Below are 45,973 nucleotides of genomic sequence, written 5' to 3' on the forward strand. Positions count from 1 at the left end.
GCAGACGCGGTTTGCGAATGGCAGGATCCACAGCGACACTTCCCCAGCGCGGGTGGTAACGGCTGTGTAACACGGGCCGGGATGCCGGTCAATAATTTATTCTTGCTTTCGATGCCGAAAGGAATAAATATTCCACAAGGCATTCGAGGAGGGTGTGCACCGCATGAGCCTGGCTTCCCGCGAACGGCACCGGCATTGGCCGCGCCGCTTGACCCTGGCCCTGTGCCTGCTGGCCGCACCGGCCTTTGCACAGGCCGCCCCGGCGCCCGATCCCGGCGCACCGCTGCCCTATGTGATCGGCCTGCACGAGGCCTACCTGACGCCGCAGTACTGGGCGGCGCGTCTGGACAACGCCGATGCGCCGATCCTGGATCGCGCGCAGATCGAGGCGCAGAACGCACGGATGCGGGCGCAGGACAGCCACATCCAGGACATCGCGGCGCTGCCAGCCCAGCTTGATGCGGCGACGGTGCGTACCAGCATCACCGCGCTGTCGAGCTGGCCCACGCGCACCCTCTACAGCGACAAGGGCACGCCCATCGCGCCGGCCCTGCGCAGCGCGATCGAAGCCAACCTCGGCCTTGATGCAATCCCCGCCCAGGTGGCACCGGCCTACGGGCTGGTGGTGAAGCGTGCCGCACTGCGCACCTTCCCCACCCGCGAGCGCGTCTTCAGCACCGTCGGTGACACCGACATCGACCGCTTCCAGGAATCGGCACTGTTCCCCGGCGACAAGGTCGCCGTGGTCCACCGCAGTGCCGACGGCCGCTGGCTGTTCGTGCACAGCGAGCGCTACAGCGCGTGGATCGAAGCCGACGCCATCGCCAGCGGCGACAAGGCCACGGTGCTCGGCTACGGCGCGAAGGGACCCTACCGGATCATCACCGGTGCCACCGCGCAGACCGCCTACACCCCGGAAGAACCGCGTGTCTCGCGCCTGCAGCTGGACATGGGCGTGCGCCTGCCGGTGCTGGCCGACTGGCCCGCGTCAGAACCGGTGAACGGCCAGCAGGCGCACGCATCGTGGGTGGTGCAGCTGCCGGTACGCGAGGCAGATGGTCGCCTGAAACTGGTACCGGCCCTGCTGCCGCGCTCGCAGGACACCGCCGCCGACTACCTGGCCCTGACCCCGCGCCTGTTGCTGCAGCAGGCCTTCAAGTTCCTCGGCGAGCGCTACGGTTGGGGCCACGACTACGACACCCGCGACTGCAGCGGTTTCGTCTCCGAGATCTACCGCAGCTTCGGCGTGCTGCTGCCACGCAATACCAGTGCACAGGCGGTCAGCCCGGCGCTGGATCGCCTGCCGTTCACCGGCAAGGACGGCAAGGCACTGCGCGACCGTGCCGTCACCGACCTGAAGGTCGGCGATCTGGTCTACATCCCCGGCCACGTGATGATGGTCATCGGCCACGTCGACGGTCGTACGTGGGTGATCCACGATACGGCGGGCGGCAGCTGGTTCGGTGCCGACGGCACGCGCGTGCAGGCCCATCTCAATGGTGTTTCGGTCACGCCGCTGGAGCCGATGATGGCCAGCGATACCGTCCGCTACATCGACCGCATCACCAACATCCAGCGCCTGCGGGCCAAGACTCCTGAATGAAGATCACCGCCATCGAACTGGGCATGCTGCGCGTGCCGTTGAAGACACCGTTCAAGACCGCCCTGCGCACGGTGGAAACCGTGGAAGACGTGGTGGTGCTGATCCGCACCGACACCGGCAACACCGGCTATGGTGAAGCCCCGGCAACCGCCGTGATCACCGGCGATACGCACGGCTCGATCATCGAAGCGATCCGCCACTTCATTGCCCCGCGCCTGATCGGCCAGGACGTGGTCAACCTCAACCACCTGTGCACGCTGGTGCAGACCGCGATGGAGCGCAACACCAGCGCCAAGGCGGCGGTGGAGATCGCGCTGTACGACCTGTGGGCGCAGCTGCACGGCGCCCCGCTGTACCAGATGCTCGGTGGCGGCGACCCGGTGATCACCACCGACATCACCATCAGCGTGGACTACATCGACAAGATGGTGGCCGACTCGCTGTCGGCAATCGAACGCGGCTTCGAGTCGCTGAAGATCAAGGTCGGCAAGGACATCGGCCTGGACATCGAACGGGTCAAGGCGATCCATGCCGCCGTGGAAGGCCGCGCCCTGCTGCGCCTGGACGCCAACCAGGGCTGGACCGCCAAGCAGGCAGTGCATGCGATGCGTACCCTGGAAGACGCCGGCGTGGTGCTTGAACTGCTGGAGCAGCCGGTGAAAGCGGCCGACATCAGCGGCCTGAAGTACGTCACCGACCGCGTCAACACGCCGGTGATGGCCGACGAAAGCGTGTTCAGCCCGAGCCAGGTGATGGACCTGATCCAGCAGCGCGCGGCCGACATCATCAACATCAAGCTGATGAAGACCGGCGGCCTGTCCAACGCGATCCGCATCGCCGACATTGCCGGCATCTACGGCGTGCCGTGCATGATCGGCTGCATGATCGAATCGAGCATCAGCGTGGCCGCCGCCGTGCACCTGGCCGTGGCCAAGAGCGATGTGATCACCAAGGTCGATCTGGACGGCCCCTCGCTGGGCCAGTTCGATCCGGTCAGCGGCGGCGTGCATTTCAACGAATCGGAGATCAGCATCAGCGACGTGCCGGGGCTGGGCATCACCGAAGTGCGCGGGCTGGAGATGCTGGGTTGATTTCTGCCTTGCGGCTGACGTTGCGTGCCACTGACGTTGGGTCGCGCGTTACTTTTCTTTTCGCGAAAAGAAAAGTAACCAAAAGAAACGCTCCGCCGGCCGCGAGCCGGTGCTACGCACCGGTTCCCTGCGCTCCTCGGCCCGTCGAGGGACGGCGCGGGAACTCGCTGCGCTCAGACACCCGCGCCTCTTCGCCCTCGCCGGACCTGCGGTGCTCGGCTCGCTTGAAGGCGGACTCAACGTCAAAGGCAACAACTGCACTCCGTAATCTCTTCGCGGCTGGAACCCATCCGACCCATTCCATGACACGCTCTAAGCTGCCAACCGCAACGCGCCTACACATGCCCGGACACCCCGCATGCCGCCCCTGCTGAAGATCCGCACCGAGCGTGGGCAGATGTCGGCCATCGAGCGCCGCATCGCCGACTTCATCCTCGACAACGCCCACCTGCTGCGCGACTACTCCTCCCAGCAGCTGGCCAGCGCGCTCGGCATCAGCCAGTCCAGCGTGGTGAAGTTCAGCCAGAAGCTTGGCTTCAAGGGCTACCCGGATCTGAAGTACTCCATCGGCCAAGATGTGGCCCGCGCAGGTGCCGATCCGCAGCAGGCGCCCGACGAACCCGACAGCGGCGATGACTACCTGCGCCTGGGCGAGGCCCTGCGCCGCAGCAAGGCGCAGGCCGAGGAGGAAACACGCCAGGCCAATCCACGCGGGGAGATCGAGCGCATCGTGCAGCTGCTCGACGGTGCGCCCAAACTGTTCGTCTACGGCCTGGGTGACGACGGCCTGTTCGCCCGCGAGTTCGCCATGCGGCTGTCGCTGCTCGGACTGCTGGTGGTGCCGCATACCGATCCGATCCTGATGCTGGCCAACCTCTCGGCCGCACGCCCCGGCGATGCGCTGCTGATGTTCTCCGAGTTCGGCAACCTGCCCCAGCTTTCACAGTTGTCGCGGCAGTTCCAGGACATGGGTGGCAAGGTGATTTCCATCACCCGCCACACCGCCAACCCGCTGCGCGCGCATGCGGATGCGGCACTGGCGGTCTGCGCGCACGACCGCACGCCACAGGTCGCGCAGCTGCTGTACCGTAGCGCCATGCACGCCCTGCTCGATTTCCTGTTCGTGCTGCTCTGCCACACCAATCCGGATCGCCAGCAGCAGCTTGCGGTGAACCTGGAGCGGATCGACCACCTGCTGGATTCCTGATCGGAGCACCTGTTGATGAAATCGCTGGTTCGCCTCGCTACCGCTGCACTGCTGCTTGCTACGGCAGTGTCCGTTCACGCGGCGCCGCTGGATGGCGCGCGCCAGCTGATCGTGGTCACCAGCGAAGGCTGGGACAGCACCCAGGGGCAACTGCAGGCCTATGTGCGCGACGGCCAGGGCTGGCACCCGCATGGCCAGGCGTTCCCGGTGGCGCTTGGCCGCACCGGCAGCGCCTGGGGCCTGGGCCTGCATCCGGCACAGGCCGATGGCCCGCAGAAGCAGGAAGGCGATGGCCGCAGCCCGGCCGGCATATTCGCGCTCGGCAGTGCGTTCGGCTATGCCGTCACCCGCCGCGGCACTGCCATGCCCTACCAGCCGATGCTGGACAGCAGCTACTGCATGGACGTACCCGGTTCGCCGTTCTACAACCGCATCGTCGATGAAAAGAAGGTCGGCAATGCAGCGGTCAAGGGCTCCACCGAGCCGATGCGGCTGGACCTGCACAACAAGGGCGACGTGCGCTACCGGGAAGGCTTCGTCATCGCCCACAACCCGGACAACCAGCCCGGCAAGGGCAGCTGCATCTTCGCCCATCTGTGGCGCCAGCCCGGCGAGGCCACCGCCGGCTGCACGGCCATGCCGCAGGAACGCATGCAGGCACTGCTGGACTGGCTGCGGCCGCAGGACGCGCCGCGTTTCGTGCTCCTGCCGCGCGCGGAGTACAAGCGCCTGCAGGCGCAGTGGCAATTGCCCGCGCTGGCCGGAGACGTCCGTTGAGCACGCAGGACGAACCGCAGCTGCAACGCGCGGTCAGCCGCTGGCAGATCGTCGGCCTGTCGATCAACGATGTGATCGGCAGCGGCATCTACCTGCTGCCGGCCGCCACCGTCGCCCTGCTCGGCCCCTTCAGCCTGTGGGGCGTGGTCGCCGCTGGCATCGTCGTCGCGCTGCTGGTGCTGTGCTACGCGCAGGCCGCCAGCTACTTCGATGAACCCGGCGGCAGCTACCTGTATGCACGCGAGGCGTTCGGGCGCTTCGCCGGTTTCGAGATCGGCTGGATGATCTGGCTGACCCGCATCAGCTCGGCCGCTGCGCTCAGCAACGCGCTGGCCGACGCGGTTGCGCGTTTCTGGCCGTGGGCCGATGCCGGCCTGGGCCGCATCGCGGTGATCGTGGTATCGCTGGGCTTCCTCACCGGCATCAACATCATCGGCGTGCGCTCGGCCGCGCGTACCGGCGTGGTGCTGGTGATCGGCAAGATGCTGCCGCTGCTGCTGTTCGTGGCCATCGGTGCGTTCCACATCGACCCACAGCTGGCCTTCTCCGGCCAACGCCCGGACCCGCATGACCTGCAGCGCATGGGCGAAGCCGCCTTGCTGCTGCTTTACGCCTACGCGGGCTTCGAGAACATCCCGGCCGCCGCCGGCGAGTACCGCAATCCGCGCCGCGATATTCCGTTCGCCCTGATCACCATGATCATCACCGTCACCGTCATCTACGGCGCGGTGCAGGTGGTGGCGCAGGGAACGCTGGCCGGCCTGTCCAGTTCGGCCACCCCGCTGGCCGATGCCGCCGCCGGTTTCGGTGGCGAAGCACTGGCGCTGATCCTGACCGTCGGTGCCACCATCTCCATCCTCGGCACCAACAGCAACACGATGATGATGGGCCCACGCTTCCTGTTCGCACTGGCCCGCGATGGCTACGGCCCGAAGATCCTGGCCCAGGTGCATCCACGCTTCCACACCCCGGCCGCGTCGATCCTCTGCCAGGGCCTGATCGCGCTCGGCCTGGCCCTGTCCGGTTCGTTCGTGCAGCTGGCCCTGCTGTCGATGACGACGCGCCTGTTCGCCTACATCGGCACTGCCGCAGCAGTCCTGGTACTGGCCAAGCGCTACGCCGACCGCCCGGGCGCCTTGAAGCTGCCCGGCGGGCCGTTGATTCCGGTGCTGGCGCTGCTGCTGTGCCTGGCGCTGTTCGCCAGTGCCAGCTGGCAGAACATCGCTGCTGCGCTGGTGGCGTTCGCCATCGGCGCGGTGATCTACACGCTGCCGCGAAAAGATACCGACGCCGGATGACCGATAGCGCCGGGCCATGCCCGGCGGATTGATCTGGTGATCACGCTGCCGGACCGGGCCGTTAACCGCCACACAGGCACGATCGGGCTACGTCCACAACGGAGCCTTCCATGACCGAGTACCAGATCCCCGGCCGCGTACCGGACGACAGCACGCCGCGCGACGCGATCAGCAACTACTGGCGCGAACGCTACACGGCCGAGCCGTACTACGACGACCAGCTGTTCTTCGAGGACTACGAGCCGGCCTATCGCATCGGCCACGCCGCGCGTGCACAGGACATGATCCGCGCCTATGAACAGGTCGAGGCCGAGCTCGAATCACGCTGGGCCAACGAACGCGGCCGCAGCCGCCTGGACTGGGCGCAGGCACGCAATGCGGTGCGTCGTGGCTGGGAGGAGGCACAGCTGGCGGATCCGCGGCTGGCACGATAGCGCCAGGCTTCTGTAGAGCCGAGCCTGCGCTCGGCTCTCGCACCTCGTCTGTAACGTCGAGCCACGCTCGACTGAGCCGAGCATGGCCCGGCTCTACATCGGATCGATCACTCCTGTTCCGGCAGCGGCGGCACGATCGCGCTGCGCTTACTCTCGCCCCCACCGGCGGCGATCAGGTCGCGGGTGTTCTTCTGCACCGCCACCGCGCCGAACAGCGACAGCGCATACGCCATGCCATAGAAGCCCTTCTCACTCGGCGCCAGCGTGGCATTCCACAGGCCGACCAGCAGCAGCATCAGCGCCGACAGCAGCGCGAACCAGCACAGCGCGTAGTACAGGCCACTCACCGGAATGCCTTCGACGCGGTCGCGCACGCTCTTCTGCAGCGACACCGCCGCGAACAGGCCGAACAGCAGCAGGGTCAGGTAGTAGCCCTTCTCGTTGAGCGCCATCGTGGCGTTGAACAGGCCGATCAGGTACGCCGCCGCCCCCAGCAGCAGGGCCACCCAGGAGGCGGCGATGAAGGCGGTGGACGGCTTGTGGGGCATGGCAGTGTTCATTGCAGGTCCTTGGCAGGCAGGCGGGCACGCTTTGCCCGGGCGTGCCCACCCTAGACGATCCCGCCGCGCTCGCACAGGGGGGCGCAGGACCTTCGGGCCACGACGCTCACGGCGCCGGTGGTATACAAGGGACAGCCCGGCCATCCGCATCCCCGCACTGGAGATACCCATGACCCGCACGCCCCTGCTGCTCGCCCTCGGCCTTGTGCCGATCCTTGTCACCTCCGCCTGCAATGCTGCCGATCCGGCCGCCAACGGTGCGCAGACCGCCACGGCGGCCTCTGCCGCCACCGACCAGCGCCCGTTCAACGCCACCGAAGTCAGCCGCTTCGACCAGCCCTGGGCGATGACCTTCCTGCCCGACGGCAGCCTGCTGGTCACCGAAAAGCGCGGCAAGCTCCAGCACCTGGACCCGGCCAGCGGCCAGAAGCACGAGATCACCGGCGTTCCGAAGGTCGCCTATGCTGGCCAGGGTGGTTTCGGCGACATCATCCTGCACCCGGATTTCGCCCGGAATCATGTCGTTTACGTCAGCTATGCCGAGGAAGGCACGCTGGATACCCGCGGTGCCGCGGTGGCCCGGGCCACGCTGGCACTGGATGCCAACGGCGGTGGCCAGCTGAAGGACCTGAAGGTGATCTGGCGGCAGAGCCCCAAGGTCAGCGGTGAGGGTCACTACGGGCATCGCCTCGCCTTCGGCCCGGACGGCAAGCTGTGGATCAGCTCCAGCGAGCGCCAGAAGTTCGATCCGGCCCAGGACATGGGCAGCAACCTCGGCAAGATCATCCGCCTCAACGACGATGGCAGCCTGCCCGCCGACAATCCGTTCGCGTCGCAGGGCGGGGTGGCCGCACAGGTGTGGTCGCTGGGCCACCGCAACATCCTCGGCATGGCCTTCGATGCCAACGGCAAGCTGTGGGCGCACGAGATGGGCCCGGCCGGCGGCGACGAACTGAACCTGATCGTGCGTGGCGCCAACTACGGCTACCCGATCGTTTCCAACGGTGACCATTACGACGGCCGGCCGATTCCCGACCACGATACGCGCCCGGAATTCGCCGCGCCGAAGGTGACCTGGACGCCGGTGATCTCGCCGGCCGGCTTCGTGATCTACAGCGGCAGCCTGTTCCCGCAGTGGAAGGGCAGCGGCTTCATCGGTGGCCTGTCGTCCACCTCGCTGGTGCGCGTGGCCTTCGATGGCGACAGCGCGCGCGAAGCCGAGCGCTTCAACATGGGCGAGCGCATCCGCGAAGTGGAACAGGGCCCGGACGGCGCGCTGTGGCTGCTGGAAGACGGCAGCAAGGCGCGCCTGCTGAAGCTCACGCCGAAGACCTGAGGTAGTGCCGGCCGCCGGCCGGCACCCTGGATCCTTCCGGCATCCTGCGGTTGCCGGCCAGCGGCCGGCACTACCCTTGCCAAACGGCCCCGCACGCGGGGCGTCTGCATTCATTGGATGGTGATGACCTTCACCTCGGTCTTCGTGCAGGCCTGGTCCAGGCACTGGCCGCTCAACCACACCTGGCCGCTGCCGATCATCACGCCCTGCTGGTTGACGAACACCTTGCCGAAGTCCTGCTCGGACACCGCCTTGACCACCTCCGGCGTGATGATCTTCTCGTAGTTGCGCTGGAACTCTCCGGGGCCGGAGATCTTCTTTCCGCCGCTGATGTTCAAGGGGAATCGCACTTCCTCGACCACCGCAGCGCGATCACCGCCGACCACGGCGGCCTTGAACGCATTGAAGACCTTTTCGAACTGCGCGGCATCGCCGAGCAGCGACTCGATGCGCGCACGCGCATCCTCGGCGGACACCTCGGCTGCCGGTGCGGCAGGTGCAGCGGCGGCTTCGGCAGCCGGCGCCGCCGGTTCAGCCGCAGGTGTCGAAGCAGCACTGGCCTCCATCGGCGGCGGCGCATCCGCTGCAGGCTCGGCCGGCGGCGCCGGCTGCGAACAGGCCGCCAGCAGCAGGGCGGGAATCAGGTAGGCCATCCGGCGCATGCGCGCACTCCATCGAACAGGAGGCCCGATGGTAGCGCCGCCACAGTGAGGACCACAAAAAAGGGGACGGAGGGGATTAAGTCGTTTTGGCACAAACGACTTAATCCCCTCCGTCCCCTTTTTTTCGATCAGGCCTTCAGCAGCTCGAACTGCACCGCTTCGCCGGCGGCCGACGAGGCACAGACCCACAGGTCGAACTGGCCCGGCTCGGCACGCAGCACGCCGTCGCGGCCGGTGAAGGCCAGTTGCTCGCGGGTCAAGGTGAACACCACTTCGGCTGACTCGCCCGGCTGCAGCGCCACCTTGCGGAAGTCCTTCAGTTCACGCACCGGACGCACGCGGCTGGCCACGCGATCATGGATGTACAGCTGCACCACTTCCTCGCCCGCCACGCGGCCGGTGTTGGTCAGCACGGTGGTGATGGTCAGGGTGTCGTCCCAGCCGAGCTGTGCCGTGCTCAGCTGCGGCACGCCGTAGGCGAAGGTGGTGTAGCCGATGCCATGGCCGAACGGGTACAGCGGTTCATTGGGAATCTCGCGCCAGCGCGCCTTGAACTCCGACATGGTCGGCAGTTCCGGACGGCCGGTGCGCGGGTGGTTGTAGAAGTACGGCTGCTGGCCGGACACCTGCGGGAAGCTGACCGGCAGGCGGCCGGACGGGCTGTAGTCGCCGAACAGTACATCGGCCACGGCATGGCCGGTCTGCGTGCCCAGGTACCAGGTCACCGCCACGGCCTGCGCATTGCGCACTGCGCCCTGCAATGCCAGCGCGCGGCCATTGCGCAGCAGCACCACCAGCGGCTTGCCGGTCATCGCCACGGCCTCGGCCAGCGCCTGCTGTGCCGGCGGCAGGGTAATCTCCACGCGCGACTGTGCTTCGCCGCTGTAGCGCTGCGGTTCGCCCAGCGCCAGCACCACCACGTCGGCACGCAGTGCGGCAGCCACAGCGGCTTCCGTGCCGCCCGGAATCGCGGCTTCCAGTTCGCAGCCCGGCACGATTTCCAGCAGCGCTTCGTCGCCGATGGCGGCACGCACGCCGGTTTCCAGGTCCACGTAACGCTGCTTGTCGCCGAACAGCGTCCAGCAGCCTTCGATGTTCTCGCGGTCCTGCACGAACGGGCCGATCAGCGCGATCTTCTGCCCGGTCTTCTGCAGCGGCAGCACGTTGTCACGGTTGTTCAGCAGCACGATCGAACGCCGCGCGGCATCGCGCGACAGTTCGTCATGCGCGGCAATGTGCGAGGTATCCGCTTCGCGCGCCGGGTCCAGCGAACGGTACGGGTCGTCGAACAGGCCGATGGTCTCCTTCAGCCACAGGATGCGGCGCACGCCCTCATCCAGCACCGCCATCGGCACCTCGCCGCTCTCGACCAGGCCGGGCAGGTGCTCGGCATAGAAGCCGCTCTGCATGCTCAGGTCCAGGCCGGCGGTGAACGCCTTGGCCGTGGCATCGCGGTCATCGGCGGCATAGCCGTGCGCGACCAGTTCCATGTCGGCGGTATAGTCGGAGATCACCACGCCCGGGAACTTCCATTCGCCGCGCAGGATGTCGGTCAGCAGTTCGGCATTGGCACTGGCCGGCACGCCATTGATGTCATTGAACGAGGACATCACGGTGATCGCGCCGGCCTCGAAGGCGGCCTTGAACGGCGGCAGGTGCACGTCGCGCAGGGTCTGCGGCGAGATGTCCACCATGTTGTATTCCATGCCGGCCATCACCGCGCCGTAGGCGGCGAAGTGCTTGGGCGTGGCCAGCAGCGAATCGGCCGCACGCAGGTCGCTGCCCTGGAAGCCACGCACGCGGGCGGCGGCGAACGCACAGCCCAGCACCACATCCTCGCCGGCACCTTCGGCGCCACGGCCCCAGCGCTGGTCGCGGGCGATGTCCACGGCCGGCGCATAGGTCCAGTGCAGGCCCGCGGCGGTGGCTTCGATCGCAGTGGCGCGCGCGGTGCGCTCGGCCAGGTCCGGCTCGAAGCTGGCGGCCTCGCCCAGCGGAATCGGGAACACGGTGCGCATGCCGTGGATGACGTCGGCCGCCAGGATCACCGGGATACCCAGGCGGCTCTCCTCGGTGGCGACCTGCTGGATGCGGCGGCCCAGTTCGGCGCCCACACCATTGAACAGCGAGCCGACCTTGCCCTCGCGCACTTGCTGCAGCACCTGGTCGGCATTGCGCACGTTGGCTTCCGGGTTCACGTCCGGGGCGAACGGGCGGACCATGTCCGCGAAGACACCCAGCTGGCCGACCTTTTCCTCGACGGTCATCTGGGCAATGAGGGATTCGATGCGATCGGAGGCCACCGGCAGTCCTTGATGAAAACGTTTACAAGCCCGGCATTCTAGCGATCCCGAGCCGTTTGGCGAGAGGTTTCTTCATTCAGTTTCAGCCACCAGGGGGTCCGTATGGCCCCGCCGGGGGCACCGCAGCTTACTCCGAGCCGGCCAACTGGCGCTGCCCGGCCATCAACATGGCGTCACTGGAGGCCTGGAATACCCGCAGGCCGAAGGCCGGCAGGATCGCCAGCAGGTGGTCGAAGATGTCCGACTGCACCGCCTCATACTCGGCCCAGGCAGTACTGCGGGTGAAGCAGTAGAGCTCCAGCGGCAGGCCCTCGGTGGTCGGCTGCAGCTGCCGTACCAGCAGGGTCATGTCGGTATGGATGCCCGGGTGGCTGCGCAGGTAGCGCTCCACATAGGCCCGGAACGTACCCAGGTTGGTCACGCGGCGGCTGTTGACCTCGGCCACGCCCTGCTCGCGCAGGCGCCCGTTCCACTGCCCCAGTTCCTGTTCCTTGTCGCGCAGGTAGTCGCGCAGCAGCGCGAACTCGCCGAGGAAGGCCAGGTCACCCTCGTCCAGGAAGCCGACGCTGTGCTGGTCCAGGTACAGCGCGCGCTTGATCCGGCGCCCGCCGGCCTCCTGCATGCCGCGCCAGTTCTTGAACGACTCGGTCACCAGCTTCTTGGTGGGGATGGTGGTGATGGTCTTGTCGAAGTTCTGCACGGTGATGGTGTGCAGCGCGATGTCGATGACGTCGCCGTCGGCGTTCTGGCTGGGCATCTCGATCCAGTCGCCGATGCGCACGCGGCCATCGCCACTGATCTGCACGCTGGCCACCAGCGACAGGATGGTGTCCTGGAAGATCAGCATCAGCACCGCCGTGGCCGCGCCCAGGCCGGTGACCAGATAGCGCAGGTCGACGCCCGCCAGGGTAGCGACGATCGACAGGCCGGCGATCACGAAGAGGACGATCTTGGCGACCTGCAGGTAGCCCTTGATCGGCTTGTTGCGTGCCTCGGGACGGCGCTCGTACAGATCGTTGGCCGCATCCAGCGCATGCGAGATGGCCAGCACCACGGTCAGGATCGCCCACGCCTGGCAGGCGCCGATGATGAAGCTGACCAGGCCCGGCGGCAGGTCCGGCACGATGCGGATGCCCGAGGCGATCACTTGGCTGGGCACCACGTTCGACAGGCGCGAGATCACCCGCATCAGGTGGCTGCCGCGGCCAGTGTCAGCGCCCGGAAGGCGGCTCAGCAGCCGCCGCAGCCCGCGCAGCAGGATGCGCTTGGTCACCCAGTTGGCCAGGCCAGCGGCGATCAGCAGCGCCGAGATCATCAACGCCAGGTAGGCGCCGGGATAGGGTTCCAGTGTGTTCTGCAGCCGTTCCAGCCACTGTACCGCCACCACCGCGTCCACCATCAGTTGTCTCCTGTCTGTTTCGTTGTTGCCAAGGTTGCCAGCCAGCGGCCGGCACTACCGGGGTTGTCGGCCAGCGGCCGGCACGACCGGGTCAGTCCCGCGTGCGTTCGATGATCACGCCCACCGCGCGCGCGCCGCGCACTGCGCCCGGCTTGCTCAGCTTCAGGCGCAGCCACTTCACGTCGAATTCGTCCAGCACGATCTGCGCGCAGCGCTCGGCCAGGGTCTCGACCAGGCCGAACTCCGACTCGCGCACGAACTGTTCCAGGCGCTTGCTCACCGCCTTGTAGTTCAGGGTGTGGGCGATGTCATCGGTGGCAGCGGGGCGACGGTTGTCGAAACCCATTTCCAGGTCGAACACCAGGTCCTGGCGGATCCGTCGTTCCCAATCGTAGATACCGATCAGTGCGTCGATCGTCAGCCCTTCGATGAAAACCTTGTCCATTGCGCTTACCGGCACGAATACAGGCGGCCATGGTAACGGCACGGCGGTGAGCCTGCCCGGAACGGGCGGTGGGCCACCGGCGTGGGGCGGCCCGGAAAAAACAAAGGGCCCTGCTAGCGGGGCCCTTTGGTACTACCGTTTGTCCCCGGGGGGAGCTGAAATCCAGCCGCGAGTCCCGGTGGCGCAGGCACGCAGATTAGGCAAGGACCAGATCGCCGGTCAAGGCCAAATCCGACAGGACAGGTCAGGTATTCGTCCGAGGCAAAACGCAGAAAATCAGCCGCGCGGACAAGGACGTTCCCTGATGGTCGCCGCCGCCCACTCTCGCGAACATCGATTCCTCCTTCACCACCGCACATGACGATGGCTCCATACGATGTACTGCGGCGCGCGTTGTCAGCGGAGCGTCTGTCTACTTACGAGAGAATCGCATCGACCTGCAGCCCCGACGTCACGGCCGAATCCCTGTACCTGTGGAACATGCGGATGTGCAGTGCACTGATGATGCCGGTCCATCTGTGCGAAGTGGTCACCCGCAACGCCGCTGCAGCTGTGCTCGCCAGGCAGCATGGCCCGCGTTGGCCCTGGAATGGTGCCTTCCGACGGAGGCTGCCAACCTCATCCAGTACTTCTCCGCGCACGGTACTGGAACAACTTGCCAGCCGCGTAACCGATACACCCGGGATCGTCGCCAACCTGCCGATGGTGTTCTGGCAGCAGCTCTTCACCTGTCGCTTCGACTCCACGCTTTGGATACCCGCACTCAGCAGGGTTCTGCAGCATGCTCCCTCTGCTCATCCCAGTGGCGTAAGGAAAGCCATCCATGCGGATATCGGACGCATCCGCCACCTGCGCAACCGCATCGCCCACCACGAGCCGGTCCTGGAACGTGACATCGGCGCCGACCTGGCCGCGATCGGGCGGCTGATCCATGCCCGCTGCCCACACACGCTGGGCTGGCTGCAGCGCCATGAGCGGGCGACAACCGTGCTGGCGGCGTCGCCGTTGGCAGTGCATCGGTAATGCGTCCGCCGGGCATGGCCCGGCGCCACCGGCTCAGACCGCCGGCAGGGTCGCCATGTCCCAGCGCGGGGTCACATCCACCTTCGGCGGGCTGTGCTGGCCGGCCTGCAGGCGCAGCGCGCCGGCGAAGGCGATCATCGCCCCGTTGTCGGTGCACAGTGCCGGCCGCGGGAAGCAGGCACGGCCGCCGAGGCGCTCGGCCATCTGCTGCAGGCGGGCGCGCAGGCGCGTGTTGGCGCCGACGCCGCCGGCCACCACGATCACGTTGGTCCCGGCCGCTTCCAGTGCGCGCTCGCACTTGATCGACAGGGTCTCGACCACCGCGTCCTCAAAGCCGCGGGCGATGTCGGCGCGGGTCTGCTCGCTCTGGTCACTGTCGCGCCAGGCCATCAGGACCTGGGTCTTCAGGCCGGAGAAGCTGAAATCCAGCCCCGGGCGGTCGGTCATCGGCCGCGCGAAGCGGTACGCGCCCGGCGTGCCCTGCTCGGCCAGCCTGGCCAGCTGCGGGCCGCCCGGGTACGGCAGACCCATCAGCTTGGCGGTCTTGTCGAAGGCCTCGCCGGCCGCGTCGTCCAGGGTCTCGCCCAGCAGGCGGTACTGGCCGATCGCATCCACCGCCACCAGCTGGGTGTGGCCACCGGACACCAGCAGGGCCACGAACGGCGCTTCCGGCGGGTCGTCTTCCATCAGCGGGGCCAGCAGGTGGCCTTCCATATGGTGTACGCCCACGGCCGGCACCTCCAGCGCCCAGGCCAGCGAACGCGCCACGCCAGCGCCCACCAGCAGCGCGCCGACCAGGCCGGGACCGGCGGTGTAGGCCACGCCATCGATATCGCCCACGCCCAGGCCGGCGTCGGCCAGGGTCTGGCGTACCAGTGGCAGCAGCTTGCGGACATGGTCGCGGCTGGCCAGCTCGGGCACCACACCACCGTATTCGGCGTGCAGGGCGATCTGGCTGTAGACCGCATGGGCGCGCAGGGCCGCGCTGCCGGCCAGGTCGGTGTCATACACCGCCACGCCGGTCTCATCACAGGAGGATTCGATGCCAAGGACTCGCATGCCTGCTATTATGACGCCCCTGCCGCCCCCTCGGGGGACGTGCAGATCTCACTGCTTTCGAACCCCCGGCCCGTATTCAGGGTTGGCCGCTTGCAGTTTGTCGTTTCGCCGCTATAATGTGCGGCTCGCCGGGCGTGACCCGGTTCTACTGTGTCCCGGAGATTCCATGCCCAGCGTCAAAGTCCGCGAGAACGAGCCCTTCGAGTTTGCTCTTCGCCGCTTCAAGCGCACTTGCGAAAAGGCCGGTGTGCTGGCCGAAACCCGCAAGCGCGAGTTCTACGAAAAGCCGACCCAGGAGCGCAAGCGCAAGGCCGCCGCTGCTGTGAAGCGTCAGCTGCGCCGCTCGTCGCGCGACGTCACCAAGCGTCAGCGCCTGTACTGATCGGACGCATCTTCATTGCGGCGGGCCTGCCTGTCGCGATGGAGCCGAAGCCGGCACGCGCGAGCGTCGCCGGCTTTTTGCGTTTCCGGGTTCGGGCATCCGCCCCGCCCCACCTACCACCACGAGGTTCCTCATGAGCATGAAGCAGCAGCTCACCGAAGACATGAAGGCCGCCATGAAGGCGGGCGAGAAGCACAAGCTGGGCGTGATCCGCCTGATCAACGCTGCCATCAAGCAGCGCGAAGTCGACGAGCGCATCGAGCTGGACGACACCGCCGTGATCGCCGTGCTCGACAAGATGGTCAAGCAGCGCAAGGACTCGGTCAGCCAGTACGAAGCCGCCAACCGCGAAGACCTGGCCGAGATCGAGCGCGCCGAGATCGTGGTCATCGAAGCCTACCTGCCGGCCAAGATGGGCGAGGCCGAGATCGTGGCCGCCATCCAGGCCGCCATCGCCGAGACCGGTGCCGCCGGCCCGGCCGACATGGGCAAGCTGATGGGCGCGCTGAAGCCCAAGCTCGCCGGCCAGGCCGACATGGGCCTGGTCTCCAAGCTGGTCAAGCAGCTGCTGGCGTAATCCAGCACCTGGGGTCGGATCCCTTCCGCAGCGCGGAAGGGCTCTGACCCCATTGATGCACCCGCTTCACCGCGCCTTCGTCGGTCGCCTGCTACAACCGCACACATGGTTGAACCCGAGCCCAACGTTCCCGTGTCCCTGCACAAGTACCTCAAGCGCCTGCAGGACAGCTTTCCGATGGCGGTGGCCAAGCGCTTCATCGACATCGACGTGCTGACCCAGGCAGCTTCCGTCTCCTTCTACGCCCTGCTGTCGATGGCACCGTTGCTGGTGCTGCTGCTGTGGCTGACCGCCTCGCTGTACCCACCGGCCCAGCAGGCGCTGATCGACCAGATCAGCTCGGTGGCCGGCAGCAGCGCGGCTACCGTGGCCGAAACCGTTCTGAAGAACGCCGACAACCAGCCGGATGTCGGCTCGCTGGCGGGTGTGTGGAGCACGCTGCTGCTGTTCGTCGGCGCCACCGCCGTGTTCGCCCAACTGCAGAACGCACTGAACCTGATCTTCCGCACCAGCGGCGAGCGCCTGGAAGGCCTCAAGGCCTGGCTGCGCAAGCGCGTGTTCTCGTTCGGCGTGGTGCTGGCCCTGGGCTTCCTGCTGATCCTGTCGATGACGGCCACCACGGTACTGCAGGTGGCCTTCGCCCAGCTGCCCTCGATCCTGCCCGCGCTGGGGTATGTCACGAGCCTGCTGCTTTACGCAGTCGGCTTCGCCTTCATGTACCACTACCTGCCCGACCGCCGCGTGGCCTGGCGCCAGGCCTTCATCGGCGGCGTCATCACCTCGGCACTGTTCGCACTGGGCCGCTACGGCATCGGCGTCTACATCGCCACCGTGGCCCCCGGCAGTGCCTACGGCTCGATGGGTGCGCTGGTGATCTCGCTGGTCTGGATCTACTACGCCACCGTCGTGTTCTTCGTTGGCGCACTGATGACGGCGGTGATCGATGAGCGCCTGCGCGCGCGTCATCACCTGGCCGCAGCCGGCATTGATCCGGCAACCGCCAGCCAGGTGCCCGACAGGGGGTAAACTAGGCCGACCGCCCCCGGTTCCGTCGCGTGGTCCTGCACCGCGCCCTGTCCTGTTGCCCATGGCCCGTATCCCCGACGCTTTCATCGACGACCTGCTCGCCCGCACCGACATCGTCGAGGTGGTGGGCAGCCGCGTGCCGTTGAAGCGCCAGGGCAAGGAGTACGCCGCGCGCTGCCCGTTCCATGACGAGCGCTCGGCGTCGTTCACGGTCTCGCCCACCAAGCAGTTCTATCACTGCTTCGGCTGTGGCGCGCACGGCACCGCGATCAGCTTCCTGATGAACTACGACCGCCTCGAGTTCCTCGACGCGGTGGATGAACTGGCCAAGCGCGCCGGCATGGAAGTGCCGCGCAACGAGAATCCGCGCAGCCCGCAGCAGCAGGACGACAGCCGCGAGCTGTACTCTGCGCTGGACGCGGCGACCAAGTTCTTCCAGAAGAACCTGGAGGGCAGCGAGAAGGCCCGCAGCTACCTGGATGGGCGTGGCGTGGACGAAGAGAACCGCGCACGCTTCCAGATCGGTTACGCACCGGATGGCTACAGCGGCCTGCGCGACGCGCTGGGCAAGGACGAGCGGCGCATGAAGCTGCTCGACCGCGCCGGCCTGTTCTCCAAGAACGACCGCGGCCACGTCTACGACAAGTTCCGCGACCGGGTGATGTTCCCGATCTTCGACCGCCGTGGCCGGGTGATCGCCTTCGGCGGCCGCGTGTTCGAGAAGGACGACGGCCCCAAGTACCTCAACTCGCCCGAGACCGCGCTGTTCCACAAGGGCCGCGAACTGTACGGCCTGTGGCAGGTGCGCCAGGCCAACCAGAAGATCGAGCGGCTGATCGTGGTCGAGGGCTACATGGACGTGGTCTCGCTGTTCCAGTTCGGCGTCACCCAGGCGGTGGCAACGCTGGGTACCGCGACCACGCCGGACCATGCCGAGCTGCTGTTCCGCAACGCACCGGACGTGTTCTTCTGCTTCGACGGCGACGCCGCCGGCCGCCGCGCCGGCTGGAAGGCGCTGGAATCGGTGCTGCCGCGCATGAAGGATGGCCGCCAGGCGTTCTTCCTGTTCCTGCCCGATGGCGAGGACCCGGACACCATCGTGCGCAAGGAAGGCGCCGAGGCCTTCAACGAACGCCTGAAGCAGGCCACGCCGCTGTCGCAGTTCTTCTTCGACGAACTGACCCGCGAGATCAACCTGGGCACGCTCGATGGCAAGGCACGCCTGGCCGAACGCGCCAAGCCGATGCTGGCGCAGATTCCCGACGGCGCCTTTGGCGACCTGATGAAGCAGCAGCTGGCGCAGCTGACCGGCCTGGGCGGTACTGCCCAGGCCACGCGCGCGCCGATGCCGCAACGCCAGCCGCAGCGGACGATCCAGCCCGTGGCCAAGCGCAGCCTGGTGCGCGGCGCGATCGCCGTACTGCTGCAGCAGCCGTCGCTGGCGCTGACGCTGGGCGGCAAGCACCACTTCCAGGGCCTGCGCCTGCCCGGCGTGGAACTGCTGCTGGAGCTGCTGGGGCTGGTCGAACAGCGCCCGGACATCAGTACCGGCGCCCTGCTGGAACACTTCGACGGGCGGGAGGAACAGGCCTCGCTGCATACCCTGGCCGCACAGACGCTGCCCGGCACCGAGGCCAGCTGGACCCAGGAACTGCACGACGCAGTGGCACAGCTGGAGAAACAGCTGCTGGTGCAACGTCTGGAGGAGTTGTTGGCAAAGCAGCGCCAGCAGGGCCTGGACGATACTGACAAGTACGAACTGCGCGAGCTGCTGAAGGCGCGCGCCGGACTGCGCCTGTAGCGGCAGAACGTTTTCACGGAGAAGACCATGCTGCTGCGCCTAACCTGCCTGCTGTTGTTGTCGCTCTGCCTGTCACTGACGGCCCTGGCCGAAGACGCGCCCCTCAACGAAGTCCGCCCCGGCCTGTATGCCGGCGGCCAGCCCAGCGCCGCACAGCTGCAGGCCTTGGCTGCACAGGGCGTGCGCACTGTGATCGACCTGCGCCAGCCCGGCGAGGACCGGGGCTTCGATGAAACCCGCGTCGCCGAATCATTGGGCCTGCGCTACGTGCGCATTCCGGTGGCCGGCGCCGATGGCCTGGATACGGCCAACGTGCGCGCCGTGCACCTGGCCCTGCAGCAGAGCCAGGGGCCGGTGCTGCTGCACTGTGCGTCCGGCAACCGCGCCGGCGCCGTGCTCGGCCTGGTCAATGCACGGTACGAACATGCCAGCCCCGAACAGGCCCTTCAGCTGGGCCAGCGTGCTGGCCTGAAGTCGCTGGAAGCCGCCACCCGCCAACGCCTGGCCACGCCGGTCACCTCGCCCTGAACCCTCCGCACCAAGGACCCTGCCCACCATGACCCGCTGGTGGTCGCGCCTGCGACCGGACAACTTCACCCTCGCCCTGCTGTGCACCGTCGGCCTGGCCTCGCTGCTGCCGATGAAGGGCGCCGCCGCCATCGTCCTCGACGATGTCACCACCGTCGCCATCGCCGCGCTGTTCTTCCTGCATGGCGCGCGCCTGCCGCGCGAGTCGATCATCGGCGGCATGCTGCACTGGCGGCTGCACCTGACCATCCTGGCCTGCACCTTCATCCTGTTCCCGCTGCTGGGGCTGATGTTCAAGCCGCTGTCGGGCTGGCTGCTGACCCCGGAGCTGTACCTGGGCGTGCTGTTCCTGTGCACCCTGCCCTCTACCGTGCAGTCGTCCATCGCGTTCACTTCGATGGCGCATGGCAACGTGCCCGCAGCGGTGTGCAGCGCTTCGCTGTCGAGCATCCTCGGCGTGTTCCTGACCCCGCTGCTGCTGACCGCGCTGGCCGGCACCTCGGGCGGCATCCATGATCCGCTGCATGCGATCGGCGGCATCATGCTGCAGCTGCTGGTGCCGTTCGTGGCCGGCCACCTGCTGCGGCCGTGGATTGCCGGCTGGGTGGAACGCCAGCGCGCGCTGCTGCGCTACACCGACCAGGCCACCATCCTGCTGGTGGTGTACTCGGCGTTCGGCGAAGCGGTGACCGAAGGCCTGTGGAGCAAGACCCCGCTGCTGTCGCTGCTGGCTGTGGCCATCGTGGCCGCTGTGCTGCTGGGCATCGCCATGCCGCTGATCACCTTCATCGCCCGTCGCCTGCGCTTCAACCGCGAGGACGAGATCGCCATCGTGTTCTGCGGCTCGAAGAAGAGCCTGGCCACCGGCGTGCCGATCGCCAAGGTGCTGTTCGCCGGCGGCAGCCTGGGCGCCATCGTGCTGCCGGTGATGATCTACCACCAGATCCAGCTGATCGTCTGCGGTGTGATCGCGCAGCGGTATGCGCGGCGCAAGCCCTGACAGGGCGCGCGGGTTGTTCCGGGTAGACCATCCACGCATGGCGTGGATCTACTCCATACCACGGATGGCGTGAACCACAGTAGCAACTGTCTTGTCAGGGGCAGCCGAGGGCCACCTCGGCGTCCCGCTTACGGGCGTTGAGGATCACCAGCATTTTGCGCATGACCGCCACGAGCGCCACCTTGCTCGCTTTGCCCTTGGCCTTCAGGCCAGCGTAAAACGCGCGCAGTCTTGGCTCGTACCGGATGGCCGTCAGGGCCGCCATGTAAAGGGCTTCGCGTACCACTGCGCGCCCACCACTGATCCGCCGTTGGCCCTGCCAGGTGCCACTTTCGCGGTTCATCGGGGCCAACCCCACCAGCGATGCTATGGCTTTGCTTCCCAAGCTGCCCAGTTCGGGCAACTCGCAGGCCAGTGTGCTGATCAGGATGGGGCCGACGCCTTTGAGCGCGCCGATATTCTTCCAGCCAAGCTGTCCCTCAAGCTGCTCGGCAATAGCTTTGTCCAGTTGCTTCAGGTCGTCAGATAGCTGGGCTATATGGCGTTGCTTCATCGCAATCAGATCCGGATCGACCAATCGCCGCAAGCGCTGCATCTCACTGACCCGCATCTGCACCAGATGCCTGCGGCATTGCGCAAATTCAGCCAGACGCTGCTGCCAAGGGGCAGGCGGTACGTAGCGGGTCAGCGGTAACAAATGGGCCATCTGCGCCAGCACTGTCGCATCGAGCCGATCGGTCTTGGCGGCACGGCCCGTGCCTTGGGCAAATCGCCGTGCACGCGCCGGATTGATTCGCACCATCGGCAGGCCGGCGGCGTGCAATACATCCAGAGCAGCACGCTCGTAGCCCCCGCTTGCCTCAAGAACGACCTGCTTGATCGGCCACGTCTTCAGCCACCGAATCAAGCGCACAAAGCCGCGCTTGTCGTTGCTGAATTGGCGAAACTGCTCTCCATGGACGGCCACATCCAGCGTGGCTTTGCTCACATCGATCCCGATCCCAAACATGACAGAACTCCGCTAGGCTGACAGGGTCGAGAGCTCTCCCCGCTTGCCCAGTCTTATCAGTTCGAGCGCCAACTCAACCAACTGTTCGGGCGGTTCAGGGAGAATCCGGCGTGGGGACCCAAGCTACTTCTCGGTCGCAAGACCTGGATCCACACGGTCGCCCACGCCGGGCTCTCGGCACCCAAGGTGCCAGATCGGCAAGAGATAAGATCCACGCCATGCGTGGATGGGTTGCCTGACGCTACGGATCCACGAGCGTGCCGACGCTCAGCTCCGGCATCCACACCCACAGGTCGTACGCCCGTTCCGCATGGGTATCGCCCCGCAGCCGCGGGGCCACCTGCTCTGGAAGTGGCCGCGCCATGCAACGGTCCGCGCACGCCCACGCCTGGCCACGCAGCGCACCCAACCGCACGCTGTAGATATCCAGGTCCCGCAGCTGGGAGGCCATCGGCCGCCTCTGCATTTCCGGCGGCATACCTTCCGGCCGCCGCAGCATGGCGTGGACATTGCCAGTCAGCACCAGCATGCGTGCATTGTCTGGCAACCCTCGATAGAGCCGTCGCAATTCGGCTGCCATGAAGTCATCGCGCGCCTGGTTGCCGCCACTGCTGGCATTGACGTCATAGCCAACCACTTCGATCACGCGCCCCTGCGCCTTCAGCACACGCAGGCCTTCGATCATCGCCAGCATGTCGCGGCTGCGGCGACCATCATGCTGGTCATCGCGCACGGTCCAGAACGCGCGGCCGCGCAGGTGCCGGCGTGCCGCGGCCCCGCCATCGGATTCCAGATAGTCGCGCAGCACAGGGTTCTCGGCGCGTGGCAGTTCCAGCGCCAGCAGGACCGGCGCGCCATTGCGGCTGTAGTCGTCCACCAGCTGCCGCACCAGCAGTGGCGTCTCGCGTGTGCCGTGGAATTCGCCCAGCACCAGCATGCGATGGCCAGCGGCGTATTGGCGGATCTGCGCGGTAGTGTCGTCGGCATGCGCGGTCACGGCCATGCCCAGCGCCAGCATCAGCGCGGTGGTCCAACGGAAGAACGAATGCATCCCTGCTGCTTCCTTTCCCTGGGGTCAGGAACAGCAATGGCGACGCCGAGACGGCGGTTCAAGGTGATCCACGTCATGCGAGGATGTCCGCGCGATCAGGTGGGGTCAGAGCCCCTTCGGGGATCCGACCCCGAGGTCACAGCCAGGGCAGGATCCAGTGGTCCACCAGCAGGAAGGCAAACAGCGCCATCAGGTAGACGATGGAGTAATAGAACATCTTCATCGAGAACAGCTCGTCCGGCGGGTCCAGCATGCGCCACGCGTACCAGAGGAACACGGCGTTGAGCACGATCGCGCCGCCCAGGTAGAACGCACCGCTCATGCCCACCAGGTACGGCAGCAGGCACACCAGCGCCAGCACCACCGAATACACCATGATCTGCTTGCGGGTATGCGCCACGCCGTGGGTCACCGGCAGCATCGGGATCTCCGCCTTCGCGTAGTCCTCGCGGCGGAAGATCGCCAGCGCCCAGAAGTGCGGCGGGGTCCAGATGAAGATGATCAGCACCAGCAGCGACGAGTACGCCCAGTCCGACGAACCCTGCATGCCGGTCACCGCGGCCCAGCCCAGCATCGGCGGCATCGCGCCGGCCAGGCCACCGATGACGATGTTCTGCGAGGTCGCACGCTTGAGGTACACGGTGTAGATCACCGCGTAGCCGATCAGCGAGGCGAAGGTCAGCACCGCGGTGATCAGGTTCACCCACAGCACCAGGAGGGTCATCGACAGCACGATCAGCACGCCGGCAAACACCAGCACCTGCCACGGCTTGACCTTGCCCACCACCAGCGGGCGCCACGAGGTGCGCGCCATCTGCGCATCGATGTGCGCGTCCAGCAGCTGGTTGATGGCGGCCGCGGCCGAGGCCGCCAGCCAGATGCCGAGGAAGCCGAGCAGGCCGGCGCGCACCTGCTCCCAGCTCGGCACGCCGGGGATGGCCAGGACCATGCCGACCAGGGCGGTGAAGACGATCAGGGCGACGACCTTGGGCTTGGTCAGGTCCCAGTACTGGCGGTAATTGGAAAACATGGAATCAGTCCGGGGCACGCAGGCGGGCCAGCAGGCTGACCAGTACGAACAACAGGGCAACGGCCACGCCGTTGTGGGCCACAGCCACTTCCAGCGGCAGCGCCAGCTTCACGTTGAGGATGCCGAGCGTGACCTGCAGCACCAGCAGCGCGATCAGCGCGCTGGCCCAGCCACGCATGCTCGGCAACCGGAACAGGCGCACGCCAAGCCACAGCAGGTAGACGGCCACCACCACCGCGAACAGGCGGTGCGCCATCTGGATGGCGATGCGCGAAGCGCCATCCAGCACACCGCCTTCGTAATCCACGCCGATGCCGCGCCACAGGGTGAAGCCTTCGACGAAGTTGTGCTGCGGCCACCACTGGTTGGCGCAGCGCGGGAAGTTGTCCAGCGAGGCGCTGCCACCGCCGCAGGCGAGTGCGGCGTAGTTGGCGCTGACCCAACCACCCAGCGCGATCTGGGTAACCAGCACCGCCACGCCGATGCGCATCAGCCACTTCAGCTTCGGCGCTTCAGCCAGGGTGATCGGCATGTGCGTCGCGCGCCAGGCCATCCACACCAGCAGGCCGAACATCAGCATGCCGCCCAGCAGATGGCCCATCACCACGATGGGTTTGAGCAGCAGGGTCACCGTCCACATGCCCAGCAGGGCCTGGAAGATCACCACCGCCAAGGTCAGCAGCGCCGCACGTGCGAGATCGATGTTGCTCCAGCGCAGCGCGGCGATCAGCAGGATCGCCTCGCCGGTCAAGGCCAGGGCACTGGCGGTGCCGTGCCAGCCCATCATGTACAGCGGTATGCCGGCGGCCACCAGCACGCAGGCGGTCACCACCGCCGTGCTTCCGAATCGTCGCTTGCGCGTGGCCAGCAGCGCCAGGGTCAGGATCTCGATGCCCAGCGCGCCGGCCAGGAAGCGATGCACCTGTTCTCGCCAGGCCTTGTGGGTCTCCAGCGGGCGGATCTCCGCCGCCGGGTGGCCGATGGTCTCTTCCACGTGCTGCGGCCAGGTGGCCTGGCCATAGCAGGTCGGCCAGTCCGGGCAGCTCAGGCCGGCATCGGACAGGCGCACGAAGGCGCCGAACATGATCGTGCTCGCGGTCATGATCATGGCGAACCACGCCAGGCGGTGGAAATTGCGGTGCAGCGCCGGACGCGCGGAAAGGCTCATCAAACGGGACTCACTTCAGTTTCAGCAACGTGGCCATGTCCTTGCGCAGGCCACCGAGGTCGGAACCCGGGGCATGGCGCATGATCACGAAGCCGTTCGGATCGATCACGTAGACCGGCAGTCCCGCCGGATCATCGACGCCCGGCAACGCCGCGCGCAGGGCTGGCGACGGAGCCAGCGGCCGCAGCGCGGGCAGCGAGGCGATCGACGCCGGTGGCGTACCCAGCCACAGGATCTCGACATTATCGGCGTTATGGCCGAACAGCTGCCACACCTTGCCCAGTCCCTGCGACAAAGTGACGCACTGCGCGTCGCAGGCACCGGCCGGCGCCACCAGCAGGCGCCAGGTACGGGCCTCGGGGTTCCAGGGGTAGGACTGGCCGCTGGCCAGGGTCGGCGCCTGCTGGCGCAGGTCCACCGGCGGCTTCAGCAGCTGGCCGGCATTGCGGTGCCCGGTCGGCTGCCAGCCGGAGAAGCGCAGCACGGCGGCCAGTGCCATCGCCCCGAAGAACACGGCAAACAGCAGCACCAGGGTCCGGCGGCCGGAACCGCGCGCCTGCGGGGACGTAGCAGTGTTCATGCGGGGCATTTTCTCATGGTTGGGTAGGGGATGCCGGTAGTGCCGGCCGCTGGCCGGCATCCAGGATTGCGGGGGTTGCCGGCCAGCGGCCGGCACTACCGGGTAATCACGCGCCTCCGCCGCCGCTCCAGCACCACGGCCACCACCAGCACGGTCAGGGCCAGCCCGAACCACTGCACGGCGTAGCCCAGGTGGCGCTGAGGCGGCAGCGTGTTCGGCAGCAGGTCCAGATCGCGCTCGTCGCCAAAGGGCAGCGCCGGGTCCAGCCTCAGCACGCGGTCGGGTAGCGCCTGCAGCCCCAGCGCGCGCGCCAGCCCGTCGTCCGGCAACCGGCTGGCCAGCCAGCGCCCGGCCTCACCGGTAGCAGAGAACGCCGGGCCCAGTAGCAGTCCCGCCGACGGTGGCGGCGCGAGCAGCCCGCGCACGGCCACCGGCGAAGGCGGCGACGGCACCTCCGGAAGCGTGCGATCCGGCGGCAGCGCACGCCAACCGAGGTCGACCAGCAGCACGCTGCCGTCGTCACTGCGGAAGGGGCGATAGATCTTCACGCCGGCGCGGCCATGCCGGATCTGGTTGTCCAGCAGTACCACGCCGGGCAGGAAGCGACCGTGGTCGGCCACGCCGTGCAACGCGCCGGGCGCCGCCAGGGCCTGCGACAGCGGCAACGCCTGTGCCACGGCTGGACCCTGTGCATCCAACATTGCCTGTTTGGCATGCATGCGCTGCAGCTGCCACAGCCCCAATGCGGTGAATCCGGCCATCGCCAGCACGGCCAGCAACCATCCGAACACGCGCGTGTGCTGGCGCATCATGACAAGTCCGCGCAAACGCGGTCAGATAGGCACATCCACCCTGCCCTCGAGCCGCGCATGAGTGATTCGCTGAAGACCCTGCTGGTAATCGCGTTTCTGATCGTCATCGTCTGGAATCTGGGCGCCGGCCTGTACTACCTGCTGGTCGACCGCGGCCAGACCAAGCGCACGGTCAATGCACTGACGCGCCGCATCGCGGTGTCGGTAGCGTTGATCCTGCTGGTGATCGTGAGCATCTACATGGGCTGGATCAAACCACACGGCATCGGCGGCTGAGACCACCGATGCGCGCCTGATCAAAGCACGTAGACGAACAGGAACAGCATCAGCCACACCACGTCGACGAAGTGCCAGTACCACGCGGCGGCTTCGAAACCGAAATGGTTGTCGCGGGTGAAGTGTCCCTTGGCCGAACGCAGCCACATCACGATCAGCATGATCGTGCCCAGCAGCACGTGCGCGCCGTGGAAGCCGGTCAACATGAAGAACGTCGACCCGTAGATGCCGGAGCCGAGCGTCAGGTTCAGTTCCTTGTAGGCATGGATGTACTCCTCTGCCTGCAGGGTCAGGAAGCCCAGGCCGAGCACCACGGTCAGGCCCAGCCAGATCAGCAGCTGGCGGCGGTTGCCGGACTTCAGTGCGTGGTGGGCGATGGTCAGGGTCACGCCGGAGGTCAACAGGATCAGCGTATTGATCAGTGGCAGGCCCCAGGCCGGGATGGTCTGGAACGCGCCACCGATCGCCGCCGGGCCATTGGTCGGCCATCCGGCGGAATAGCCCTGCCAGAGCAGCTCGTTGGTCATGACCCCACGGCCTTCGCCACTGAGCCACGACAGGCCCAGGTTGCGGGTGTAGAACAGCGCGCCGAAGAACGCGCCGAAGAACATCACCTCGGAGAAGATGAACCAGATCATCCCCATCCGGAATGATCCGTCGACCTGGTGGTTGTAGTTGCCGGCCTGCGATTCGCGCACCACGTCGCTGAACCACCAGAACAGGGTCAGCACCAGCATCGCGATGCCGATGTAGAACGTCCAGCGTCCCCAGCTGGCATCGTTGAGCCAGCTGGCCACGCCCACCATGGTCACCATCATGGCGATGGAACCCACGAACGGCCATTTGCTCTGGGCCGGGACGAAGTACACGTTGGCGTCGGTCGGTGTCTGGGCCATGTCGGTATCCGGGTCAGGGTGCGGCGTGCGCGCCGTCCGAGGTGGCGGCCGGGGCCAGCCGATCGGACAGCGCGTCGTTGCGGTAGAAGGTGTAGGACAAGGTGATCGTCCTGATCTCCGGCGGCAGGTCCGGATCGACGATGAAGCGCACCGGCATGTCGCGCTTCTCGCCGGCCTGCAGCGTCTGCGCGGTGAAACAGAAGCACTCGGTCTTGCTGAAGAAGCCCGACGCACGCGCCGGTGCCACCGAAGGCACCGCGCTGCCGACCACGGCAGCTGCGCTGTCGTTGCGGGCAAAGTACAGCGCCTCGTTGAGCTCGCCGGGCACCACGTCCATGGTCAGCTGCTCAGGATGGAACGACCACGGCAGGCGCGAATTGACGCCGCCATCGAACTCCACCCGCACGGTGCGCTTGCCGGCCGCGGCACCTGCGCTGGCTTCGCCACCGGGACCGCGTTCCAGGCGCACGCCGAACACCTTCTCGCAGGCGATGCGGTACAGCGGCACCAGCGAGAACGTCAGCAGGAACACCGCCACCGCCACGCCGATCAGGCGCGGCAGCCCGGCACTGCGTGACGGTGTGCTGGCCGGTGCCTCGCTCATCGGCCGATCACCCCGCTGAGGATGAAGCCGACGTAGACCAGCACAGCGATGGCGCCGACCCACACCGCCGTGCGCTTCGCACGCTGGCGCTGCTGCTCGATGCTTCCGCCCTGGTAGAGCCGACCGCTGGTCGGCTGCTTCTCATCCGCCGAGCATGGCTCGGCTCTACAGGTCTGCAGCGGGCTCTCGTTATGCATGCCCCACCTCAATGCGTGATGTCGTCATGCGCCAGATCCCCCGGGCGGATGGTCGGCGGGGTGGTGAAGGTGTGCGCCGGTGCCGGCGACGGCAGCGTCCATTCCAGGCCGCGTGCACCCTCCCAGGAACGCGCTTCGGCCTTCTCGCCGTTGCGCAGCGAGGACAGCAGGATCGCGGCCATCATGAACGGGGTGACGAACATGCCGAACGCACCGATCGAGCTGATCAGGTTCCAGTCGGCAAACGCCACGCTGTAATCGGGAATGCGGCGCGGCATGCCGGCCAGGCCGAGGAAGTGCTGCGGGAAGAACAGCAGGTTGACGAACACGATCGACCACCAGAAGTGCACCTTGGCCCACTTCTCGCTGTACATGCGCCCGGTCCACTTCGGCCACCAGTAGTACACCGCGGCGATCAGCGCGAACACCGCACCGGTCACCAGCACGTAGTGGAAGTGCGCGACCACGAAGTAGGTGTCGTGGTACTGGAAATCGGCGGCCACGATGGCCAGCATCAGGCCGGAGAAGCCACCGATGGTGAACAGGATGACGAAGGCCACCGACCACAGCATCGGTGCCTCGAACGTCAGCGAGCCACGCCACATGGTGCTGACCCAGTTGAACACCTTCACGCCGGTCGGGATCGAGATCAGCATGGTGGCGAACATGAAATAGATCTCGCCGCCCAGCGGCATGCCCACGGTGAACATGTGGTGGGCCCAGACGATGAACGACAGGAACGCGATCGCCGCGGTGGCGTACACCATCGCCTGGTAGCCGAACAGCGGCTTGCGGCTGAAGGTCGGGATGATCTCGCTGACCACGCCGAAGGCGGGCAGGATCATGATGTAGACCTCGGGGTGCCCGAAGAACCAGAAGATGTGCTGGTACATCACCGGGTCACCGCCACCGGCGGCGTTGAAGAAGCTGGTGCCGAAGAACTTGTCGGTCAGCAGCATGGTCACCGCACCGGCCAGCACCGGCATCACCGCGATCAGCAGGAACGCGGTGATCAGCCAGGCCCAGCAGAAGATCGGCATTTTCAGCAGGTCGATGCCCGGCGCACGCATGTTCAGCACGGTGGCGATGATGTTGATCGCACCCATGATCGAACTGATGCCGGCCACGTGGATAGCGAACACGCTGAAGGCCACGTTGTAGCCGCCCTGCAGCGACAGCGGCGGATACAGCGTCCAGCCACCAGCCGGCGCACCACCGGGCAGGAACAGGGTCAGCAGCAGCAGGCTGAAGGCCACCGGCAGCAACCAGAACGACCAGTTGTTCATGCGCGGCAGCGCCATGTCCGGCGCGCCGATCTGCAGCGGGATCATCCAGTTGGCGAGGCCGACGAAGGCAGGCATCACGCCACCGAAGATCATCACCAGCGCATGCACGGTGGTCATCTGGTTGAAGAACTCGGGCTTGACGAACTGCAGGCCGGGCTGTGCCAGCTCGGCGCGGATCACCACGCTCATCGCCGCGCCGATGATGAACATGATGAAGCTGAAACCCAGGTACAGCGTGCCGATGTCCTTGTGGTTGGTCGAGAAGAACCAACGCTCGAAGAAACTCTGCTGGTGATGGTGATCGTCGTGCCCAACTGCCGAGTGCGCCATTGCAAAACACCTCTCAGAATCGGTTGTCACCACGGCCGCGGGCGGCCGCGGGCTTTACATCACGCGCCGCTGGCTGCAGTGGCAGGTGCGCTGGCCGCTTCTGCAGCAGCAGGCGCAGCCGGCGCCTCGCCCGCCGGTGCAGCCGGTTCGGCAGGTGCCGCAGGCGTGGCCGGCGCGGCAGCCGGCGCCGGCTTGCGCTGCGCCAGCCACTGTTTGAATTCCTCCTTGGACACCGCCTCGACCACGATCGGCATGAAGCCGTGGTCCTTTCCGCACAGCTCGGCGCACTGGCCGCGGTACACGCCAGGCTGCTCGATGCTGGTCCAGGCTTCGTTGATGAAGCCGGGAATGGCATCCTGCTTCCAGCCCAGCGCCGGCACCCACCAGGCGTGGATCACGTCGTCGGAGGTGATGACGAAGCGCACCTTGGTGTCGACCGGCAGCACCAGCCGGTTGTCGACATCCAGCAGGTAGTGCGGATGGCTTTCACGGGTCGGCACGATGCCACTTTGCCGCACGCGGTCGGATTCGCGGTCCAGGCGGCTGGTGAAGGTGACGTTCTCGCCGAGGTATTCGTACTTCCACATCCACTGGTAGCCGGTGACCTTGACCGTCATCTCGGCATCGCGGGTGTCGTACATCTTGATCAGGTTGGCCGTGGCCGGCCACGCCATCACGATCAGGATGATCACCGGGATCACCGTCCAGATGATCTCGGCCTTGGTGTTGTGGCTGAAGGTGGCGGCGACTGCCCCCTTGGATTTGCGGAACTTGAAGATGGCGTAGGCCATCGCGCCGAACACGATGACGCCGATCACCGTGCAGATGATCAACGAGAGATTGTTCGATTCCCAGGCCAGGCGCGAGGTCTGGGTCACCCCCTTGCCCATGTTCAGCTGCCACGGCTTGGGATCGGCCGCCTGGGCCCAGGCCAACGCCGGCATCAGTCCCCCGGCCACCATGGCGGTGACCGCTGCAACGCACTTCGTGCCCCACCTGCTGCTTTGCTTCATTGCCTAGACCCTTAGCGTCGTCGGTTGCCGCCATCGCTGGCGGCGAGCAAGCTTTCAAGTGTCTCTGCGAGCGTCTGACGTTCGGCCGGCGCGAGGAAACTCCCCACCTCCACCTGCCGGCCGCTGGATGCCAGCCGGACCCTCTCATCGCCGGTGAGCAGGCGCACCCAGTGGGGGTGGGCCCGGAACACCGGCGATCCACCGGGTACGGGGATGACCTCCACGTACGCCGGCACTACCCGGATCTCCTCCTGCCGTTCACCGCTGCGCCACAAGGCACGCAGTGCCGCCGCCAGCACCAGGCTGTACAGCAGCGCGAACAGGGGGGCGAATGCATTGCCGGCCAACCACCCGAGGGCGGACACCAGCCACATCGCACCCGACAACACGGTGAACAACAGGACGAACTGCCGGGCATCGAGCGCCCGTGGGGGACGCAGCCGCAGCTGCGTACCTGACCCATCCGGAGCTGGAAGCACCTCGATCATGTCGCAACCGCGTTCCTGCCGCGGGAAACGTCTCGATGGTAGCCCCGCCCTCTCGCCGGTAGCAAGGGTGCATTCACACTTTTTCCCATGCTGCAACACAGCATGGGGTCGGCGGCGCGAATGCCGAATTCAGCACAAATATTGCCGGGCTTGCTGAACACGCTGAATCCACCACCATTAGGGGCTATCAGCCCTTCACTAAGGTGGCTGCGGGGCACTTCCGCAACCCGCAAAAATGATTAAAATCGCCAAGTTTTCCATTGGCCGGACCGGCATGAACGCACCTTCCTCCTCCCCTGCCGCCAGCGACGCCCAGCGTCCCGGCGTGCTGCTGTCGCCGGAACTGCCGGCGCCCCCCAACCCGTTCCGCCAGGCCATCACCGATGCCTGGTTGAAGGACGAGGCCAGCCACGTCCGCGAGCTGCTGGCGCAGGCCCGGCTGCCGGCCGACGAGCAGGCCAGGGTGCAGGCGCTGGCCGCCGACCTGGTCGGCCGCGTGCGCGTGCGTGCCAAGGACCAGGGCGCGATCGAAGCCTTCATGCGCCAGTACGACCTGGGCAGCGAAGAAGGCGTGCTGCTGATGTGCGTGGCCGAAGCGCTGCTGCGCATTCCGGACCAGGACACCGCCGACAAGCTGATCCGCGACAAGCTGGCCGATGCCGACTGGGAAAAGCACCTGGGCGGCAGCGACTCGGTGCTGGTCAACGCCTCCACCTGGGGCCTGATGCTGACCGGCAAGCTGGTACAGATGAACGACGCCACCCGCGCCGATGCGCCCAGCGCGTTCAAGCGCCTGGTCGGCCGCGTCGGTGAGCCGGTGGTGCGCCTGGCCGTGCGCCAGGCGATGAAGATCATGGGCCACCAGTTCGTCATGGGCCGCACCATCAGCGAGGCGCTGTCGCGCTCGCACAAGGGCGACAACGCGAACTACCGCTACTCCTTCGACATGCTGGGCGAAGGCGCGCTGACCATGAAGGACGCGCTGCGCTACCTGGAAGACTACCGTCGCGCGATCCACGCCATTGGCGGTGATCACAAGGCCCGCGGCGGCCGCCCGGATGGCGACGTCAACAACGCACCGGGCATCTCGATCAAGCTGTCGGCGCTGTACCCGCGCTACGAGCACGCCAAGCGCGAGCGCGTGCTGAAGGACCTGGTGCCGGGCGTGCTGGAGCTGGCGCAGCTGGCCAAGAGCTACGGCATCGGCTGCACCGTCGACGCCGAAGAGTCCGACCGCCTGGAACTGTCGCTGGACATCATCGAGCAGGTGTTCTCCGACGCCTCGCTGGCCGGCTGGGACGGCTTCGGCGTGGTCGTGCAGGCCTACCAGAAGCGCACGCCGTACACGATCGACCACCTGGCCGACATGGCGCGCCGCGCCGGTCGCCGCCTGCAGGTGCGCCTGGTCAAGGGCGCCTATTGGGATGCCGAGATCAAGCGCGCGCAGATCGAAGGCTATCCGGGCTACCCGGTGTTCACCCGCAAGCAGAACACCGACGTGTCCTACCTGGCATGCGCCAAGCGCCTGTTCACCCATGCCGACGCGATCTACCCGATGTTCGCCACGCACAACGCGCACACCATCGCTGCGGTGCGCAGCATCGCCAACGGTGGCGTGTACGAGCACCAGAAGCTGCACGGCATGGGCGATGACCTGTACGCCGAAGTGGTGCCGGCCGATCGCCTGGGCCTGCCCTGCCGCGTGTACGCCCCGGTCGGTTCGCATGAAGACCTGCTGCCGTACCTGGTGCGCCGCCTGCTGGAAAACGGCGCCAACTCCAGCTTCGTCAACCGCATCACCGATGAGCGCGTGCCGATCGCCGACCTGATCCGCGATCCGGTCGAGATGGTCGCCTCGTTCGCTTCGATTCCGCATCCCAAGATCCCGCTGCCGGTAGACCTGCTGCGCAGCCAGAACCACGACAGGAAGAACTCCATGGGCGCCAACCTCGCCAACGACAACGAACTGCGCGCCCTCGCCGAGCAGCTCAACGCGGCCGTGAAGCCGTGGCAGGCCGCCCCGCTGGTGCCGGGTGCGAACCCGGCCGGCGCCTCGCTGCCGGTGACCAACCCGGCCGACACCCGCGAAGTGGTCGGCCAGTGGCTGGCCGCCGATGCCGCCACCGTGCAGAAGGCGCTGGCGAATGCCGTAGCCGCGCAGCCGGCCTGGAACCGCACCCCGGCCGCCAGCCGCGCCGCCATCCTCGAGCACGCCGCCGACCAGCTGGAAGCGCGCATGCCGGAGTTCATGGCGCTGTGCGTGAAGGAAGCCGGCAAGAGCCTGCCCGACAGCATCGCCGAAGTGCGCGAAGCCGTGGACTTCCTGCGCTACTACGCCAAGCAGGCGCGCGAGCAGTTCAGCCACGCCGAGAAGCTGCCCAGCCCGACCGGTGAGTCCAACGAGCTGCAGCTGCACGGCCGCGGCGTGTTCGTCTGCATCAGCCCGTGGAACTTCCCGCTGGCGATCTTCCTGGGCCAGGTCGCTGCTGCACTGGCCGCCGGCAACAGCGTCATCGCCAAGCCGGCCGAACAGACCAACCTGATCGGCTACTACGCGGTGAAGCTGCTGCACGAAGCTGGCGTGCCGGCCGAGGTGGTGCAGTACCTGCCGGGCGACGGCGCCACCGTCGGTGCCGCACTGACCGCCGACCCGCGCGTGGCCGGCGTGGCCTTCACCGGCTCCACCGACACCGCACGTGCGATCAACCGCGCCATGGCCGCGCGTGACGCCGCCATCGGTGTGCTGATCGCCGAGACCGGCGGCCAGAATGCCTTCATCGCCGACTCCTCGGCGCTGCCGGAACAGCTGGTCAAGGACGCGATCGGTTCGGCCTTCACCTCCGCCGGCCAGCGTTGCTCGGCCGCGCGCGTGCTGTTCGTGCAGGACGACATCGCCGACAAGGTGATGACCATGCTGGCCGGCGCGATGAAGGAACTGAAGGTCGGCAACCCGGGCCTGCTGTCCACCGACGTCGGCCCGGTGATCGACGCCGACGCGCTGAAGATCCTGCAGGACCACGCCGAGCGCATGGACCGCGAAGCGCGCCTGATCGCGGCCGCCGAGCTGTCCGCCGAAGCGGCCAATGGCACCTTCTTCGCACCGCGCGCGTATGAACTGAAGGACCTGGGCCAGCTGCACAAGGAAATCTTCGGGCCAGTCCTGCACGTGATCCGCTGGAAGGGCGACCAGCTCGACGCGGTGATCGACCAGATCAATGCCACCGGCTACGGCCTGACCCTGGGCGTGCATTCGCGCATCGACGAGACCGTTGATCGCATCAGCAACGGCGTCCACGTCGGCAACGTCTACGTCAACCGCAACCAGATCGGCGCGGTGGTCGGCGTGCAGCCGTTCGGCGGCCAGGGCCTGTCCGGCACCGGCCCGAAGGCCGGCGGCCCGCACTACCTGCTGCGCTTCGCTACCGAAAAGACGGTGACGGTGAACACCACCGCCGCCGGCGGCAACGCCTCGCTGCTGACCCTGGGCGACTGATCGCCTGCTTGATGCAGTAAACAAAAAACCCCGCGAGCGCGGGGTTTTTTGTGCTTTGCTTCCTGTAGAGGCGGGCCCACGCTCGGCTTTCCTGGCTGTAGAGCCGAGCCCATGCTCGGCTTTTCTGGCGCAGCCGAGCGTGGGCTCGGCTCTACAGAGGCAAGGCGACACTGAACCGATTGTCCGCCCGCTTCGCCAGCTCGCCCTGCACGCGTGCGATGCGCGTCTCCAGATCGCCTTCCAGCAGCACATACGCGACACCCTCTGCCTGCAGCTGCTCCAGGTACCACGCATGCTGCTGCGCCCGGAAAGCTTCGCCCACGCGCGTGCCATCCTGGTCAAACGGAATATCCGGCGCGCACAGGAACAGCAGGTCGTAGCGTCGTCGTGCCGCTTGCCGCAGCGGCTGCGGCGCCGTGCCAAACATCCAGCCGCTGTAGCCCAGCGTCACCAGCGGCGTGGTATCGCAGAACAGCCAGCGATGCGCACGCCGCACAGCTTCGTCTTCGTGCTGTGGCTGTGTCATTGCGATGCGCAGCAGATCGCCCGGCGTCAGCTCTCCGCCTCGCTGCTCCCACAGCGTGCGGCCATACTCCGGCACCCAGACAGTCTGCAGACGCTCGGCCAGCACGCGGGCCAGCGTGGTCTTGCCGCTGGACTCGCCACCGATGAAGGCCACGCGCTGTACATGGTCGGCATACACCTGCGGTGCGAGCCCATGGCGATGCGCATGCGGATCGCTGCGCAGCTCGGTGCCGCAGGCCTGCCCGACGTCCAATGCGCGTTCGAGCCGCTCATGGCGTACCGGCGCACCGAAGTGCGTGGCCAGCGCCTGCGCGAAGCCGTCACCGTAGTCCTCACCGGTGTACACCGCCTGCACCGGCCCACCGAACAGGTTCAGGCACAGCCAGGCGGTAAAGTCACGTTGCACCTGTTCGTCATCACTGTCCTGCGGCAGCGCTCGCACCGGCAAGCCATGCTGCGTGCACAATGCGGCCAGTCGCGCGTCGTCAAGCACCGCTACCGTGGCCTGCGGGAAACGCGCACGCAGCCAGCGCTCGCGGCGCGCAGCGCTGTAGCCGGCAAAGCCCGGCTGCGACCAGCCGATCACCAGCAGCTGCTGGCAGCGCGTGGCGGCGAAGTCGATCAGTCGTTCATGGCCGCGATGCAGCGGGCAGAACTTGCCCACCACCAGGCCGCGTGCAACGCGCTCAGGCAGCGGCATCGGCCGCCCTGGCCTCGTCCCGCATCAGGTGCCGCCAATGGCGCAAGGCGACCAGCGCGTTGATCCAGAAGCCCACATACAGGATCGAGGTCAGGTGCAGGCCACGGCTGTAGTAGAGCGGCACCGCAACGGTGTTCACCAGCAGCCATACCCACCACGATTCCAGCTTGCGTCGCATCATCAGGATCTGCGCGATCACACTCAACACCAGCACCGCCGAATCGATGTACGGCGCATAGGCATTGGTCAGGCGGGTCAGCATCCAGCCGTAGCCGAACGTGGCCACTACCGCCAGCGGCGCCAGCCAGGCCCAGGCGCGCGGCCGCAATGAAGTGATCGGCAACGGCGCGCCATGGTCACCACGCAGCCACTGCCACCAGCCCAGCACGCTGATGGCGATGAAGAAGAACTGCAGCACCATGTCCGCATACAGATGCGATCGTTCGAACACGGCAGCAAACAAGGCGCAGCCGACGATGCCCAGCCACCAGGTGTGCACGTTGTTGCGGCCGGCCAGCAGGATCGAGCCGGCGACGGCGATGTTGGCAGCCAGCTCCAGCTGGAAGTTCGGATCGGACAGGTTCATGGCGCTATTGTCGTGGATCCGTGCGCTGCGTGGACGCCCCGGCCCGTCCCTACAAAAAGAAAGGCCCCGCTTGCGCGGGGCCTCCTTCGTACTGCTCCAGGCAATCGCCCGAATCAGAACTTGTACTGCATCGACGCCGCCAGCACGTCGCCGCTGACCTTGTACTTGCCGGTCACGGTGTTGCCGGTGGCCGAGGTCGAGGTGATGTTCGGATCCTTGGTGAACAGGTGGGTGTAGCCCACGCTGTATTCCATCTTGTCCGAAGCGGCGTAGGTCATGCCCAGCGACAGCCACTTGCGGGTGGTGTCCGGCACGCGCACGTCGCGGTGGGCATCGGTGGTCGGGGTCTGGTCATAGGCCAGGCCGCCGCGCAGGGTCAGCTTGTCGTTCACGCGGAAATCGGTACCGATCGACGCGAAGGTGGTGTCACGGTAGTGGAACGGCAGCACGCTGTCCGGCTGGTTGGAGTCGTAATCGACGACGACCTGGTCGAACTTGCTCCACGCAGTGCGCGTGACTTCAGCCATGATCTGCCACTGGTCGTTCACACGGTGGGTGAAGCCCACGGTGGCGCTGGCCGGCAGGGTGATGGTCGCGCGACCGTTGCTGTCGATGAAGGTACCCGGGGCAGCAGTGGCCAGGAAGGCCGCCGCATTCTGCGGGATGGTGAAATCGGCCTTGCCGTCGGTGATCTTGTGCTCGACCTTCGAGCGGTAGCTGAACGCGATGTTGGTGCCTTCCACCGGGGTGACCGTCATGCCCAGGGTGTAGCCGACCGACACTTCATCGCCCTTGATGCGCAGGTAGCCATCGGCGGTGCCCGGCGAGAAGCCGAGCTGGGCGGCCTGGCGTGCAGCGGCCTGCGAGGCCGCCGCAGCCTGGGCTGCGGTGCCGCCGGCAGCCAACACACGCGCCGCAGCGGTGCGCTGGGCAGTGGCGTTGATCGCGGTGCCGGTGTCGACAGCACTGGTCAGGTCGACGTTCAGGCGCTCGGCGAACACCGACGCACCGAACGACAGGTACGGGTTGACGTCATAGGAGAACGCCACGCCCAGGTCGATGGCCTGCAGCTCGGTCTTGACGCCGTTGTAGCGGCCGACCCAGTCGCGGTCGTATTCGGTCTTGAAGCCGAACGGCACGGTCAGCGAAGCACCGAAGTGCATGTTGTCGTTCTCGCCGAACGGCACGTGGAAGTACGCGGCCGGAACCGGGGCGATCATGCCGGCGTCGCCGCCGTTGCCACCGGAAATCGGCGCGCCGTTGGCGTACTTGCCCTGGCCGCGGAACTTGGCGCCGAAGCTGATGGCGCTGACGTCGCCCTGGACCAGGGTGCCGTCGAGCAGGCGCATGGACGCCGGGTTGGTAGCGATGACCGAGGCGTCACCTTCGGTCGAGGTGGAGCCGGCGAACGCGCGGCCCAGGCCCTTGGCGCTGTTTTCCTTCAGCTGGAAGGCGGCAGCATTGGCATCGGCGGCGGCCAGCGCACCGGCAACGCCGACGGCCAGCAGGGTCAGTCGGGCAATGGTGGAAGCGGTTTGCATCGTAGTTCTCTCTCCGGTAAGCGGTGATGGTGCTCTGAGTGCGCCTGCGCCCGCCGGGTCCTGGGACCCATCGGAGCGCGCCGGATTCCCCTCCCGACATACGACGCCGTATGCGAGTATTACCCAGAGCTGTTAATGAAACAATAACAGCGCAGGCGGTTTTTTCGTCTCAAAAGCTGAACAGGACCGTCCCCACCGAACGTGGCCGCACGCTAGGCTATTGGCATGTTCGTCTCCCTCCCGTCGCGCAAGAAGGCGGCCCTGCGTTGGGCCACGCCCGTGCTGTTCGCGTCATTGTGGCTGGCATTCCTGTGGTCGATCTCGCGCCCGGACGATGCCCGCGGCAGTCTCTGGCTGGACTGGGGCGCCCTGTCCACCGGCCTGACCCGTCCGCTGGACTGGTGGGCGACCCTGCAGGACGGCAGCGTGCTGCGCCTGTTCACTGCGCTGTTCCTGCACGCCGACTGGTCGCACCTGCTGGGCAACCTGGTGTTCCTGCTGATCTTCGGCCTCCCCGCCGAGCGGGTGCTGGGGCCGTGGCGGTTGCTGCTGCTGTTCCTTGTGGGCGGCGCGGTGTCCAACCTGGTGGCGATCTACACCATGGGCAGCCCGGACCAGATCATCATCGGCGCCAGCGGCGCGGTGTCGGCGCTGATCGGCGCCTATCTGGCCCTGTTCCCCGGTGCCCGGCTGGGCGTGGTGATCCCGCTGGGCCTGTTCCTGGAGTTCGTGCGCGCCCCGGCCTACCTGCTGATCGGCGTCTGGGCCGCGCTGCAGGTGGTGTTCGCCCATATCGGCCCCAGCTTCGGCATGGTGGCCTGGTGGGCGCACATCGGCGGCTTCGTGTTCGGCGTGGTGTATGGCGTGTACGTGCGCGCCGCGATCGCGCGCCGCCTGCGCAAGCGGCACGGATTCTGACCCCTGATAGTGCCGGCCGCTGGCCGGCTCCACGCTCACCCGCTCGTTCGTAGATCAGTCGAGCATGGCTCGACTCTACAAAATCAAGGCTTGGCCGGGACGGGTTCGGGCTTTGCTTCCGGCTTTGCTTCCGGCTTTGCTTCCGGCTTTGCTTCCGGCTTCGCCGCAGCGGCCTTCGCGGCCTTGGCCGCATCCGCCTTGGCGGCCTCGGCCTTCAACCGTGCGGCTACCGAGCCTGGGTTCTTCAGCTCGGCCAGCGCGTCGTTGATCGGGCCATCGCCCGGCAGCACCGCACCGGCGTGGTAGCCCTCCGTGCCTTCGTCATCGCCGCGCAGATGGCCCGGCAGGGTCGCTTCGCTGTAGTCGCTCAGGCTGGCTGGCAGTGCATCCTCGGCCGGCGTGGCGGCGGGCTTCAGTTCGACGTCCGGCACGATGCCGGTGGCCTGGATCGATTTGCCGCTGGGCGTGTAATAGCGCGCGGTGGTCAGCTTCACCGAATCACCGTTGTCCAGCGGCAGCACCGTCTGCACCGAGCCCTTGCCGAAGGTGCGGCTGCCGACCACGCGCGCGCGCTTGTTGTCGCGCAGCGCGCCGGCCAGGACTTCCGATGCACTGGCCGAACCGGCATCGGCCAGCACGACCACCGGTGCGCCCTTCAGCAGGTCGCCCGGGGTCGCGTCGAATCGTGCATCGCTGATGCTGATGCGGCCACGGGTGCTGACGATGTTGCCCTTGTCGAGCAGATCATCGGCCACCTGCACGGCAGCGGTCAGCAGGCCACCCGGGTTGCTGCGCAGGTCCAGCACCAGGCCCTTGAGCTGGCCACCGGACTGCTTCTGCAGCTGCTGCACGTGCTTCTGGAAGTCCGAACCGGTATCGGCCTGGAAGGTGCTCAGGCGGATGTAGCCATAGCCGGGTTCCAGCAGGCGGCTGCGCACGCTGGTCACGCGGATGGTCTGGCGGGTGAGGCTCACGTCGAACGGCTTGGGCTTGCCTTCGCGCACGATGGTCAGCACCACCTTGCTGCCGGCCGGGCCGCCCAGCGGCTCGCTGGCATCGATCGCACTGATCGGCTTGCCGTCGATGGCGATGATCAGGTCACCAGCGAGGATGCCGGCCTTGGCCGCCGGGGTGTCGTCGATCGGCGCGATCACCTTCATGCTGGCGTTGTCCGGCTGCTGCTGCAGCTCCACGCCGATGCCCTCGTAGGCACCATTGGCCTGCTCGTCGAAGGCCTGCGCGTCTTCCTTGTTGAAGTAGGTGCTGTGCGGATCGAGGTCGAGCAGCAGGCCACGCACGGCCGACTGCATCAGCTTCTTGTCATCGACCGGATCGACATAGGCGGCGCGCACCGCGTTGTACACGGCCACGAAACGGCGGATGTCCTCCAGCGGCACCTTCGAGGTCACCGCCTCCTCGCTGTTCGCTGCCTGCCCGCTGGTTTCCTGGCTCGGGGCGGGCGCGGTCTGCTGCGCCCAGGACAGCGCTGGCAACAGGGCCAGCAAGAGGGTGGCGGTACGGGCTGCGCGCATGGATCACTCCTGTCGACGTTGGCATCGTGCCCAAGGCACATGCACCGATTATGCGCGAAGCACAGCTAAATTCCCGTTGAATCCAACCCGCATCCGGCAGGCCTGGATTCAGCGCCGCTGCAGCCAGCTGTCCGGGTTGACCGGCTGCCCGCCACGGCGCAGCTCAAAGTACAGCGCGGTGACGCCCTGGCCACCGGAATTGCCGACCTTGGCCACCGCATCACCGCGGCTGACCCTTGCGCCGGCATCCTTCAGCAGGGTGTCGTTGTGGGCATACAGGCTCATGTAGCCATTGCCGTGGTCGACGATCAGGATCATGCCGTAGCCGGTCATCCAGTCGGAGAACACCACGGTGCCGTCGGCCACGGCCGTGACGGTGCTGCCGGCCGGCGCGCCGATCAGCACGCCGCTGCTGGTACGGCCATCGGGCAGCTTGCCGCCATAGCGGGCCAGCAGGTTGCCGGACAACGGCCAACCCAGGCCGCCGACCTTCGGTGCCGGTGCCGACGCCACCGCAGGTGGAACCTTGGTTGCCGGCGGCGGTGGCCGGCCCTGTGCGGCCGCCTGGCGTGCGGCCCGCTCGGCAGCGGCCTTTTCGGCAGCAGCTCGACGTGCCGCCGCGCGACGCTCGGCTTCGGCCCGGGCGGCAGCGGCACGCAGATTGGCCAGCAGCGTTTCCAGCGCCTTGGCATCCTGGCCCAGTGCCTGTTCCTTCTCGCGCCGGTCCTTGAAGCGTTCGTCGAGCGAGGCCACGGTCTGCGCGCGGTCACGGCGGTCGGCCGCCAGCGCCGCTGCCTGCTGCTTCTGGTCCTGCTGCGCCCCCTGCAGCTTCTGCTTGCGCTCGGCGATCTGCGCCTGCAGCGCTTCCAGTTCCTTCAGGTCGGCGGTGAGCGTGGTGATGCGCTGCGCTCGTTCGCGCTGCAGGTAACGATGGTAGGCCAGGGCGCGATTGGCATCGGCCACCGTGTCCTGCGACAGCAGCAGCTTCAGCGGTGCGTGATTGCCAAGCTGATACGCCGCGCGCAACAGGCCGGCCAGTTCGCGGTGCTGCTGGGCCAGGTTGGTTTGCAGGCTGCTGCGGCGCTGCTCGGCCTGGGCCAGGGCCTGGGCCTGCTCGCGCAGCGCCGCTTCGGTCTGCGCAAGCGCACGGCCGGTGCGTGCCACCTTCTCGTCGGCCTCGCGCAGCTGTTGCGATGCCTGGCCACGCTGCCCTTCGATCTGCCGTCGCTCCTGCGCCACGCCCTTCAGCTCGGTACGCAGCTTCTGCAGCTTGCGCTCGGTCTCGCGGGTGGTCTGCGCAGCACCCGGCAGGGGCAGGGCCAGCGCCACAGCCAGCCCCAGCAGCAGCCAGCGCCCGCCGCGTACGGCGGCGATGTGATGTCGGCGTGATGGGAAGGCGTTGTCGCGCAAGGGCTTTCCAGTGACTTCAGGCAGTTGCGGGGGGTACCGGGGAATGGTGACATCTCCGCACGCGGCCTGCCAGCCGCACATCCATCGAGGTTCCCATGAAAACTCTATCCATTCCGCTGCTGTTGGGCGTACTGCTGGTCACCGGGCCGGTCTGCGCCCAGGAGAACATCAGCAAGGTCAACGGCAGCATCAGCGCCGAACCCGGCCAACGCTACGGCAAGCTGGACACCGTCAACGGCGGCATCCGCGTCGGCGAAGGCGTCGAGACCGGAAGCATCGACACCGTCAACGGCGGGGTGAAGGTTGCCGACCGCGCACGCACCGGCAAGATCGAAACGGTCAACGGCGGTGTCCGCCTGGGTCGCGAAGTGATCGCCAGCGGTGGCGTCAGCACCGTCAACGGCAGCATCTTCACTGATCGCGGCAGCCAGATCGAAGGCGGCGTCGAGACCGTGAACGGCGGCATCGGCCTGGTCGAGAGCCGCGTCGGCAAAGACGTCGAGACCGTCAACGGTGACATCACCGTCGGCATCGGTTCGCAGGTCAACGGCGGCGTGCATGTGCGCAAGCCGAACTTCAGTGTCTCGCTCACCGCCAGCCGCAAGCCGCGCGTGATCATCGGCCCCAACGCGGTCGTCAGTGGGCCGCTGCAGTTCGAGCGCGAGGTGGTGCTGTACGTGCATCGCACCGCACGCATCGGCCCGGTCACCGGGGCCGAGCCGATCCCGTTCGATACCGAAACCGCGCCGGCCGACTGAACCCGTCGCACCTGCCGCTTCGGTGATACTCGCGTTTACCGGTCGCGCATGAGATGCGACCGCCCTTTGTTCTCCAGGAATCGACGATGCCCCTCAAACTCCTCCTGTGCCTGGCCGCCGCGGCCGCGCTCAGTGCCTGCAAAGGCGAATCCACGCCGGCTGCCACGCCGCCCACCGATACCGCTGCCGCGAAGCCGGCCGCCCATCAGTTCTCACCGGAGATCAACGCCGGCGACTTCGCCGAGATGGTCAAGACCCTGGCTTCGGATGAGTTCGAAGGCCGCGCCCCGGGCAGCAAGGGCGAAGAACTGACGGTCAACTACATCCGCGACCAGATGCAGCGCATCGGCCTGCAGCCTGGCAACGGCGACAGCTGGTTCCAGGATGTGCCGATGACCGAGACCACGGCCGATGAATCGACCGTGCTGAAGATCACCCAGGGCGGCAAGACCACCGAACTGAAGTTCGGCACCGACATGGTGGTCGGCACCCGTACCGGCCAGGCCGAGGTGAAGGTCGATGCCAGCGACCTGGTGTTCGTCGGCTATGGCGTCGATGCGCCGGAGCAGAAGTGGAATGACTACGCCGGTCAGGACTGGAAGGGCAAGACGGTCGTGATGTTCGTCAACGACCCGGGCTTCCACGTCGACGACGCGAAGCTGTTCGACGGCAAGCGCATGACCTACTACGGCCGCTGGACCTACAAGTTCGAGGAGGCCGCCCGCAAGGGCGCCGCCGCCGCGCTGATCGTGCACGACACCGCCGGCGCGTCCTACGGCTGGGACGTGGTGAAGAATTCCTGGGCTGGCCCGCAGTACGACCTGCCCGCCAAGGATGACCCGGAAGCGCGCATCCCGGTACAGGGCTGGCTGAGCGCCGACGCGGCCAAGGCGCTGTTCGCCGGTGCCGGCCTGGACCTCGCCCAGGCCTACAAGGACGCCAGCAAGCGCGGTTTCAAGCCAGTGCCGCTGAAGGCCACCGCTGCGGTCGACCTGAAGAGCCGGATCGCACAGAAGCAGTCGCGCAACGTGGTCGGCGTGCTGCCGGGCAGCAAGCGCGCTGACGAGGCCGTCCTGTACATGGCGCACTGGGACCACCTGGGCAAGCATGAGGGTGAGACCGGCGACAACATCTACAACGGCGCGGTCGACAACGCCACCGGCGTGGCTGGCATTCTCGAAGTGGCCGAAGCCATGGCCCACCAGGAGCCGAAGCCGGAGCGTTCGGTGGTGTTCCTGGCGGTGACCCTGGAAGAGTCCGGCCTGCTGGGTTCCAAGTACTACGTCGCCCACCCGACCTTCCCGCTGGACAAGATCGCCGGTGTGATCAACATCGATGCGATGTCGGTGGCCGGCCGTGCCAAGGACGTGACCGTCACCGGCTTCGGCAGCTCGGAGCTGGAGGACATCCTCAAGCCGCTGGCCGCCGCCCAGGACCGCACCCTGCACGGTGAGACCTCGGTACAGAGCGGCTTCTACTTCCGCTCCGATCACTTCAACTTCGCAAAGGCGGGTGTGCCGGCCCTGTACGCCGATGGCGGCGAAGACCTGCGCGAGGGTGGCGTGGAAGCGGGCCGCAAGGCGGCGGCGGACTACGGCGCCAACCGTTACCACGGCCCGAAGGACGAGTTCGACGCCGCCACCTGGAAGCTGGACGGCACCGTCGAAGACCTGCAGCTGATGTACGGCGTGGGCAAGGAACTGGCCGGTGGCGATCGTTGGCCGAACTGGTATGCAGGCAATCCGTTCAAGGCAGCCCGCGACGCGATGATGAAGGACAAGGTCCCGGCCAAGTAAAGTCGGGCCATGCTCGACTGAGCACTGTTGAGAGCAGAGCGGCGCCCCACGGGGCGCCGCTTTTCTTTTGCGTACCGTCGGCGGCTCATCCACGGTTGGTGTGGATCTGCCGGTAGTGCCGGCCGCTGGCCGGCAATCGATTGGTAGCGGCCAACCCTGGTTGGCGCCATGCTCCTCGCGGAGCACTTACGCATGGCGTGGATCTACCGGGCAATGCAACGCCATCGGATTGCCGGCCAGCGGCCGGCACTACCGGGGTTTCCTGCGCACAAAGAAAAACCCCGCTGCATGAGCAGCGGGGTTTTGGGTGTAAACCCTGGCGATGACCTACTCTCGCATGGCTTGAGCCACACTACCATCGGCGCAGCTGCGTTTCACTTCCGAGTTCGGGATGGGATCGGGTGGTTCCACAGCGCTAATTTCACCAGGGAGACGGTTGCAGCAGCGCTTGCAGCGCCAGCTTCGCGATCTTGCCCTTGGGGCGGAAGGGACCCGCAAAATGCAGTGCCTTCACTTAATAAGAAAAACCCCGCTGCGTGAGCAGCGGGGTTTTGGGTATAAACCCTGGCGATGACCTACTCTCGCATGGCTTGAGCCACACTACCATCGGCGCAGCTGCGTTTCACTTCCGAGTTCGGGATGGGATCGGGTGGTTCCACAGCGCTAATTTCACCAGGGAGGCTTTTGGAGCGTCGCACTCGTCCCGGGGGACAAGGCGCCAGCCTCGCATAGTTCTTGTGACGTAGCGTGCACTTGGATGCTCTTACGACGCTGTCGTAAAGCCAAGGCAACTTGAGGTTATATGGTCAAGCCGCACGGATCATTAGTATCAGTTAGCTCAATACATTGCTGTACTTACACACCTGACCTATCAACCACGTAGTCTACATGGTTCCTTCAGGGGGCTTGTGCCCCGGGAGATCTCATCTTGAGGCGCGCTTCCCGCTTAGATGCTTTCAGCGGTTATCGCTTCCGAACATAGCTACCCGGCAATGCCACTGGCGTGACAACCGGAACACCAGAGGTTCGTCCACTCCGGTCCTCTCGTACTAGGAGCAGCCCCTCTCAAATCTCCAACGCCCATGGCAGATAGGGACCGAACTGTCTCACGACGTTCTGAACCCAGCTCGCGTACCACTTTAAATGGCGAACAGCCATACCCTTGGGACCGACTACAGCCCCAGGATGTGATGAGCCGACATCGAGGTGCCAAACACCGCCGTCGATATGAACTCTTGGGCGGTATCAGCCTGTTATCCCCGGAGTACCTTTTATCCGTTGAGCGATGGCCCTTCCATACAGAACCACCGGATCACTAAGTCCTAGTTTCCTACCTGCTTGATCCGTCGATCTTGCAGTCAAGCACGCTTATGCCTTTGCACACAGTGCGCGATGTCCGACCGCGCTGAGCGTACCTTCGAGCTCCTCCGTTACTCTTTAGGAGGAGACCGCCCCAGTCAAAC

General features: G+C 66.7%; 43 protein-coding genes and 3 rRNA genes (2 of these 46 cut by a window edge). 19 read left to right on the plus strand and 27 right to left on the minus strand.

Annotation, left to right across the window (positions count from 1 at the left end; genetic code table 11):
* On the minus strand, nt 1-31 hold the beginning of the coding sequence (locus ACUVWL_RS15530) for a transglutaminase-like domain-containing protein (RefSeq protein ID WP_445978542.1). The gene continues 1,442 nt to the left of window position 1, outside the view; 31 of the gene's 1,473 nt are visible here — the first part of the coding sequence; it begins with the start codon at nt 29-31; the stop codon falls past the left edge of the window.
* A gap of 132 nt (nt 32-163) precedes the next feature.
* Here ACUVWL_RS15530 and ACUVWL_RS15535 point away from each other — a divergent pair, with 132 nt between their 5' ends.
* From ACUVWL_RS15535 to ACUVWL_RS15560, 6 genes are all read left to right on the plus strand, one after another.
* Complete coding sequence (locus ACUVWL_RS15535; protein WP_445978543.1) at nt 164-1,603, plus strand: C40 family peptidase; 1,440 nt, start codon at nt 164-166, stop codon at nt 1,601-1,603.
* The gene (locus ACUVWL_RS15540; protein WP_014645715.1) at nt 1,600-2,694 is read left to right on the plus strand and encodes a dipeptide epimerase; all 1,095 of its coding nucleotides are present in this window, start codon (nt 1,600-1,602) and stop codon (nt 2,692-2,694) included. The genes ACUVWL_RS15535 and ACUVWL_RS15540 overlap by 4 nt, the downstream gene beginning before the upstream one ends.
* A gap of 358 nt (nt 2,695-3,052) precedes the next feature.
* Nucleotides 3,053-3,901 (plus strand): MurR/RpiR family transcriptional regulator, encoded by an 849-nt coding sequence (locus ACUVWL_RS15545; protein ID WP_032957791.1) that lies wholly within the window; start codon nt 3,053-3,055, stop codon nt 3,899-3,901.
* A gap of 15 nt (nt 3,902-3,916) precedes the next feature.
* Nucleotides 3,917-4,678, plus strand: a complete 762-nt coding sequence (locus ACUVWL_RS15550; protein WP_049441421.1) for a L,D-transpeptidase family protein — start codon at nt 3,917-3,919, stop codon at nt 4,676-4,678.
* A complete protein-coding gene (locus ACUVWL_RS15555; RefSeq protein ID WP_014645712.1) occupies nt 4,675-5,976 on the plus strand; it encodes an APC family permease in 1,302 nt (433 codons plus the stop codon). Before ACUVWL_RS15550 ends, ACUVWL_RS15555 begins: the two co-directional genes overlap by 4 nt.
* A gap of 110 nt (nt 5,977-6,086) precedes the next feature.
* Nucleotides 6,087-6,410 (plus strand): hypothetical protein, encoded by a 324-nt coding sequence (locus tag ACUVWL_RS15560; RefSeq protein WP_014645711.1) that lies wholly within the window; start codon nt 6,087-6,089, stop codon nt 6,408-6,410.
* Between the two features lie 107 nt (nt 6,411-6,517).
* On the opposite strand, the gene yiaA is transcribed toward ACUVWL_RS15560, so the two are convergent.
* Nucleotides 6,518-6,970 carry an inner membrane protein YiaA gene (yiaA, locus tag ACUVWL_RS15565; RefSeq protein WP_014645710.1) on the minus strand — a complete coding sequence of 151 codons (453 nt, stop codon included), beginning with the start codon at nt 6,968-6,970 and terminating at the stop codon, nt 6,518-6,520.
* Between the two features lie 169 nt (nt 6,971-7,139).
* Between yiaA and ACUVWL_RS15570 the strand changes: the two genes are divergently transcribed.
* Nucleotides 7,140-8,306 (plus strand): PQQ-dependent sugar dehydrogenase, encoded by a 1,167-nt coding sequence (locus ACUVWL_RS15570; protein ID WP_329768405.1) that lies wholly within the window; start codon nt 7,140-7,142, stop codon nt 8,304-8,306.
* 110 nt (nt 8,307-8,416) lie between these two features.
* Here the strand turns inward: ACUVWL_RS15570 and ACUVWL_RS15575 are convergent, their stop codons facing one another.
* The 4 genes from ACUVWL_RS15575 to folB form a co-directional block, all read right to left on the minus strand.
* Nucleotides 8,417-8,968 (minus strand): hypothetical protein, encoded by a 552-nt coding sequence (locus ACUVWL_RS15575; RefSeq protein ID WP_049441418.1) that lies wholly within the window; start codon nt 8,966-8,968, stop codon nt 8,417-8,419.
* A 128-nt stretch (nt 8,969-9,096) separates the two neighbouring features.
* Nucleotides 9,097-11,271, minus strand: coding sequence for a glycoside hydrolase family 3 N-terminal domain-containing protein (locus tag ACUVWL_RS15580; protein ID WP_014645707.1), 2,175 nt, complete (start codon nt 11,269-11,271; stop codon nt 9,097-9,099).
* 127 nt (nt 11,272-11,398) lie between these two features.
* Entirely contained in the window at nt 11,399-12,670 is a 1,272-nt protein-coding gene (locus ACUVWL_RS15585) for a mechanosensitive ion channel family protein (RefSeq protein ID WP_046428231.1), read from the minus strand.
* 91 nt (nt 12,671-12,761) lie between these two features.
* Nucleotides 12,762-13,115, minus strand: a complete 354-nt coding sequence (gene folB, locus ACUVWL_RS15590) for a dihydroneopterin aldolase (protein WP_005407807.1) — start codon at nt 13,113-13,115, stop codon at nt 12,762-12,764.
* A 357-nt stretch (nt 13,116-13,472) separates the two neighbouring features.
* Between folB and ACUVWL_RS15595 the strand changes: the two genes are divergently transcribed.
* Nucleotides 13,473-14,138 carry a hypothetical protein gene (locus tag ACUVWL_RS15595; protein WP_445978544.1) on the plus strand — a complete coding sequence of 222 codons (666 nt, stop codon included), beginning with the start codon at nt 13,473-13,475 and terminating at the stop codon, nt 14,136-14,138.
* A 33-nt stretch (nt 14,139-14,171) separates the two neighbouring features.
* Here the strand turns inward: ACUVWL_RS15595 and tsaD are convergent, their stop codons facing one another.
* The gene (tsaD, locus tag ACUVWL_RS15600; protein WP_032957776.1) at nt 14,172-15,197 is read right to left on the minus strand and encodes a tRNA (adenosine(37)-N6)-threonylcarbamoyltransferase complex transferase subunit TsaD; all 1,026 of its coding nucleotides are present in this window, start codon (nt 15,195-15,197) and stop codon (nt 14,172-14,174) included.
* A 166-nt stretch (nt 15,198-15,363) separates the two neighbouring features.
* On the opposite strand from tsaD, the gene rpsU reads away from it, so the two are divergent.
* From rpsU to ACUVWL_RS15630, 6 genes are all read left to right on the plus strand, one after another.
* Complete coding sequence (rpsU, locus tag ACUVWL_RS15605; RefSeq protein ID WP_002808376.1) at nt 15,364-15,579, plus strand: 30S ribosomal protein S21; 216 nt, start codon at nt 15,364-15,366, stop codon at nt 15,577-15,579.
* 133 nt (nt 15,580-15,712) lie between these two features.
* A complete protein-coding gene (locus ACUVWL_RS15610) occupies nt 15,713-16,156 on the plus strand; it encodes a GatB/YqeY domain-containing protein (RefSeq protein ID WP_014645703.1) in 444 nt (147 codons plus the stop codon).
* 105 nt (nt 16,157-16,261) lie between these two features.
* The gene (locus tag ACUVWL_RS15615) at nt 16,262-17,182 is read left to right on the plus strand and encodes a YihY/virulence factor BrkB family protein (RefSeq protein WP_445978545.1); all 921 of its coding nucleotides are present in this window, start codon (nt 16,262-16,264) and stop codon (nt 17,180-17,182) included.
* Between the two features lie 61 nt (nt 17,183-17,243).
* Entirely contained in the window at nt 17,244-18,983 is a 1,740-nt protein-coding gene (dnaG, locus tag ACUVWL_RS15620; RefSeq protein WP_032957772.1) for a DNA primase, read from the plus strand.
* A gap of 27 nt (nt 18,984-19,010) precedes the next feature.
* Nucleotides 19,011-19,511, plus strand: a complete 501-nt coding sequence (locus tag ACUVWL_RS15625) for a fused DSP-PTPase phosphatase/NAD kinase-like protein (RefSeq protein ID WP_032957770.1) — start codon at nt 19,011-19,013, stop codon at nt 19,509-19,511.
* Nucleotides 19,512-19,539: 28 nt separating this feature from the next.
* On the plus strand, nt 19,540-20,511 hold the full coding sequence (locus ACUVWL_RS15630; RefSeq protein ID WP_032957769.1) for a bile acid:sodium symporter family protein: 972 nt from the start codon (nt 19,540-19,542) through the stop codon (nt 20,509-20,511).
* Nucleotides 20,512-20,605: 94 nt separating this feature from the next.
* On the opposite strand, the gene ACUVWL_RS15635 is transcribed toward ACUVWL_RS15630, so the two are convergent.
* From ACUVWL_RS15635 to ACUVWL_RS15660, 6 genes are all read right to left on the minus strand, one after another.
* Nucleotides 20,606-21,520, minus strand: coding sequence for an IS110-like element ISStma6 family transposase (locus ACUVWL_RS15635; RefSeq protein WP_445978546.1), 915 nt, complete (start codon nt 21,518-21,520; stop codon nt 20,606-20,608).
* Between the two features lie 241 nt (nt 21,521-21,761).
* Nucleotides 21,762-22,571, minus strand: coding sequence for a hypothetical protein (locus ACUVWL_RS15640; RefSeq protein ID WP_032957767.1), 810 nt, complete (start codon nt 22,569-22,571; stop codon nt 21,762-21,764).
* A 136-nt stretch (nt 22,572-22,707) separates the two neighbouring features.
* A complete protein-coding gene (gene cyoE, locus ACUVWL_RS15645; protein WP_046428214.1) occupies nt 22,708-23,601 on the minus strand; it encodes a heme o synthase in 894 nt (297 codons plus the stop codon).
* A 4-nt stretch (nt 23,602-23,605) separates the two neighbouring features.
* Nucleotides 23,606-24,769: a COX15/CtaA family protein gene (locus tag ACUVWL_RS15650; RefSeq protein WP_041863006.1), complete on the minus strand. Its 1,164-nt coding sequence runs from the start codon at nt 24,767-24,769 to the stop codon at nt 23,606-23,608.
* A gap of 10 nt (nt 24,770-24,779) precedes the next feature.
* Nucleotides 24,780-25,349 (minus strand): hypothetical protein, encoded by a 570-nt coding sequence (locus ACUVWL_RS15655; RefSeq protein ID WP_046428212.1) that lies wholly within the window; start codon nt 25,347-25,349, stop codon nt 24,780-24,782.
* Nucleotides 25,350-25,444: 95 nt separating this feature from the next.
* Entirely contained in the window at nt 25,445-26,161 is a 717-nt protein-coding gene (locus tag ACUVWL_RS15660) for an SURF1 family protein (protein ID WP_069118093.1), read from the minus strand.
* A gap of 57 nt (nt 26,162-26,218) precedes the next feature.
* Between ACUVWL_RS15660 and ACUVWL_RS15665 the strand changes: the two genes are divergently transcribed.
* Nucleotides 26,219-26,437 (plus strand): twin transmembrane helix small protein, encoded by a 219-nt coding sequence (locus tag ACUVWL_RS15665; protein WP_005412025.1) that lies wholly within the window; start codon nt 26,219-26,221, stop codon nt 26,435-26,437.
* A gap of 20 nt (nt 26,438-26,457) precedes the next feature.
* Here the strand turns inward: ACUVWL_RS15665 and ACUVWL_RS15670 are convergent, their stop codons facing one another.
* Genes ACUVWL_RS15670 through ACUVWL_RS15695 form a run of 6 tightly spaced genes read right to left on the minus strand, consistent with a single transcriptional unit; the run spans nt 26,458 to nt 31,251 of the window.
* Nucleotides 26,458-27,333, minus strand: a complete 876-nt coding sequence (locus tag ACUVWL_RS15670; protein WP_014645693.1) for a cytochrome c oxidase subunit 3 — start codon at nt 27,331-27,333, stop codon at nt 26,458-26,460.
* 13 nt (nt 27,334-27,346) lie between these two features.
* Nucleotides 27,347-27,937, minus strand: coding sequence for a cytochrome c oxidase assembly protein (locus ACUVWL_RS15675; protein ID WP_014645692.1), 591 nt, complete (start codon nt 27,935-27,937; stop codon nt 27,347-27,349).
* Nucleotides 27,934-28,134, minus strand: a complete 201-nt coding sequence (locus tag ACUVWL_RS15680) for a hypothetical protein (RefSeq protein ID WP_032957755.1) — start codon at nt 28,132-28,134, stop codon at nt 27,934-27,936. Before ACUVWL_RS15680 ends, ACUVWL_RS15675 begins: the two co-directional genes overlap by 4 nt.
* An 8-nt stretch (nt 28,135-28,142) precedes the next feature.
* Entirely contained in the window at nt 28,143-29,750 is a 1,608-nt protein-coding gene (gene ctaD / locus ACUVWL_RS15685) for a cytochrome c oxidase subunit I (protein WP_004153896.1), read from the minus strand.
* A gap of 59 nt (nt 29,751-29,809) precedes the next feature.
* Nucleotides 29,810-30,763, minus strand: coding sequence for a cytochrome c oxidase subunit II (gene coxB / locus ACUVWL_RS15690; protein ID WP_041863004.1), 954 nt, complete (start codon nt 30,761-30,763; stop codon nt 29,810-29,812).
* An 11-nt stretch (nt 30,764-30,774) separates the two neighbouring features.
* Nucleotides 30,775-31,251, minus strand: a complete 477-nt coding sequence (locus tag ACUVWL_RS15695; protein WP_014645689.1) for a DUF2244 domain-containing protein — start codon at nt 31,249-31,251, stop codon at nt 30,775-30,777.
* Nucleotides 31,252-31,525: 274 nt separating this feature from the next.
* Between ACUVWL_RS15695 and putA the strand changes: the two genes are divergently transcribed.
* A complete protein-coding gene (gene putA, locus ACUVWL_RS15700) occupies nt 31,526-34,744 on the plus strand; it encodes a bifunctional proline dehydrogenase/L-glutamate gamma-semialdehyde dehydrogenase PutA (RefSeq protein WP_014645688.1) in 3,219 nt (1,072 codons plus the stop codon).
* Nucleotides 34,745-34,895: 151 nt separating this feature from the next.
* Here putA and ACUVWL_RS15705 read toward each other — a convergent pair whose 3' ends face one another.
* From ACUVWL_RS15705 to ACUVWL_RS15715, 3 genes are all read right to left on the minus strand, one after another.
* Nucleotides 34,896-35,969 (minus strand): AAA family ATPase, encoded by a 1,074-nt coding sequence (locus ACUVWL_RS15705; protein ID WP_445978547.1) that lies wholly within the window; start codon nt 35,967-35,969, stop codon nt 34,896-34,898.
* The gene (gene pnuC, locus ACUVWL_RS15710) at nt 35,956-36,555 is read right to left on the minus strand and encodes a nicotinamide riboside transporter PnuC (RefSeq protein WP_014645686.1); all 600 of its coding nucleotides are present in this window, start codon (nt 36,553-36,555) and stop codon (nt 35,956-35,958) included. Before pnuC ends, ACUVWL_RS15705 begins: the two co-directional genes overlap by 14 nt.
* 113 nt (nt 36,556-36,668) lie before the next feature.
* Nucleotides 36,669-38,096 carry an outer membrane protein transport protein gene (locus ACUVWL_RS15715; protein ID WP_049419231.1) on the minus strand — a complete coding sequence of 476 codons (1,428 nt, stop codon included), beginning with the start codon at nt 38,094-38,096 and terminating at the stop codon, nt 36,669-36,671.
* Between the two features lie 225 nt (nt 38,097-38,321).
* Here ACUVWL_RS15715 and ACUVWL_RS15720 point away from each other — a divergent pair, with 225 nt between their 5' ends.
* Nucleotides 38,322-39,014 carry a rhomboid family intramembrane serine protease gene (locus ACUVWL_RS15720; protein WP_005414994.1) on the plus strand — a complete coding sequence of 231 codons (693 nt, stop codon included), beginning with the start codon at nt 38,322-38,324 and terminating at the stop codon, nt 39,012-39,014.
* An 83-nt stretch (nt 39,015-39,097) separates the two neighbouring features.
* On the opposite strand, the gene ACUVWL_RS15725 is transcribed toward ACUVWL_RS15720, so the two are convergent.
* Both ACUVWL_RS15725 and ACUVWL_RS15730 read right to left on the minus strand, forming a co-directional pair.
* On the minus strand, nt 39,098-40,546 hold the full coding sequence (locus tag ACUVWL_RS15725; protein WP_445978548.1) for a S41 family peptidase: 1,449 nt from the start codon (nt 40,544-40,546) through the stop codon (nt 39,098-39,100).
* A gap of 108 nt (nt 40,547-40,654) precedes the next feature.
* Nucleotides 40,655-41,956: a murein hydrolase activator EnvC family protein gene (locus ACUVWL_RS15730; RefSeq protein ID WP_014645683.1), complete on the minus strand. Its 1,302-nt coding sequence runs from the start codon at nt 41,954-41,956 to the stop codon at nt 40,655-40,657.
* A gap of 95 nt (nt 41,957-42,051) precedes the next feature.
* Between ACUVWL_RS15730 and ACUVWL_RS15735 the strand changes: the two genes are divergently transcribed.
* Nucleotides 42,052-42,714 carry a hypothetical protein gene (locus ACUVWL_RS15735; protein WP_014645682.1) on the plus strand — a complete coding sequence of 221 codons (663 nt, stop codon included), beginning with the start codon at nt 42,052-42,054 and terminating at the stop codon, nt 42,712-42,714.
* 86 nt (nt 42,715-42,800) lie between these two features.
* Nucleotides 42,801-44,510: a M28 family metallopeptidase gene (locus tag ACUVWL_RS15740; RefSeq protein WP_445978549.1), complete on the plus strand. Its 1,710-nt coding sequence runs from the start codon at nt 42,801-42,803 to the stop codon at nt 44,508-44,510.
* Between the two features lie 314 nt (nt 44,511-44,824).
* Here the strand turns inward: ACUVWL_RS15740 and rrf (ACUVWL_RS15745) are convergent.
* The 3 genes from rrf (ACUVWL_RS15745) to ACUVWL_RS15755 form a co-directional block, all read right to left on the minus strand.
* Nucleotides 44,825-44,939, minus strand: a 5S ribosomal RNA gene (gene rrf, locus ACUVWL_RS15745).
* Nucleotides 44,940-45,072: 133 nt separating this feature from the next.
* Nucleotides 45,073-45,187, minus strand: a 5S ribosomal RNA gene (rrf, locus tag ACUVWL_RS15750).
* A 125-nt stretch (nt 45,188-45,312) separates the two neighbouring features.
* A 23S ribosomal RNA gene (locus ACUVWL_RS15755) occupies nt 45,313-45,973 on the minus strand (it continues 2,219 nt past the right edge of the window).

The organism is Stenotrophomonas muris (assembly GCF_052751275.1).

What these genes read in the sequence shown, in the direction of transcription:
- ACUVWL_RS15570 (WP_329768405.1), top strand. Translation starts at nt 7,140, where the DNA reads ATGACCCGCACGCCCCTGCTGCTCGCCCTCGGCCTTGTGCCGATCCTT.
- ACUVWL_RS15675 (WP_014645692.1), bottom strand. Translation starts at nt 27,937, where the DNA reads ATGAGCGAGGCACCGGCCAGCACACCGTCACGCAGTGCCGGGCTGCCG.
- pnuC (WP_014645686.1), bottom strand. Translation starts at nt 36,555, where the DNA reads ATGAACCTGTCCGATCCGAACTTCCAGCTGGAGCTGGCTGCCAACATC.
- putA (WP_014645688.1), top strand. Translation starts at nt 31,526, where the DNA reads ATGAACGCACCTTCCTCCTCCCCTGCCGCCAGCGACGCCCAGCGTCCC.
- ACUVWL_RS15720 (WP_005414994.1), top strand. Translation starts at nt 38,322, where the DNA reads ATGTTCGTCTCCCTCCCGTCGCGCAAGAAGGCGGCCCTGCGTTGGGCC.
- ACUVWL_RS15640 (WP_032957767.1), bottom strand. Translation starts at nt 22,571, where the DNA reads ATGCATTCGTTCTTCCGTTGGACCACCGCGCTGATGCTGGCGCTGGGC.
- ACUVWL_RS15635 (WP_445978546.1), bottom strand. Translation starts at nt 21,520, where the DNA reads ATGTTTGGGATCGGGATCGATGTGAGCAAAGCCACGCTGGATGTGGCC.
- tsaD (WP_032957776.1), bottom strand. Translation starts at nt 15,197, where the DNA reads ATGCGAGTCCTTGGCATCGAATCCTCCTGTGATGAGACCGGCGTGGCG.
- ACUVWL_RS15670 (WP_014645693.1), bottom strand. Translation starts at nt 27,333, where the DNA reads ATGGCCCAGACACCGACCGACGCCAACGTGTACTTCGTCCCGGCCCAG.
- ACUVWL_RS15560 (WP_014645711.1), top strand. Translation starts at nt 6,087, where the DNA reads ATGACCGAGTACCAGATCCCCGGCCGCGTACCGGACGACAGCACGCCG.
- ctaD (WP_004153896.1), bottom strand. Translation starts at nt 29,750, where the DNA reads ATGGCGCACTCGGCAGTTGGGCACGACGATCACCATCACCAGCAGAGT.
- dnaG (WP_032957772.1), top strand. Translation starts at nt 17,244, where the DNA reads ATGGCCCGTATCCCCGACGCTTTCATCGACGACCTGCTCGCCCGCACC.
- ACUVWL_RS15535 (WP_445978543.1), top strand. Translation starts at nt 164, where the DNA reads ATGAGCCTGGCTTCCCGCGAACGGCACCGGCATTGGCCGCGCCGCTTG.
- rpsU (WP_002808376.1), top strand. Translation starts at nt 15,364, where the DNA reads ATGCCCAGCGTCAAAGTCCGCGAGAACGAGCCCTTCGAGTTTGCTCTT.
- yiaA (WP_014645710.1), bottom strand. Translation starts at nt 6,970, where the DNA reads ATGAACACTGCCATGCCCCACAAGCCGTCCACCGCCTTCATCGCCGCC.
- ACUVWL_RS15625 (WP_032957770.1), top strand. Translation starts at nt 19,011, where the DNA reads ATGCTGCTGCGCCTAACCTGCCTGCTGTTGTTGTCGCTCTGCCTGTCA.
- ACUVWL_RS15545 (WP_032957791.1), top strand. Translation starts at nt 3,053, where the DNA reads ATGCCGCCCCTGCTGAAGATCCGCACCGAGCGTGGGCAGATGTCGGCC.
- ACUVWL_RS15595 (WP_445978544.1), top strand. Translation starts at nt 13,473, where the DNA reads ATGACGATGGCTCCATACGATGTACTGCGGCGCGCGTTGTCAGCGGAG.
- ACUVWL_RS15660 (WP_069118093.1), bottom strand. Translation starts at nt 26,161, where the DNA reads ATGATGCGCCAGCACACGCGCGTGTTCGGATGGTTGCTGGCCGTGCTG.
- ACUVWL_RS15665 (WP_005412025.1), top strand. Translation starts at nt 26,219, where the DNA reads ATGAGTGATTCGCTGAAGACCCTGCTGGTAATCGCGTTTCTGATCGTC.
- cyoE (WP_046428214.1), bottom strand. Translation starts at nt 23,601, where the DNA reads ATGTTTTCCAATTACCGCCAGTACTGGGACCTGACCAAGCCCAAGGTC.
- ACUVWL_RS15550 (WP_049441421.1), top strand. Translation starts at nt 3,917, where the DNA reads ATGAAATCGCTGGTTCGCCTCGCTACCGCTGCACTGCTGCTTGCTACG.
- ACUVWL_RS15540 (WP_014645715.1), top strand. Translation starts at nt 1,600, where the DNA reads ATGAAGATCACCGCCATCGAACTGGGCATGCTGCGCGTGCCGTTGAAG.
- ACUVWL_RS15655 (WP_046428212.1), bottom strand. Translation starts at nt 25,349, where the DNA reads ATGAACACTGCTACGTCCCCGCAGGCGCGCGGTTCCGGCCGCCGGACC.
- ACUVWL_RS15630 (WP_032957769.1), top strand. Translation starts at nt 19,540, where the DNA reads ATGACCCGCTGGTGGTCGCGCCTGCGACCGGACAACTTCACCCTCGCC.
- ACUVWL_RS15725 (WP_445978548.1), bottom strand. Translation starts at nt 40,546, where the DNA reads ATGCGCGCAGCCCGTACCGCCACCCTCTTGCTGGCCCTGTTGCCAGCG.
- ACUVWL_RS15650 (WP_041863006.1), bottom strand. Translation starts at nt 24,769, where the DNA reads ATGAGCCTTTCCGCGCGTCCGGCGCTGCACCGCAATTTCCACCGCCTG.
- folB (WP_005407807.1), bottom strand. Translation starts at nt 13,115, where the DNA reads ATGGACAAGGTTTTCATCGAAGGGCTGACGATCGACGCACTGATCGGT.
- ACUVWL_RS15610 (WP_014645703.1), top strand. Translation starts at nt 15,713, where the DNA reads ATGAGCATGAAGCAGCAGCTCACCGAAGACATGAAGGCCGCCATGAAG.
- ACUVWL_RS15615 (WP_445978545.1), top strand. Translation starts at nt 16,262, where the DNA reads ATGGTTGAACCCGAGCCCAACGTTCCCGTGTCCCTGCACAAGTACCTC.
- ACUVWL_RS15575 (WP_049441418.1), bottom strand. Translation starts at nt 8,968, where the DNA reads ATGCGCCGGATGGCCTACCTGATTCCCGCCCTGCTGCTGGCGGCCTGT.
- coxB (WP_041863004.1), bottom strand. Translation starts at nt 30,763, where the DNA reads ATGAAGCAAAGCAGCAGGTGGGGCACGAAGTGCGTTGCAGCGGTCACC.
- ACUVWL_RS15735 (WP_014645682.1), top strand. Translation starts at nt 42,052, where the DNA reads ATGAAAACTCTATCCATTCCGCTGCTGTTGGGCGTACTGCTGGTCACC.
- ACUVWL_RS15705 (WP_445978547.1), bottom strand. Translation starts at nt 35,969, where the DNA reads ATGCCGCTGCCTGAGCGCGTTGCACGCGGCCTGGTGGTGGGCAAGTTC.
- ACUVWL_RS15695 (WP_014645689.1), bottom strand. Translation starts at nt 31,251, where the DNA reads ATGATCGAGGTGCTTCCAGCTCCGGATGGGTCAGGTACGCAGCTGCGG.
- ACUVWL_RS15715 (WP_049419231.1), bottom strand. Translation starts at nt 38,096, where the DNA reads ATGCAAACCGCTTCCACCATTGCCCGACTGACCCTGCTGGCCGTCGGC.
- ACUVWL_RS15740 (WP_445978549.1), top strand. Translation starts at nt 42,801, where the DNA reads ATGCCCCTCAAACTCCTCCTGTGCCTGGCCGCCGCGGCCGCGCTCAGT.
- ACUVWL_RS15680 (WP_032957755.1), bottom strand. Translation starts at nt 28,134, where the DNA reads ATGCATAACGAGAGCCCGCTGCAGACCTGTAGAGCCGAGCCATGCTCG.
- ACUVWL_RS15585 (WP_046428231.1), bottom strand. Translation starts at nt 12,670, where the DNA reads ATGGTGGACGCGGTGGTGGCGGTACAGTGGCTGGAACGGCTGCAGAAC.